The sequence below is a fragment of the Streptomyces sp. NPDC051183 genome, assembly GCF_040682455.1.
GTDB lineage: Bacteria > Actinomycetota > Actinomycetes > Streptomycetales > Streptomycetaceae > Streptomyces.
The window spans coordinates 117,425-174,457 of record NZ_JBFBBA010000002.1 but is presented as its reverse complement, the minus strand read 5'-3'; the positions used below and the strand labels follow the sequence as shown (position 1 = coordinate 174,457).

The 57,033-nt window shown below is 72.5% G+C and carries 50 protein-coding genes, 2 tRNA genes and 1 pseudogene (1 of these 53 running past the window's edge); 34 read left to right on the top strand and 19 right to left on the bottom strand.

All coding sequences use genetic code 11. The features are described 5' to 3' along the window. The 4 genes from AB0M99_RS02745 to AB0M99_RS02730 form a co-directional block, all read left to right on the top strand. Positions 1-393, top strand: the final stretch of a protein-coding gene (locus AB0M99_RS02745; protein WP_365916795.1) for a hypothetical protein. It extends 618 nt beyond the left edge of the window; 393 of the gene's 1,011 nt are visible here — the last part of the coding sequence; its start codon lies off the left edge, out of view; its stop codon occupies positions 391-393. A gap of 78 nt (positions 394-471) precedes the next feature. After that, positions 472-545 (top strand) — tRNA-Ala (locus AB0M99_RS02740). A gap of 319 nt (positions 546-864) precedes the next feature. Beyond that, a complete protein-coding gene (locus AB0M99_RS02735) occupies positions 865-1,329 on the top strand; it encodes a hypothetical protein (RefSeq protein WP_365916793.1) in 465 nt (154 codons plus the stop codon). A gap of 31 nt (positions 1,330-1,360) precedes the next feature. Continuing rightward, on the top strand, positions 1,361-2,680 hold the full coding sequence (locus tag AB0M99_RS02730) for a CoA transferase (RefSeq protein WP_365916791.1): 1,320 nt from the start codon (positions 1,361-1,363) through the stop codon (positions 2,678-2,680). Between the two features lie 12 nt (positions 2,681-2,692). On the opposite strand, the gene AB0M99_RS02725 is transcribed toward AB0M99_RS02730, so the two are convergent. Next, positions 2,693-3,208: a GNAT family N-acetyltransferase gene (locus AB0M99_RS02725; protein WP_365916789.1), complete on the bottom strand. Its 516-nt coding sequence runs from the start codon at positions 3,206-3,208 to the stop codon at positions 2,693-2,695. Between the two features lie 38 nt (positions 3,209-3,246). Here AB0M99_RS02725 and AB0M99_RS02720 point away from each other — a divergent pair, with 38 nt between their 5' ends. After that, positions 3,247-4,050, top strand: coding sequence for an exodeoxyribonuclease III (locus AB0M99_RS02720; protein WP_365916787.1), 804 nt, complete (start codon positions 3,247-3,249; stop codon positions 4,048-4,050). Here the strand turns inward: AB0M99_RS02720 and AB0M99_RS02715 are convergent. After that, positions 4,032-4,721: a MerR family transcriptional regulator gene (locus AB0M99_RS02715; protein ID WP_365916785.1), complete on the bottom strand. Its 690-nt coding sequence runs from the start codon at positions 4,719-4,721 to the stop codon at positions 4,032-4,034. The two genes, AB0M99_RS02720 and AB0M99_RS02715, sit on opposite strands and share 19 nt — an antisense overlap. A gap of 178 nt (positions 4,722-4,899) precedes the next feature. On the opposite strand from AB0M99_RS02715, the gene AB0M99_RS02710 reads away from it, so the two are divergent. From AB0M99_RS02710 to AB0M99_RS02695, 4 genes are all read left to right on the top strand, one after another. Then, complete coding sequence (locus AB0M99_RS02710) at positions 4,900-6,489, top strand: NAD(P)/FAD-dependent oxidoreductase (RefSeq protein ID WP_365916913.1); 1,590 nt, start codon at positions 4,900-4,902, stop codon at positions 6,487-6,489. After that, entirely contained in the window at positions 6,486-7,412 is a 927-nt protein-coding gene (locus tag AB0M99_RS02705; RefSeq protein WP_365916783.1) for an alpha/beta hydrolase, read from the top strand. The genes AB0M99_RS02710 and AB0M99_RS02705 overlap by 4 nt, the downstream gene beginning before the upstream one ends. Next, entirely contained in the window at positions 7,409-8,293 is an 885-nt protein-coding gene (locus AB0M99_RS02700) for an SDR family oxidoreductase (protein ID WP_365916781.1), read from the top strand. The genes AB0M99_RS02705 and AB0M99_RS02700 overlap by 4 nt, the downstream gene beginning before the upstream one ends. A 75-nt stretch (positions 8,294-8,368) precedes the next feature. Beyond that, positions 8,369-8,548 carry a hypothetical protein gene (locus AB0M99_RS02695; RefSeq protein WP_365916779.1) on the top strand — a complete coding sequence of 60 codons (180 nt, stop codon included), beginning with the start codon at positions 8,369-8,371 and terminating at the stop codon, positions 8,546-8,548. A gap of 72 nt (positions 8,549-8,620) precedes the next feature. Here AB0M99_RS02695 and AB0M99_RS02690 read toward each other — a convergent pair whose 3' ends face one another. Then, the gene (locus AB0M99_RS02690) at positions 8,621-11,905 is read right to left on the bottom strand and encodes a S41 family peptidase (RefSeq protein ID WP_365916777.1); all 3,285 of its coding nucleotides are present in this window, start codon (positions 11,903-11,905) and stop codon (positions 8,621-8,623) included. 175 nt (positions 11,906-12,080) lie between these two features. Between AB0M99_RS02690 and AB0M99_RS02685 the strand changes: the two genes are divergently transcribed. Both AB0M99_RS02685 and AB0M99_RS02680 read left to right on the top strand, forming a co-directional pair. Continuing rightward, positions 12,081-12,671 carry a TetR/AcrR family transcriptional regulator gene (locus tag AB0M99_RS02685; RefSeq protein ID WP_365916775.1) on the top strand — a complete coding sequence of 197 codons (591 nt, stop codon included), beginning with the start codon at positions 12,081-12,083 and terminating at the stop codon, positions 12,669-12,671. 113 nt (positions 12,672-12,784) lie between these two features. After that, positions 12,785-14,980, top strand: a complete 2,196-nt coding sequence (locus AB0M99_RS02680) for an MMPL family transporter (protein WP_365916773.1) — start codon at positions 12,785-12,787, stop codon at positions 14,978-14,980. Positions 14,981-15,075: 95 nt separating this feature from the next. On the opposite strand, the gene AB0M99_RS02675 is transcribed toward AB0M99_RS02680, so the two are convergent. Beyond that, positions 15,076-15,498, bottom strand: a complete 423-nt coding sequence (locus AB0M99_RS02675) for an SsgA family sporulation/cell division regulator (RefSeq protein ID WP_365916771.1) — start codon at positions 15,496-15,498, stop codon at positions 15,076-15,078. A gap of 190 nt (positions 15,499-15,688) precedes the next feature. Between AB0M99_RS02675 and AB0M99_RS02670 the strand changes: the two genes are divergently transcribed. The 4 genes from AB0M99_RS02670 (at position 15,689) to AB0M99_RS02655 (ending at position 19,559) form a co-directional block, all read left to right on the top strand. Then, positions 15,689-16,750: an energy-coupling factor ABC transporter permease gene (locus AB0M99_RS02670; protein WP_365916769.1), complete on the top strand. Its 1,062-nt coding sequence runs from the start codon at positions 15,689-15,691 to the stop codon at positions 16,748-16,750. Between the two features lies 1 nt (position 16,751). Beyond that, entirely contained in the window at positions 16,752-17,513 is a 762-nt protein-coding gene (gene cbiQ / locus AB0M99_RS02665; RefSeq protein ID WP_365916767.1) for a cobalt ECF transporter T component CbiQ, read from the top strand. Further along, on the top strand, positions 17,510-18,304 hold the full coding sequence (locus AB0M99_RS02660) for an ABC transporter ATP-binding protein (RefSeq protein WP_365916765.1): 795 nt from the start codon (positions 17,510-17,512) through the stop codon (positions 18,302-18,304). The genes cbiQ and AB0M99_RS02660 overlap by 4 nt, the downstream gene beginning before the upstream one ends. Positions 18,305-18,392: 88 nt before the next feature. Then, positions 18,393-19,559, top strand: a complete 1,167-nt coding sequence (locus AB0M99_RS02655) for a serine hydrolase domain-containing protein (protein WP_365916763.1) — start codon at positions 18,393-18,395, stop codon at positions 19,557-19,559. Here AB0M99_RS02655 and AB0M99_RS02650 read toward each other — a convergent pair. The 3 genes from AB0M99_RS02650 to AB0M99_RS02640 all read right to left on the bottom strand — a co-directional run bounded on the left by AB0M99_RS02650 (position 19,556) and on the right by AB0M99_RS02640 (position 23,529). After that, positions 19,556-20,044 (bottom strand): YbaK/EbsC family protein, encoded by a 489-nt coding sequence (locus AB0M99_RS02650; protein ID WP_365916761.1) that lies wholly within the window; start codon positions 20,042-20,044, stop codon positions 19,556-19,558. The two genes, AB0M99_RS02655 and AB0M99_RS02650, sit on opposite strands and share 4 nt — an antisense overlap. A 40-nt stretch (positions 20,045-20,084) precedes the next feature. After that, positions 20,085-21,728, bottom strand: a complete 1,644-nt coding sequence (locus tag AB0M99_RS02645; RefSeq protein WP_365916759.1) for a penicillin-binding transpeptidase domain-containing protein — start codon at positions 21,726-21,728, stop codon at positions 20,085-20,087. Positions 21,729-21,846: 118 nt separating this feature from the next. Further along, positions 21,847-23,529: a phospholipid carrier-dependent glycosyltransferase gene (locus tag AB0M99_RS02640; protein ID WP_365916912.1), complete on the bottom strand. Its 1,683-nt coding sequence runs from the start codon at positions 23,527-23,529 to the stop codon at positions 21,847-21,849. A gap of 270 nt (positions 23,530-23,799) precedes the next feature. Between AB0M99_RS02640 and rsmI the strand changes: the two genes are divergently transcribed. The 13 genes from rsmI to AB0M99_RS02575 all read left to right on the top strand — a co-directional run bounded on the left by rsmI (position 23,800) and on the right by AB0M99_RS02575 (position 39,696). Continuing rightward, positions 23,800-24,642, top strand: coding sequence for a 16S rRNA (cytidine(1402)-2'-O)-methyltransferase (gene rsmI, locus AB0M99_RS02635; RefSeq protein ID WP_365916911.1), 843 nt, complete (start codon positions 23,800-23,802; stop codon positions 24,640-24,642). A 288-nt stretch (positions 24,643-24,930) separates the two neighbouring features. Next, the gene (locus tag AB0M99_RS02630) at positions 24,931-25,320 is read left to right on the top strand and encodes a hypothetical protein (RefSeq protein ID WP_365916910.1); all 390 of its coding nucleotides are present in this window, start codon (positions 24,931-24,933) and stop codon (positions 25,318-25,320) included. Positions 25,321-25,330: 10 nt separating this feature from the next. Beyond that, on the top strand, positions 25,331-26,212 hold the full coding sequence (locus AB0M99_RS02625; RefSeq protein WP_365916757.1) for a TatD family hydrolase: 882 nt from the start codon (positions 25,331-25,333) through the stop codon (positions 26,210-26,212). Between the two features lie 447 nt (positions 26,213-26,659). Next, positions 26,660-27,844 carry a ubiquitin-like domain-containing protein gene (locus tag AB0M99_RS02620; protein ID WP_365916909.1) on the top strand — a complete coding sequence of 395 codons (1,185 nt, stop codon included), beginning with the start codon at positions 26,660-26,662 and terminating at the stop codon, positions 27,842-27,844. Continuing rightward, positions 27,841-28,740, top strand: a complete 900-nt coding sequence (gene rsmA / locus AB0M99_RS02615; RefSeq protein ID WP_365916755.1) for a 16S rRNA (adenine(1518)-N(6)/adenine(1519)-N(6))-dimethyltransferase RsmA — start codon at positions 27,841-27,843, stop codon at positions 28,738-28,740. The genes AB0M99_RS02620 and rsmA overlap by 4 nt, the downstream gene beginning before the upstream one ends. After that, positions 28,737-29,645, top strand: a complete 909-nt coding sequence (locus tag AB0M99_RS02610) for a 4-(cytidine 5'-diphospho)-2-C-methyl-D-erythritol kinase (protein WP_365916753.1) — start codon at positions 28,737-28,739, stop codon at positions 29,643-29,645. The genes rsmA and AB0M99_RS02610 overlap by 4 nt, the downstream gene beginning before the upstream one ends. Before the next feature lie 96 nt (positions 29,646-29,741). Beyond that, positions 29,742-31,085 (top strand): acyltransferase, encoded by a 1,344-nt coding sequence (locus AB0M99_RS02605; protein ID WP_365916751.1) that lies wholly within the window; start codon positions 29,742-29,744, stop codon positions 31,083-31,085. Between the two features lie 28 nt (positions 31,086-31,113). Next, positions 31,114-32,910, top strand: coding sequence for an ABC-F family ATP-binding cassette domain-containing protein (locus AB0M99_RS02600; protein WP_365916749.1), 1,797 nt, complete (start codon positions 31,114-31,116; stop codon positions 32,908-32,910). A gap of 160 nt (positions 32,911-33,070) precedes the next feature. After that, complete coding sequence (locus AB0M99_RS02595) at positions 33,071-34,708, top strand: PQQ-binding-like beta-propeller repeat protein (protein ID WP_365916747.1); 1,638 nt, start codon at positions 33,071-33,073, stop codon at positions 34,706-34,708. Between the two features lie 43 nt (positions 34,709-34,751). Continuing rightward, the gene (locus AB0M99_RS02590) at positions 34,752-36,539 is read left to right on the top strand and encodes a PQQ-binding-like beta-propeller repeat protein (RefSeq protein WP_365916745.1); all 1,788 of its coding nucleotides are present in this window, start codon (positions 34,752-34,754) and stop codon (positions 36,537-36,539) included. 130 nt (positions 36,540-36,669) lie between these two features. Beyond that, entirely contained in the window at positions 36,670-37,356 is a 687-nt protein-coding gene (locus AB0M99_RS02585; protein WP_365916908.1) for a LuxR C-terminal-related transcriptional regulator, read from the top strand. Between the two features lie 95 nt (positions 37,357-37,451). Continuing rightward, on the top strand, positions 37,452-38,411 hold the full coding sequence (gene galE / locus AB0M99_RS02580) for a UDP-glucose 4-epimerase GalE (protein WP_365916743.1): 960 nt from the start codon (positions 37,452-37,454) through the stop codon (positions 38,409-38,411). A 508-nt stretch (positions 38,412-38,919) separates the two neighbouring features. Then, positions 38,920-39,696: a response regulator transcription factor gene (locus AB0M99_RS02575; RefSeq protein ID WP_365916741.1), complete on the top strand. Its 777-nt coding sequence runs from the start codon at positions 38,920-38,922 to the stop codon at positions 39,694-39,696. Here AB0M99_RS02575 and AB0M99_RS02570 read toward each other — a convergent pair. Next, the gene (locus tag AB0M99_RS02570) at positions 39,655-40,152 is read right to left on the bottom strand and encodes a MarR family transcriptional regulator (protein ID WP_365916739.1); all 498 of its coding nucleotides are present in this window, start codon (positions 40,150-40,152) and stop codon (positions 39,655-39,657) included. The two genes, AB0M99_RS02575 and AB0M99_RS02570, sit on opposite strands and share 42 nt — an antisense overlap. A 161-nt stretch (positions 40,153-40,313) precedes the next feature. Here AB0M99_RS02570 and AB0M99_RS02565 point away from each other — a divergent pair, with 161 nt between their 5' ends. Together AB0M99_RS02565 and AB0M99_RS02560 are read left to right on the top strand one after the other, a co-directional pair. Then, a complete protein-coding gene (locus AB0M99_RS02565; RefSeq protein WP_365916737.1) occupies positions 40,314-41,189 on the top strand; it encodes a trans-aconitate 2-methyltransferase in 876 nt (291 codons plus the stop codon). A 2-nt stretch (positions 41,190-41,191) separates the two neighbouring features. Then, positions 41,192-41,557: a VOC family protein gene (locus AB0M99_RS02560; RefSeq protein WP_365916907.1), complete on the top strand. Its 366-nt coding sequence runs from the start codon at positions 41,192-41,194 to the stop codon at positions 41,555-41,557. A gap of 82 nt (positions 41,558-41,639) precedes the next feature. Here AB0M99_RS02560 and AB0M99_RS02555 read toward each other — a convergent pair whose 3' ends face one another. After that, positions 41,640-42,314 carry a TetR/AcrR family transcriptional regulator gene (locus AB0M99_RS02555; protein WP_365916735.1) on the bottom strand — a complete coding sequence of 225 codons (675 nt, stop codon included), beginning with the start codon at positions 42,312-42,314 and terminating at the stop codon, positions 41,640-41,642. Next, positions 42,311-43,291, bottom strand: a complete 981-nt coding sequence (locus AB0M99_RS02550; protein ID WP_365916733.1) for an acyl-CoA desaturase — start codon at positions 43,289-43,291, stop codon at positions 42,311-42,313. The genes AB0M99_RS02555 and AB0M99_RS02550 overlap by 4 nt, the downstream gene beginning before the upstream one ends. Positions 43,292-43,609: 318 nt before the next feature. On the opposite strand from AB0M99_RS02550, the gene ppc reads away from it, so the two are divergent. After that, positions 43,610-46,360, top strand: a complete 2,751-nt coding sequence (gene ppc / locus AB0M99_RS02545; protein ID WP_365916731.1) for a phosphoenolpyruvate carboxylase — start codon at positions 43,610-43,612, stop codon at positions 46,358-46,360. 74 nt (positions 46,361-46,434) lie between these two features. Here ppc and AB0M99_RS02540 read toward each other — a convergent pair whose 3' ends face one another. The 7 genes from AB0M99_RS02540 to AB0M99_RS02510 all read right to left on the bottom strand — a co-directional run bounded on the left by AB0M99_RS02540 (position 46,435) and on the right by AB0M99_RS02510 (position 51,895). After that, positions 46,435-46,551: an LPXTG cell wall anchor domain-containing protein gene (locus AB0M99_RS02540; RefSeq protein WP_365916906.1), complete on the bottom strand. Its 117-nt coding sequence runs from the start codon at positions 46,549-46,551 to the stop codon at positions 46,435-46,437. A gap of 256 nt (positions 46,552-46,807) precedes the next feature. After that, positions 46,808-47,404 (bottom strand): aminoacyl-tRNA hydrolase, encoded by a 597-nt coding sequence (gene pth / locus AB0M99_RS02535; protein ID WP_365916729.1) that lies wholly within the window; start codon positions 47,402-47,404, stop codon positions 46,808-46,810. Between the two features lie 91 nt (positions 47,405-47,495). Next, entirely contained in the window at positions 47,496-48,077 is a 582-nt protein-coding gene (locus AB0M99_RS02530) for a 50S ribosomal protein L25/general stress protein Ctc (RefSeq protein ID WP_365916727.1), read from the bottom strand. A gap of 165 nt (positions 48,078-48,242) precedes the next feature. After that, entirely contained in the window at positions 48,243-49,220 is a 978-nt protein-coding gene (locus tag AB0M99_RS02525) for a ribose-phosphate diphosphokinase (protein WP_053679484.1), read from the bottom strand. A gap of 133 nt (positions 49,221-49,353) precedes the next feature. Further along, positions 49,354-50,799, bottom strand: a complete 1,446-nt coding sequence (gene glmU, locus AB0M99_RS02520; protein WP_365916725.1) for a bifunctional UDP-N-acetylglucosamine diphosphorylase/glucosamine-1-phosphate N-acetyltransferase GlmU — start codon at positions 50,797-50,799, stop codon at positions 49,354-49,356. A gap of 107 nt (positions 50,800-50,906) precedes the next feature. Next, positions 50,907-50,986 (bottom strand) — tRNA-Gln (locus AB0M99_RS02515). A 15-nt stretch (positions 50,987-51,001) separates the two neighbouring features. Beyond that, the gene (locus AB0M99_RS02510; protein ID WP_365916723.1) at positions 51,002-51,895 is read right to left on the bottom strand and encodes a hypothetical protein; all 894 of its coding nucleotides are present in this window, start codon (positions 51,893-51,895) and stop codon (positions 51,002-51,004) included. A gap of 131 nt (positions 51,896-52,026) precedes the next feature. Between AB0M99_RS02510 and AB0M99_RS02505 the strand changes: the two genes are divergently transcribed. Next, complete coding sequence (locus AB0M99_RS02505) at positions 52,027-53,277, top strand: histidine kinase (protein ID WP_365916721.1); 1,251 nt, start codon at positions 52,027-52,029, stop codon at positions 53,275-53,277. A 319-nt stretch (positions 53,278-53,596) separates the two neighbouring features. Here AB0M99_RS02505 and AB0M99_RS02500 read toward each other — a convergent pair whose 3' ends face one another. Both AB0M99_RS02500 and AB0M99_RS02495 read right to left on the bottom strand, forming a co-directional pair. Continuing rightward, positions 53,597-54,106, bottom strand: a complete 510-nt coding sequence (locus AB0M99_RS02500; RefSeq protein ID WP_365916718.1) for an SUKH-3 domain-containing protein — start codon at positions 54,104-54,106, stop codon at positions 53,597-53,599. Between the two features lie 5 nt (positions 54,107-54,111). Next, positions 54,112-54,738, bottom strand: a complete 627-nt coding sequence (locus tag AB0M99_RS02495; RefSeq protein WP_365916716.1) for a YwqJ-related putative deaminase — start codon at positions 54,736-54,738, stop codon at positions 54,112-54,114. Between the two features lie 230 nt (positions 54,739-54,968). On the opposite strand from AB0M99_RS02495, the gene AB0M99_RS02490 reads away from it, so the two are divergent. Further along, the gene (locus AB0M99_RS02490) at positions 54,969-55,970 is read left to right on the top strand and encodes an SMI1/KNR4 family protein (protein WP_365916714.1); all 1,002 of its coding nucleotides are present in this window, start codon (positions 54,969-54,971) and stop codon (positions 55,968-55,970) included. 7 nt (positions 55,971-55,977) lie between these two features. Then, positions 55,978-57,033, top strand: a pseudogene (locus tag AB0M99_RS02485) (hypothetical protein); the annotation flags it as partial.

Here is a 57,033-nt window from a genome sequence, read left to right as displayed (position 1 = left end):
GCCGAGGCCGGCGCCGAACCGGACCCCGCGCCACCGGTCTCCCCGCAGGAGGCCGGGCGCCGCGCGCTGGTCGAGCAGACCGACCACGCCGAGTGGGTGGACCAGCAGCGCGAACGCGGCCGCGGCCCGGCCCGCGGTGACAGCTGGGAGCCGGTACCGGTCCCGCTGCCGACGTACGTGACGGCCCCGGTCGCCCCGCGCGCCACCGGCCCCGCGGCCCCGGACGCCTGGAGCGCGGCCCGTTCCAGCACGGCGGAGCCGACGGAACCCCGCCTGCGCGCCCAGCCGCACCCCCAGCAGCCCCCGTCCCGCCCCCGCACCCGCGATGCGGCACGTACGCCGCTGTTCGACCAGTACGAGGGCGAGGACCGCCCCCGCGCGGCGAACGAGTGATCGGTGACCTGCACGGACGCTCCTGACTATCGGTTTTGGAGCACCCGCGCGGGGATGCTAATGTTTCACACGTCGCAAGGGCCTGTGGCGCAGTCTGGTAGCGCACCTCGTTCGCATCGAGGGGGTCTGGGGTTCAAATCCCCACAGGTCCACAGACGACAGTTCGCGAGTAGCTCTCGTGAACGTCACGAGATCCCGTCCGGTCGAAAGACCGGGCGGGATCTCTGCGTTTCCGGGGTCCGCCCGTATTGCTGCCCGAACGCGGGCCGAGCCCAGGGCGATTGCAGTACGGAAGAACTTCCCGCGGGGCCGGCCGGGCAGTGAGCCGTCTCGGTGTGCGGGCGGTCCGGAGCTGTTCTATGTTGGGTTGGTGCCGATGTGTCCGGCCCGCTTCCGCGGGGCCGACTGCGGAACGCCCGTGCGGTGCCCGGATCTTGCGGCACCCGGGCCACCCCACCCTTGGAGCGTCCGGTGACCACCCTGCGCGCAATTCCCGTCGTACCCCGCAAGGGCAACTCCCGCCGCCGCCTGGTGGCCTGCGGCCTGGTCGGCGGCATCATCGCCGTCGGAAGCATCGGCACCGCCGCCGGCACCGCCACCGCCGTCTCCGGTCGCCCCGTCCACGCGCTGCCGACCGTGGAGACGCCCACCCCCGAGGCGCCGGAGCCGAGCCCCTACGGAGAGGGCACCTGCCTCGACGGGACCCTCCCCGATTCCACGACCCCCGCGCCCGTCTCCAACAAGGAGGTCCCCTGCTCCTCGCCCGACGCCCACTACCTCGTCATCCAGCGCATCTCGAACACCACCGATCTGGACCGCTGCGAGGACAACCCCAGGAGCGAGTACAAGTTCTCGTACAGCTACACGGTCGGGGGCGTTCCCGTGAAGCAGTACGTCTACTGCCTCGTCGGCCTCGGCAGTTACGCCCGCCCCTGAGCGGCTGCGGGGCGCGCTCCACAATGGACCCATGACGGTTGACGACGGTGGGACCGCGCAGGCTTGGGCCGCGTTGGGCGGGGTGGACGGAGCGGTGGGGCGGGTGTCCTACCGGGGTGGGAGCGGGCTCGGGGAGGGGCCGTTGCCCGTGCGGGAGTTGGCGCGCGCGACCGTCGGGGTGTGCGCGCTGGCCGCGGCGGAGCTGGCCGCGGTGCGGGGCGGCGGCGGGGTGCAGGACGTGGGCCCGGTGGTGGTCGACGAAGGGGCCGTCGCGACGGCCTTCGTCAGCGAGCGGCACCTGCGGGTCGGGGGACGGGCGCCGGTGAACTTCGCCCCGCTGTCGGGGTTCTGGCGGGCGGCCGACGGGTGGGTGCGCACGCACGCGAACTACCCGCACCACGAGGCGGCCCTGGTACGGGCGTTGGGAGTGCCCGCCACCCCCGATGCGGTCGCGGACGCGGTGGCGGCGCGGCCGGCCGTGGAGGTGCAGGAGGCGGTGTACGCGGCCGGCGGGCTCGCCGTCACGGTCGCCGCGGAGTACGGGGAGCCGCAGCCGCTGGTGGAGACGCGGGTGGGGGAGGGGCGCGGCCGGGTCCTGGGCCCGGCTGCGCTTCCGGCCGCCGGGGTGCGGGTGCTGGACCTGACCCGGGTCATCGCCGGGCCGGTGGCCACGCGGACGCTCGGGCTGCTCGGCGCGGACGTGCTGCGGATCGACTCGCCGGGGCTGCCGGAGGCGGACGACGCGTACGCGGACACCGGGTTCGGGAAGCGGTCCGCGCTGCTGGACCTGGCCGACGGGGCGGACCGGGCCGTCTTCGAGGGGCTGCTGGCCGGGGCGGACGTGGTGGTGACGGGGTACCGGCCGGGGGCGCTGGAGCGGTACGGGCTCGGGGCGCGGGAGCTGCTGGCGCGCCGGCCCGGGCTGGTGGTGGCGGAGCTGTGCGCGTGGGGGTGGCACGGGGAGTGGGCCGGGCGGCGGGGCTTCGACTCGCTGGTGCAGGCCGGGTACGGCGTGGCCGCCCGGTACGCGGGCCCGGACGGGGTGCCGGGCGCGCTGCCGGCGCAGGCCCTCGACCACGGTACGGGGTACCTCGTGGCGGCCGGGGTGCTGAGGGCCCTCGCCGAGGGGGGCGGGCGGTCGCTGCGGTACTCCCTCGCCGGGACGGCGTCGTGGCTCGTGCGGGACGTTCCGGGGGCAGGCGCGGCCGAACCGGGGTACGCGGCGGAGCCGTGGCTCCGGGAGGTGCGGTCCGGGTACGGCGGGCTGCGGTACGCCGCCTCGCCGGTGCCCTTCGGGGAGTGGGGGCGGGGCCCGTCCCGCTGGGGTTCGGACCCCGCTGCCTGGCTCTGACCCAGACACCCCCTAATGCTGCGACCGGGAAGGAGACGGCAGCAGCGGCTTGGCCATGCAGCGGCTGGATTCGTAGAGGCGGTAGTAGCCGAACTTCGGGGCCGCCGTGTAGCCCTCGGAGAGGTAGAGGGCTATCGCCTCCGGCTGCTGGTCGCCCGTTTCCAGGGCCATCCGCCGGCGGCCCGCCGCGCGGGCGTCGGCTTCGAGCTCCGCGAGGATCCGGCGGGCCAGGCCCTGGCCGCGGGCCTCCGGGACGACGTACATGCGCTTCAGCTCGGCGTCGCCGTCCGAGTAGCCCTCGTCGTTCGCCTCCTGGCTGCGCCAGCCGCCGCTGGCTATCGGGGCGCCCGCGGCGTCGTAGGCGAGGAGGTAGAGGCCGTTCGGCGGTTCGAACATCGCCGGGTCGAGGAATGTGACATCGCCCTCGCCGTCGTAGCGCACCTGGTACTCGAGCTGGACCTGGTCGTTGAGTTTCACCGCGTCGGGGTGGTCGTACGGCACGGCGCGGAGCTGGATCCCGTGAGACATTCGAATATCGTACGGAACCCTCCCGCTATGGTGCAGGGATGCTCACTGTGACCTCCGTGAATGTGAATGGGATCCGCGCCGCCGCGAAGAAGGGCTTCGTGGAGTGGCTCGACGGATCCGACGCCGATGTCGTCTGCCTGCAGGAAGTGCGGGCCGAGGAGGGTCAGATCCCGGCGGAGGCCAGGGAGCCCGAGGGCTGGCACACCGTGTTCGCGCCGGCCGCCGCCAAGGGCCGGGCCGGGGTCGCGCTCTACACGCGGCGGGCGCCCGAGCGGGTGCAGGTCGGATTCGGGAGCGAGGAGTTCGATTCCTCCGGGCGGTACATCGAGGTGGACCTGCCCGGCGTGACCGTGGCGAGCCTCTACCTGCCGTCCGGGGAGGCCGGGACCGAGAAGCAGGACGAGAAGTACCGGTTCATGGGGGAGTTCCTGACCTACCTCGCGGGGCTGAAGGTGCGGGCCGCCGCCGACGGGCGCGAGGTCGTGGTGTGCGGGGACTGGAACATCTGCCACCGGGAGGCCGACCTCAAGAACTGGAAGACGAACCGCAAGAACGCCGGCTTCCTGCCCGAGGAGCGGGAGTGGCTGGGCAAGGTGTACTCCGACGCCGGATACGTGGACGTGGTGCGCGAGCTGCACCCGGACACCGAGGGGCCGTACTCCTGGTGGTCCTACCGCGGGCGCGCCTTCGACAACGACGCCGGGTGGCGCATCGACCTCCAGGTCGCGACCCCGGGGCTGGCCGGCAAGGCCGTGAAGGCCTTCGTCGAGCGGGCCGAGACGCACCCCGAGCGGTGGTCCGACCACGCTCCGGTGACCGTGGTCTACGAGCTCGGCTCCTGAGCGGACGGCTTGTGGAGGCGGTCCATCGCCATGCTGAGCTCGGCCTCGACCACGCTCTTGGCCAGCGGGCGCAGCCTCCGCAGGGCCTCCTCCCCGAGGTGGGCGGAGATGAGCTCGGAGAACAGGGCGGCCATCGCGTCGGCGTGTTCGCGGACCCGGCGGCCCGTCTCCAGCACGGCGGACAACGGGACGCCCTCGCGGACGAGCGCCGAGGAGACGTCGAGCAGCCGGCGGCTGACGTGGACGATCTCCTCGCCGTCGGTGGCAAGGTAGCCGAGGTCCAGGGAGGCCGCCAGGTTCTCCGGGGTGACCTCGCCCTCGAAGTAGTCGGCGAGGGCCTCCGGCGACAGGCGGACCGGGGTCTCCTCCGACCAGCCGATGCCGAGCAGCTCGCCGAGCTGGCCGACGTCGCGGCCCTTCTCGAAGGCGGCGGTCAGTTCGGCGATGCCGCCGAGGGTGTGGCCGCGCTCCAGCAGTGCGGCGATGGTGCGGAGCCGGGCCAGGTGGTGGTCGTCGTACCAGGCGATGCGGCCTTCGCGGCGCGGCGGCGGGAGGAGTTTGCGCTCGCGGTAGAAGCGCAGGGTGCGCACGGGTATGCCGGCCGCCTCGGCCAGCTCCTCCGTCCGGTATTCGCGCACTGTGCTCCTCGGTCCGGTCCGGTTTTCCGCCACATGCGCAGCCTAGGGCGTACCCGCAGTAACTTTCCGGGCACGACCCCTACCCATGGGTACGGGGCTGCTCTACTCTCCCGATTGTGCCAGTGATTGCTGGCAGCGTTGTGGGTGTGGCTGGGCTGGGCTGGGACTGCGGAAGCGGAAGGCGGCGGGCATGAGCGGCATGGGCGGTGGCATGGACGGGCGTGAGCACGTACGGGTGGCGGTGATCGGGTCCGGATTCGGCGGACTGGGCGCGGCCGTGCGGCTGCGGCGCGAGGGGATCACGGACTTCGTCGTACTGGAACGGGCCGACTCCGTCGGCGGGACCTGGCGCGACAACAGCTACCCCGGGTGCGCGTGCGACGTCCCCTCGCACCTGTACTCGTTCTCCTTCGCGCCCAACCCCGACTGGCCCCGGACCTTCTCCGGGCAGCCGGCCATCCGGGAGTACCTGGAGCACGTCGCCGACACCTTCGGGCTGCGCCCGCACATCCGGCTGAACCACGAGGTCCGGATGATGCGCTGGGACGCGGACCAGCTGAGGTGGGAGATCGAGACCTCGGGCGGGGAGTTCACCGCCGACGTCGTCGTCTCCGCCACCGGGCCGCTGTCCGACCCGAAGATGCCGGAGGTCCCAGGGCTCGCCGGATTCCCCGGCAAGGTCTTCCACTCGGCCCGCTGGGACCACGACTACGACCTGCGCGGCAAGCGCGTCGCCATGATCGGCACCGGCGCCTCCGCCATCCAGATCGTGCCCGCCATCGCGCCCGAGGCGGAGCGGCTCACGCTCTTCCAGCGGACCCCGCCGTGGGTGATGCCGCGCACCGACCGGGCCATCACCGCCATCGAGCGCTGGCTGCACCGCCAGCTGCCCTTCACCCGGGCGGCGCGCCGCGGGCTGCTGTGGGGGATCCGGGAACTCCAGGTCAGCGCCTTCACCAAGCGGCCGAACCAGCTCGGGCTCATCGAGTCGCTGGCCAAGGCGAACATGGCGCGCTCCATCAAGGACCCGGCGCTGCGGGCCAAGCTGACGCCCTCGTACCGGATCGGCTGCAAGCGCATCCTGCTCTCCAGCGAGTACTACCCGGCGCTGGCCCGGCCCGACGTGGACCTGGTCGCCTCCGGGCTGAAGGAGATCCGCGGATCGGTGCTGGTCGCGGCCGACGGGACCGAGACCGAGGTCGACGCGATCATCTTCGGCACCGGCTTCCACGTCACGGACATGCCGATCGCCGACCGGGTGGTGGGCGCGGAGGGCAAGACCCTCGCGGACGTGTGGAAGGACGGGATGCAGTCGCTGCGCGGGGCGACGGCGGCCGGCTTCCCGAACTGGATGACGATCATCGGGCCGAACACCGGGCTCGGGAACAGCTCGATGATCCTCATGATCGAGTCGCAGCTGAACTACATGGCCGACTACATGCGGCAGCTCGACGTCCTCGGCGGCCGGGTCGCGCTCGCGGCCAGGCCCTCGGCCGTCAACACCTGGAACCGCAAGGTCCAGGACCGGATGGAGCGGACGGTGTGGAACACCGGCGGCTGCACCAGCTGGTACCTGGACGGGCAGGGCCGCAACACCACGGTCTGGCCGGGGACCACCGGCGAGTTCCGCCGCGAGACGCGGAGCGTGGACCTGGCCGAGTACGAGGTCGTGCGCGTCCGGGAGCGGGACCGCGAGCGGGTCCCGGCCGCGGCGAAGGCCGAACGCACCGCCGGGGCCGCGGCCGTGCCGGCCGCCGCCGCTCCCGCGCAGGCCGCCGCCGTCGAGGAGGGCGCCGCGTGAGCCGCCTGACGCACGTCACCGCCGGGCCGTACGCGCCCGTGGCCGCCCGGCGCGAGCTCGTCGCCACCTCCGCCGACGGGGCCCGGCTGCACGTCGAGGTGCACGGGGAGGAAGGCGCGCCGGCCGTGGTGCTGGCACACGGCTGGACCTGTTCCACCGCCTTCTGGGCCGCGCAGGTACGGGCCCTGTCGGGCACCCACCGGGTCATCGCCTACGACCAGCGCGGCCACGGCCGCAGCCCCGCGGCGACCGCGTACAGCACCACCGCCCTCGCCGACGACCTCGTCGCCGTCCTGCGCGCCACCCTCGCCCCCGGTGAGCGGGCCGTGGTCGCGGGGCACTCCATGGGCGGCATGACGATCATGGCCGCCGCCGGGCGGCCGGAGTTCGCCGAGCACGCCGCGGCCGTGCTGCTGTGCAGCACCGGCAGCAGCGCACTGGTCGAGGAGTCGCTGGTCCTGCCGGTCCGCGCCGGGCGGGCGCGGACCCGTGTCACCGGCGCGATCCTCGGGAGCCGCGCCCCGCTCGGGCCCGTGACGCCCGTGGCCAGGAAGGTGCTGAAGTACGCCACCATGGGCCCCGGTTCCGCACCCGACAAGGTCGAGGCCTGCGCCCGCATCGTGCACGCCTGCCCCACCGGGGTCCGCCACGCGTGGTCCCGGGTGCTGGCCGGGCTGGACCTGGACGCGAACCTGGCCGCGCTCACCGCGCCCACCGCCGTCATCGGCGGCAAGAACGACCGCCTGACCCCGATCGTGCACGCCCGGGGCCTGGCCGCCGCGCTGCCGAACTGCGTGGGGCTCACCGAGCTGACGGGCATGGGGCACATGACCCCGATCGAGGCCCCGGAAGCCGTCACCAACGCCGTGCGCGAACTCGCCGGTTCCTACCTGCCCGCCCCCGAGAAGGAGAAGACGCCGTGAGTGCTCGCAGGAGTCTGGAAGGCCAGGTCGCCGTCGTCACCGGCGCAGCCCGCGGCGTCGGCGAGCTGCTCGCCCGCAAGCTCTCCGCGCGCGGCGCGAAGATCGCCCTGGTGGGCCTGGAGCCGGAGGCGCTCAAGGAGGTCTCCGAGCGGCTGCACACCGACAGCGACCACTGGTACGCCGACGTCACCGACCACGAGGCCATGGCCCGCGTCGCGCAGGAGGTCAAGCAGCGTTTCGGCAAGGTGGACATCGTCGTGGCCAACGCGGGCGTGGCCGCCGGCGGGCCGTTCGTCGACTCCGACCCCGACGCCTGGCGCCGCGTGATCGAGGTCAACCTCATCGGCGGGGCCGTCACCGGCCGGGCCTTCCTGCCCGTACTGATGGAGAGCCGCGGCTACTTCCTGCAGATCGCCTCGCTCGCCGCGATCACCCCGGCGCCGATGATGACCGCGTACTGCGCGTCCAAGTCGGGCGTCGAGGCCTTCGCGCACTGCCTGCGCGCCGAGGTCGGCTACAAGGGGGTCAAGGTGGGCGTCGGCTACCTCTCCTGGACCGACACCGACATGGTGCGCGGCGCCGACCAGGACGAGGTCATGCGGGAGCTGCGCCAGCGGCTGCCGTGGCCGTCCAACCGCACGTACCCGCTGGGCCCGGCCGTCGACCGGATCGTGGCGGGCATCGAGCGGCGCTCGCCGCACGTGTACGCGCAGTGGTGGCTGCGCGGGATGCAGGGGATGCGCGGGTACCTCCCGGGGATCATCGCGACTGTCGGACAGCGCGAGATGAAGCGGTTCGAACCCCGACTGGCCAGTGTCTCCACGGGACTTGTGGGGGCCGGCGGGGCTGCGGACGAGCAGGACCGGAGCCGGCGCAGCTAGCCGGAATGCGAGGAATGTCCGGCCGTGCCAGGCTGGTCCGTGCCAAGCCCCGACACCCTTCCAGGAGGGAACAGCATGGGTATCAAGGACCAGTTCCAGGAAAAGGCGAAGCGGCTCGCGGAGCAGGCCGAGGCCGAGGCCGAGGCGCGAGGTTCCCAGGACGAGGCCCCGGAACGTTCCTCGCAGGTCGAGCAGGATGCGAAGGCGCAGGCCCAGAGGGCCCGTGACGCCTTCGACGACAACTTCGACAAGTAGCCGGCAACCGCTCCAGGGGTGCGACCCGTGCCGTTCCACGGGTCGCGCCCCTTTCGTGTGCCCGTGTGCCCGCTACCGCGGCGGCAGCTTCGGACGCCGCCGGTCCGGTACGTCCGTGTACCCCGGCGGTTGCAGGGCCGGGTCCTGCTCCAGCAGTTCCAGCGCCAGGTGCACCGCGTCGTCGAGCTGGGCGTGCCGCCCCTCCGCCCAGTCGAGCGGGGTGCGCAGGATCGCCAGGTCCGGCTCCACACCGTGGTTCTCCACCGACCACCCGTACTCCGGGAACCACGCCGCGTTCATCGGCACCGTGATCACCGTGCCGTCACCGAGGGTGTGCCGGCCGGTCATGCCGACCACCCCGCCCCAGGTGCGCTGGCCGACCACCGGGCCGAGCCCCAGCAGCTTGAAGGCCGCGGTGATCATGTCCCCGTCGGAGGAGGTCGCCTCGTCGGCCAGTGCCACGATCGGACCCCGGGGCGCGTTCGAGGCGTACGAGACCGGCTGGGCGTTGCGGGTCAGGTCCCAGCCGAGGATCGTACGGGTCAGCTTCTCCACCACCAGCTCGCTGATGTGCCCGCCCGCGTTGCCGCGTACGTCCACGATCAGGGCCGGCCGGGACATCTCCATCCGCAGGTCGCGGTTGAACTGCGCCCAGCCCGAGCCGCCCATGTCGGGGATGTGCAGGTAGCCGCACCGGCCGCCGCTGATCTCCCGGACCACCGCGCGCCGCTTGGACACCCAGTCCTGGTAGCGCAGCGGCCGCTCGTCGATCAGCGGCACGACCGCCACCCGCCGGGCCCGGCCCTCGCCCTCCGCGGGCTCGAAGGTGAGCTCCACCGTGGTGCCGCCGGCGGCCGAGAGCAGCGGGTAGGGTCCGGTGACCGGGTCCACCGGCCGGCCGTCCACGTGGGTCAGGACCGCGCCCTCGCGGATGCCGGTGCCGGCGAGCGGGGAGCGGGCCTTGGAGTCGGAGGACTCGCCGGGCAGGATCCGGGCGACGACCCAGGCCCCGTCCCGGGGGACCAGGTTGGCGCCGAGCAGCCCGATGGCCCGCTGGTAGTGCGGGGGGCCCTCGTTGCGGCGCGCGGGGGAGACGTAGGCGTGCGAGGTGCCCAGCTCGCCGAGCACCTCGCGCATCAGGTCGGCGAACTCGTCCGGGGAGGCGACCCGTTCGACCAGGGGACGGTACTGGCGCAGCACCCCGTCCCAGTCGATGCCGCACATGTCCGGCGCCCAGAAGTACGCCCGGATGATCCGCCCGGCCTCCTCGAAGGCCTGGCGCCACTCGGCCGCCGGGTCCACCTCGTGCAGGATCCGCCGCAGGTCCAGGTAGACGGTGGAGTCGCTGTCGCCCGACTCGGTCGCGGGGACCGCCCGTAGGTCGCCGTCGTCGTTCACCACGAGCCGGGTCCCGTCGCCGCTGACCGCGAACCAGTCCAGCCCGGAGGCCAGTTCGGTCTTGCGGGCCTTGGTGATGTCGAAGTGCTCCAGCGTCGGCTTGCCGCTGGTGTCGGCCGGGTTGGCGAAGGTCTCGCCGAGCGCGCCGGAGATCGGCCAGCGCAGCCACACCAGCCCGCCGCCGCTCACCGGGTACAGGGCCGAGTACTTCGACGCGGACACCGGGAAGGGGGTGACCCGGCTCTCCAGCCCCTCCACCTCCACGGTCACCGCGCCGTCGCCGGAGTCGGAGTCCCCCTCGGCCGGGTCGAGCCCGCCCGCCGCCGGGCGGCCGTCGGGCGAGAAGGCGAACGGCGAGGGGGTCGCCGAGGACAGTGGTACGAGGTACGGGCGGCAGCCCAGCGGGAAGGACAGATCGCCGGTGTGCACGTCGTAGACCGGGTCGAAACCGCGCCACGACAGGAAGGCGAGGTAGCGGCCGTCACGGGTGAAGACCGGACTCTCGTCCTCGAAGCGGCCGTTGGTGACGTCCACGATCGCCCGCGGGCCGGGGCCGGAGATCCGGACCATCTTGATCTGCCGCAGCGAGCGCCCGACGCCCGGGTGGGACCAGGTCAGCCAGGTTCCGTCGGGCGAGAACGCCAGGTCGGTGACCGGCCCGTTGATGGACCGGATCAGCTCGGTGACCTCCCCGTTGGACTCCTCGGACGCGTCGATGAGCAGCAGTCGCCCGTCGTTGGAGGCGATGGCGAGCCGTTCGCCGTCCGGGTCCGACAGCAGCTCCAGTACCCGTCCCAGCTCGCCCGAGGCCAGCCGGCGCGGCTCCCGCTCGCCGGAGGCCCGGGGCAGGTAGGCGATCTCGATCGCGTCCTCGCCCTCCGCGTCCGTCACGTACGCCACCTGCCCGCCGCTGCCGAGCATCTCGGGCAGCCGTACCCGCACGCCCGGGGTGTCGGCGATGGTCCGGGCGGGGCCGTCGCGGTGCGTCAGCCAGTACAGGCTGCCGCGCACGACGACGGCGCTGGCCCGCCCGGTGGCGTCGACGGACAGCGAGTCGACGTGGCTGGCGGCCGGCACCTGGTAGGTGCGCCGGCCCGCGCGGGGGCCGCCTAGGCGGACGTCGAGCTTGCGCGGGACGCTGTCGGCGGCGAGGGAGTCGACGAGCCAGACGTCCCCGGCGCACTGGTAGACGATCCGGGAGCCGTCGCTGGAGGCGTGCCGGGCGTAGAACTCCTCGTGGTCGGTGTGCCGGCGCAGGTCGGTCCCGTCGGGCAGGCATGAGTAGAGGTTGCCGATGCCCTCGTGGTCGGCGAGGAAGGCGATCCGGCCGCCGACGAACATCGGCGAGTCGAGGTGGCCCTCCAGGCCCTCCAGCAGCCTCTGGCCGTGCAGCCACAGGCGGCCGGTGGCGCCGCCGCGGTAGCGCTTCCAGGCGGCGGGCTCGTGCGGGGGCTTGCCGGTCAGCAGCAGGGTGCGCCGCTCGCTGCCGGGCCCGTCGGTTTCGTGGACGGCGATGTCGGAGACCGGGCCCCAGGGGAGCCGGCCGCCGGGGGAGCCGTCGGTCGGCAGGCTGTAGGCCCAGGAGAAGTAGGAGAAGGGCTGGCCCTGCGAGGACACGGCCAGGATGTCGCTGCGGCCGTCCTCGTCGGGCGGGGTCCAGCCGCAGACGCGGGTGTCGGTGGCGCCCCAGTGGCTCAGCTGGCGGGCCGGGCCGCCGTCCACGGGGGCGAGGTGGATCTCGGGGTCGAGGCTGCGCCAGGTGGTGAAGGCGATGTGCCGGCCGTCGGGAGAGAAACGGGGGTGGCTGACCCGGGTCCGGTCGACGGTGATCCGCCAGGCCCGGCCGACCGGATCTCCAGGGGGAACCAAGGGCGCCACCCAAAGATCGTCCTCGGTGGCGAAACACAGCAGGTCGTCGTGCAGGTGCGGGAACCGGAGGTACGCGACGTCGTGACTCACCCCCCAATGCTTTCCGCGCCAAGGGGGGCTGGCAACTCGTACAGGTGATCCAAGGTGACCCACGACACTGCGCGGAACGAAACGGAACGGTTTCGTTTCGCTGGATCCCGGGGTATCGTCCTATCCGTACGAAACAGTTTCGTCTCGATGAGCGTGCCGGAAGGGAGATGCCGAGATGGCCGAAGAAGTCACGTCGCGCCGCAGCCGGATCACCCCCGAGCGGGAGGCCGAACTCCACGGGGCGGTCCTCGACCTCCTGCGCGAGGTCGGCTACGAAGCGCTGACCATGGACGCGGTCGCCGCCCGTACGAAGTCCAGCAAGGCCACCCTCTACCGCCAGTGGGGGAGCAAGCCCGAGCTGGTCGCCCGAGCCCTGCGGTGCACCCAGCCGGTCTCCCTGCGGGAGATCGACACGGGCAGCCTGCGCGGGGACTTCGCGCTCATGATCGAACACTCCGACGACGACCAGATGGCGAAGGACACCGCGCTGATGCGGGGCCTGACCCACGCGGTCCACGAGAGCCCGGAGCTCCACAAGGCGCTGCGGGACCTGCTGGTCGACCCGGAGATCACCGGCCTGCAGGTGATGCTGCAGCGGGCCGTGGACCGGGGCGAGATCGCCCCGGACTGTCCGGCCCTGGCCTTCGTACCGCACATGCTCATCGGGGCGTTCATCGCGCTCCCGCTGATCGAGGACCGGTCCGTCGACCGGCGCTTCCTCGGTGACTTCATCGACGCCGTGGTCTTCCCCGCCCTCGGCGTCTGAACTGCCGCACGCGCTTTCCTCGCTGTTCCCGCTGTTCCTGACACGCCGCTCTCGTCGTCGGACCGGCTTCTGCCCTGATCCCATCCCACGACCCGAACGGGAGAACCACCGACGTGGCCACCTTCCTTTACAGACTCGGCAGGGGCGCCTTCCGGCGCCGCCGTCTCGTCGCCCTCGTCTGGGTGGCGCTGCTGTTCGCCGCCGGCTTCGGCGCGGCGTCGGCGTCCGCCCCCACCTCCGGCTCGTTCTCGATACCCGGCACGGAGGCCCAGAAGGCCTTCGACCTGCTGGACCAGCGCTTCCCGGGGATGGCCGCCGACGGCGCCACCGCCCGAATAGTCATCAAGGCCCCGGCGGGCGAGAAGGTCGACTCCCCGGCCGTCAAGGACCGGGTCAACAAGATCGTCTCCGAGCTGCGGGACGGCCCGGGCAAGGAGCAGGTCTCCTCGGTCGCCGACCCGTACGAGGCCCAGGCCGTCAGCCAGGACGGCTCCACCGCCTACGTGAGCGTCAAGTACACGGTCAGCGGCATGGAGCTCAAGGACGAGACGCGCGAGACGCTCAAGGACTCGGGCAACGAGGCCAAGGCCTCCGGCCTCACCGTCGAGATCGGCGGCGACGCCCTGATGGCGGCCCCCGAGACGGGCTCCGGCGAGATCATCGGCATCATCGTCGCCGCGATCGTCCTCGTCATCACCTTCGGCTCGCTGATCGCGGCCGGACTGCCGCTGCTGACCGCGCTGATCGGCGTGGGCATCGGTGTCTCCTCGATCACCGCGCTGGCCAACGTGCTGGACCTCGGCTCCACCACCTCCACCCTCGCGATGATGATCGGCCTCGCGGTCGGCATCGACTACGCCCTCTTCATCGTCTCCCGCTACCGCGCGGAGCTCGCCGAGGGCCGCGAGCGTGACGAGGCCGCGGGCCGGGCCGCAGGAACTGCCGGCTCCGCCGTCGTCTTCGCCGGTCTGACCGTGGTCATCGCCCTGGTGGGCCTGGCCGTCGTCAACATCCCGATGCTGACCAAGATGGGCTTCGCGGCCGCGGGCACCGTGGTCATCGCCGTCCTGGTGGCCCTGACGCTGGTTCCGGCCATCCTCGGGTTCGCGGGCAAGAAGGTCCTGCCCGCCGGCACGAAGAGCAAGCTGTTCGGCAAGGGCAAGCCGGCCGGCACCGAGGCCGGGCCCAACGGCGGCACCCGCTGGGCCCGCTTCGTCCTGCGCCGCCCGATCATGGTCCTGCTGGTCGGCGTGATCGGCCTCGGCGCCATCGCGATCCCGGCGAGCAAGCTGGAGATGGGCCTGCCGGACGACGGCGCCCAGCCGGTCTCCACCACCCAGCGCCAGGCGTACGACCTGCTGTCCGCGGGCTTCGGCCCGGGCTTCAACGGCCCGCTGATGGTGGTCGTGGACGGCAACAAGGAGCTCGCAGACAAGACGGCCGACCGGATCAAGGGTCTGGAAGGCGTCGTCGCGGTCACCCCGCCGACCCTCAACAAGGACGCCGACGCGGCCGTGATCACGGTCATCCCGAAGGACCGCCCGTCCTCCGTCGAGACCGAGAACCTGGTCCACAAGATCCGCGAAGGCAGCGGGGACGAGGTCCTCGTCACCGGCGCGACCGCGATGAACATCGACTTCTCGCAGAAGATGAACGACGCGCTGCTGCCCTACCTGGCACTCGTCGTCGGCCTCGCCTTCCTGCTGCTGATGCTCGTCTTCCGCTCGATCCTGGTCCCGCTCAAGGCGGCCCTCGGCTTCCTGCTCTCGGTGGTCGCCGCCCTCGGCGCCGTCGTCGCGGTCTTCCAGTGGGGCTGGCTCGGCTCGCTCTTCGGAGTGGAGCAGACCGGTCCGATCATGTCGATGATGCCGATCTTCATGGTGGGCGTGGTCTTCGGTCTGGCCATGGACTACGAGGTCTTCCTCGTCACCCGCATGCGCGAGGCGTACGTCCACGGGGAGCGTCCGGGGCAGGCCGTCGTGACCGGCTTCCAGTACAGCGCCCGGGTGGTCGTGGCCGCGGCCGTCATCATGATCGCCGTGTTCTCCGGCTTCATGGGCGCCAGCGACCAGATGGTGAAGATGATCGGCTTCGGCCTGGCCATCGCTGTCTTCTTCGACGCCTTCGTCGTCCGCATGGCCATCGTCCCGGCGGTGCTCGCACTGCTCGGCCACAAGGCCTGGTGGCTGCCGAAGTGGCTGGACCGGATCCTGCCGAACGTGGACGTGGAGGGCGAGAGCCTGCGCAAGCACCTCGATGCCTCGGCCCCGCAGGACCCGGACAAGGACCGCGAGCTCGCGAAGGTCTGATCGCACGACCGCACGACCGCTCAACCGCACGGCGGCGGCCCCGCACCCGATCGACGGGTGCGGGGCCGCCGTCGTCGGGGCCGCCGCCGTTGGGCCTAACGGGCGACGGGGGCGTACGTACGGCGCAGGAAGCGGCGCAGGGCGGCGATGTCGAACTGGACCACGGCGACGCCCTCGGGGGAGTGGAACTCCACGACGGCCTGTACGCGCCCGCAGGGCCAGACGCGTACGTCGCCGGTACCGGTCGGGGCCTGGAGGCCCGCCTCCAGGAGCGCGCGGGGGAAGACCCACTCGTTGTCGGTGCCCTCGGGGGAGATGCCGGCGGGGAAGACGATCCGTACGGCCAGGGGCTCGGCGGGGGCGAAGCGCAGCGCGACCGGGATGGTCCGGTAGAGCGGGTCGTCGGTGATCACCCGCGCGCGGACGCGCTCCTCGACGGCAGCGGCGACGGCAGCGGCGGCGGCAACGGTGGCGGTCGCACCGGCGGTCGTGGGTGGATTCTCGGCGGTCGCAGACATCGACAAGACTCCTCGAATCGGAACGTATCCGTCCGTATTGCCCCCAGCCTCGCACATTCCCACGAATCCGCGCGCCGCCATTTGTGATGTGGACGCTCTTGCCAACGGTTTGCAATTGGGCACTATTCTTGAACGGTTAAAGATTCGGTGAGTCTCACCGCGAGCACCACCGCAGAAGCGGAGCAGCCCCATGCATGTACCCGACGGCTTCATCGACGCCCCCGTCTCCATCGCCGCAGGCGTCGCCGCCGCCGGAGCGGTGGCCGTGAGCCTGCGCGGTGCCCGCCGTGAGCTCGACGAGCGGGCCGCGCCGCTCGCCGGCCTCGTCGCCGCCTTCATCTTCGCCGTCCAGATGCTCAACTTCCCGGTCGCCGCCGGCACCAGCGGCCACCTGCTGGGAGGGGCGCTCGCCGCGATACTCGTCGGCCCCTACACCGGCGTGCTGTGCGTGTCCGTGGTGCTGCTCATGCAGGGCGTCCTGTTCGCCGACGGCGGGCTGACCGCCCTCGGCGTCAACGTCTGGACCATGGGCGTCGTGACCGTGGTCGTCGCGTACGCGATCTTCCGCGGGCTGCTGAAGCTGCTGCCCGACACCCGCCGCTCGGTGACCGCGGCCGCCTTCGTCGGAGCGCTGTTCTCGGTGCCCGCCGCAGCCGTCATGTTCACCGTCTTCTACTCCCTCGGCGGCACCACCGACGTCCCCATCGGCACGGTGTTCGGCGCCATGGTCGGCGTCCACACGCTGATCGGCATCGGCGAGGCCGCCATCACCGCCGCGACCGTGGGCGCCGTACTGGCCGTACGCCCCGACCTGGTGCACGGAGCGCGCGGCATGTCCGCGCCGCTGAAGCTGCGCGTCGGAGGCGAACTCGTCGACGCCCCGGCCGCCGCCGCGGCCCCGGCCGCCGTCGCCGCCGCCCGCTCGCCGAAGAAGGTGTGGGCCACCGGCCTGGTCACCGCCCTGGTCCTGGCCGGCTTCGTCTCCTTCTACGCCTCCGCCAGCCCCGACGGCCTGGAGAAGGTCGCCGCCGACAAGGGCATCGACCAGAAGGTGACCGAGCACGCGGCCGCCGACTCCCCGCTCGCCGACTACGGCGTCAAGGACGTCGACGACGCCCGCCTCTCCGGCGGCCTCGCCGGGGTCATCGGCGTCGGCGCGACCATCGCCGTGGGCACCGGAATCTTCTGGACGGTGCGCCGCCGCCGCACGGACGAGGCCGTCACCGTCCCCACGGCCTCGTCGGCCGCCTGACATGGGCGCGGGCCACGCCCACAAGCTCTACCGGCACGGGCACTCCCCGGTCCACGCGCTGCCGCCGCACTGCAAGCTCGCCGCGGCCTTCGCCTTCGTGCTGGTCGTCGTGTCCACCCCGCGCGAGGCGGTGTGGGCCTTCGGCCTGTACGCCGTCCTCATCGCGGCGGTCACGGCCGTGGCCAGGATCCCGGCCGGCTTCCTGCTGCGCCGGCTGCTCATCGAGGTGCCCTTCGTCGCCTTCGCCGTGCTGATGCCCTTCGTGGCGCAGGGCGAGCGGGTCGACTTCCTCGGCGTGTCCCTCAGCGTCTCCGGGCTGTGGGGCGCCTGGAACGTACTGGCCAAGGGCACGCTGGGCGTCGCCGCGTCCGTACTGCTCGCCTCGACGACCGAGCTGCGGGCGCTGCTGCTGGGCCTGCAGCGGCTGAAGCTGCCGCCGCTCCTCGTACAGATCGCGTCGTTCATGATCCGGTACGGGGACGTGATCACCGACGAACTGCGCCGGATGTCGATCGCCCGCCGCTCGCGCGGCTTCGAGGCGCGCGGGATCCGGCACTGGGGGGTGCTGGCCAAGACCGCCGGCGCGCTGTTCATCCGCTCCTACGAGCGCGGCGAGCGGGTCCACCTCGCGATGGTCAGCCGCGGCTACACCGGCTCCATGCCGGTGATCGACGAAGTCGCAGCCACGCGCGCCCAGTGGGCGTACGCGGCCGTGCTCCCGGTGACGGCCCTCGCCGTCTGTCTGATGGGATGGACGCTGTGAACCACTCCGCTTCCCCCTCGCCCACCTCCCCGCCGCCGCCCTCGTTGGAAGTGGCCGGTCTCGCCTACGCCTACCCGGACGGCCACCAGGCCCTCTTCGGCGTCGACCTGACCGTCGGCCGGGGCGAGCGGGTGGCCCTGCTCGGACCCAACGGCGCCGGCAAGACCACCCTGGTGCTGCACCTCAACGGCATCCTGGGCGGCGGGGTCGGCTCGGTGACCGTGGCCGGGCTGCCGGTGGAGAAGCGGCACCTCGCCGAGATCCGCCGCCGGGTCGGGATCGTCTTCCAGGACCCCGACGACCAGCTCTTCATGCCCACCGTCCGCGAGGACGTGGCCTTCGGCCCGGCCGCCGCCGGGATGCGCGGCGCCGAGCTGGAGACCCGCGTGCGCGAGGCCCTGGAGCAGGTCGGGATGGCGGAGTTCGCCGACCGGCCGCCGCACCACCTGTCCTTCGGGCAGCGGCGCCGGGTCGCGGTGGCGACCGTACTGGCCATGCGGCCGGAGATCCTGGTCCTGGACGAGCCCTCGTCCAACCTGGACCCCGCCTCGCGCCGGGAGCTGGCGGACATCCTGCGCTCGCTGGACGTGACGGTGCTGATGGTGACGCACGACCTGCCCTACGCGCTGGAGCTGTGCCCGCGGGCGGTGGTCCTCAGCGAGGGGGTCATCGCGGCGGACGGCCGCACGCACGAGCTGCTGTGCGACGAGGAGCTGATGCGGGCCCACCGCCTGGAGCTGCCCTTCGGCTTCGACCCGCGCACGCCCCTCCTGGCGCGTCCCCAGCGCTGAGCCGCCCCGGGGAAGCAGGGGCGTGCGGCGCGTGTTGCACTGCGACGTGGGCGCCGTCGGGGCGCCGCGGCACGTGCGGGGAGTAGACGTGGATGTCCACGGGACGGTGACGGAGGGCTTCGAGCCCGTCAGGGACGCGTTCGCGCGCAACTTCGAGGTGCTCGGGGACCGGGGCGCGGCGGTGTCCGTGTACCGGGACGGCCGCAAGGTCGTCGACCTGTGGGGCGGCACGAAGGACGCGAACGGCACGGAGCCCAGGGCCCCCTGGATGGAGGACACCGCGCAGATCGTCCGCTCCGCGACCAAGGGCGTGGCCGCTGCCGTGCCGCTGCTGCTGCACCAGCGCGGGCTGCTGGACCTGGACGCGCCGGTCAGCTCGTACTGGCCGGAGTTCAAGGCGGGCGGCAAGGAGAAGGCGCTGGTCCGCCACCTGCTCGCGCACCAGGCCGGGGTGCCCGCGCTGGACCGGGGCCTGAGCATGGAGGAGGCGGTCGACGGGGTGTCCGGACCCCGGGCCGTCGCGGCGCAGCAGGCCTTCTGGGAGCCGGGCACCGCGCAGGGCTACCACGCGCAGACTTTCAGCTGGCTGGTGTCCGAGCTGGTGCTGCGGGCGACCGGCCGCACCGTGGGCTCCGTCCTGGCCGAGGAGATCGCCGAGCCGCTCGGGCTCGACTTCTGGATCGGCCTGCCGGAGGCCGAGGCGCACCGGGTGGGCCGGGTGGCGCCCGTCGACCCGCCGGAGGGTGCGGGCCTGCTGCGGACCCGGCCGAGGAGAAACGTTTCGGAGGCCTACGCCGACCCGAACTCCCTCACCCGCCGCGCCTTCGTGGCCATCGACCCGCTGCCCGACGAGAACGACCCCGTCTACCGGGCCGCCGAGCTCCCGGGCTCGGCCGGCATCGGCACGGCGCGCGCCCTGGCCCGCTTCTACGCCGCCACGATCGGCGTGGTCGAGGACGGCGCGCGGATCTTCACCCCGGCGACCACAGCGCTGGCCGCGCGGGAGCTCTCGGCCGGCCCGGACCGGGTCCTGGTGGTGGGCACGCGCTTCGGGCCGGGCTACATGCTGCACGGCCCCGCCTCCCCGCTGCTGTCCCCGGCCTCCTTCGGCCACCCGGGCCGCGGTGGCTCGCTGGCGTTCGCGGACCCGGAGGCGGGGATCGGCTTCGGCTACGTGACCAACGCCCACGCCAAGTCGGTCACCGCCGACCCGCGGGCCCAGTCCCTGGTCAGGGCCCTGAAGTCGGTGCTCTAGCCCTCCCGCCCCGGCTGTTCCCGTACGTCGGCCAGCACGGCCCCCGCGTGCCCGATCAGGTCACGCGGGGCCATCGGGAACACCGAGTGCGGGGTGCCGGCGGCCGCCCAGACCACCTCGTGCGCGAGCAGCGAGCGGTCCGCGAGCACCCGGGTGCGGGTGCGGTGGCCGAAGGGCGGCACCCCGCCGATGGCGTACCCGGTGGTCTCGCGCACCAGCGCGGCGTCGGCGCGGGTCACCTTCGCCGCGCCGAGCTCCCGGCGCACCGCCTCCACGTCCACGCGGGAGGCCCCGTCCATGAGGACCAGTACGGGGACGCCGTCCGCGGCGAACACCAGCGACTTGGCGATCTGGCTCAGCTCGCAGCCGATCGCCGCGGCGGCGTCCGCGGCGGTGCGGGTGCCGTCCGGGAAGGTACGGACGTCCAAGCCGTCGAGGCCGAGCTCCGAGAGGGCTTCGGCGAAGCGGGGGTGCGCAGTCGTCATGCGCCGACGCTACCCCCGCCCCCGCCCCGCGCGCGGCCGGTCAGGAGTTCAGGACCTGCGCGACGATCGGGCCCGCCGCGTCCGAGCCGTGGCCGCCGCCCTCGACCATCGCGGCCGCGGCCACGTCACCGCTGAAGCCGGTGAACCAGCTGTCCGGGCCGCCCGCGCCGTCGACCTCCGCCGAGCCGGTCTTCGCGCCCTTGTCGGAGCCGGTGACCGAGGCCATCGCGCCGCGCCCCGTACCGCTGGTGGCCGTCAGCTTCATCATCCGTACGAGCTGTGCGGCCACCCCCGGCTTCATCGGACGCGAGGCGCGGGCCAGTTCGCGTCCGTCCAGCGAGGCCTTGACGACCACCGGCTGGCGGAACACCCCGGTCCGGGCGGTCGCCGTGATGGACGCGATGTTCAGCGGGTTCATCCGGATCTGGCCCTGGCCGATGTACTCCGCGGCCGCGGCCGCGCCCGACGCTTCCGGCACCTCGCCGTCGAAGCTGGGGATGCCGGTCTTCCACTCCTGGCCGATGCCGAAGACCTCGCGCGCCTCCTTGGGCAGTGCCGCGTTGTCGCCCACCGGCTTGATCTGCTTGATGAAGGCGGTGTTGCACGACTGGGCGAAGCTCGTCGCGAAGGGCTCGTTGTCGAGCTTGAGGTCGTTCATGTTCTTGAAGGTGCGGCCGTCCCACGACACCGTCGCCGGGCACTCGGCCACCTTGTCGGCCGCCACCAGCCCCCGGTCGATCAGCATCGCCCCCGTCACGATCTTCATCGTGGAGCCGGGCGCGCGCCCGCCCAGCATGGCCGCGTTGAAGCCGTCCTTGCGGTGGTTGGCGATGGCCAGGATGTCCCCGGTGCTCGGCTTGACGGCGACCACCGAGGCCTCGGGGAACCGCCCGACCGCCTTCTCCGCCGCCGCCTGCACATCGGCGTCCAGCACGGTCTCGATCCGCCCCGGCCTGCCCTCCGCCAGCGTCAGCAGGTTCCGCCTGGGGGCGTCCTGGGCGGCCGGTTCGATCCACACCTCGGAGCCGGCGGTGCCGCCGGCCTTCTCCCCGTACGTCTTGCGCAGCGAGTCCAGCACCGGCCGCAGGGAGGGGTACAGCTCGGCCGTCAGCTCCTTGCCGTTGCGGTCGACCGCCTTGACCGGCGGGCTCGGCGGGGTGCCCGCGCGCAGCTTGTCGCCCTTCTGGAGCTGCGGGTGGATGATCTCGGGCTGCCAGTCGACCAGCGGCAGGCCGCTGGTGATCCCGCGCACCACCGTCAGCTTCGACTCGTACGCGAGTGGCTTGGTCGCGCCCTCGTACGTGATCTCGGCGGCGACGGTGAACGGCACCGTGGTGCCGTTCGGCGTGCCCGGGGTGATCGCGGCCTTGGCCACGTAGGCCTTGGCGCCGTAGTCCGCGACGGCCGTCTGGGCCTCCTGCACGTTGTTCGTCAGGTCGGCGGCCGCCCGGGCGTCCCCGGCGGCCCATGCGGCGAGGAACGCCTTGGCGGTCTCGGCGATCTCCTTCTCGCTGACGGGCCCGCTGCCCTTCGCAGGCTTCCGCGGCGCCCCGCCGACCGCGCTTCCCTTCTTGTCGTCCCCGTCGCCGGCGTCCCCCACCAGCGCGTACACCCCGTACCCGGCCCCGCCCAGCATCGCCAGCAGTGCGCCGCCGACGATGGCACCCTTCGCCGCCCCGTTCACGTAAATCCCCGTTCGTTCCCCGTGTCGTAGTTCCTGAACATGTTCAAGAACCTCTGGGGTGGACCTTACGCTGAGCGAGCATGCGCACATGCTGTTGTTACCGGACCGGAACTTTCCGTCAGACCCAGGTGTCCAGCCACATCCGGTTGCGCCAGGAGTCCATCGGCAGGCTCTGGCCCGTGTAGATCGGCCAGAAGTAGATGAAGTTCCACACGATCAGGAGCACCAGCACCCCCGCGCCGATCGCCCCCAGGGCGCGCCGGCGCTCCGAGGAGCCCGCCGGGCCCAGCATGGCGCCGATCATCATCGCCACCGCCAGGCACAGGTACGGCAGGAAGACCACCGCGTAGAAGTAGAAGATCGTCCGCTCCTGGTAGTTGAACCAGGGCAGCAGGCCCGCGCCCAGGGCGCATGCGATGGCCCCCGCCCGCCAGTCGCGGCGCAGGAGCCAGCGCCACAGCACGTACAGCAGCGCGAAGCAGCCCGCCCACCACAGCAGCGGGGTGCCCAGGGCCAGGACCTCGCGGGCGCACTTGGCCGTCTCCGTGGCCGGGCAGCCGTCGGTGCCGGGCGCGGGGGACTCGTAGAAATAGGAGACGGGCCGCCCCAGGACCAGCCAGCTCCACGGGTTGGACTCGTAGGTGTGCCCCGAGGTCAGGCCGACGTGGAACTTGTAGACCTCGGTCTCGTAGTGCCACAGGCTGCGCAGCCACTCCGGCAGGAAGGACAGCGAGCTGTGCTGGTCGTTCTTGGCCGCCCAGTCGCGGAAGTAGCCGCCCTTGCCGTTGTCCGGGCTCAGGATCCAGCCGAGCCAGGACGTCAGGTACACGGCCACCGCCACCGGCACGGTGGACAGGAAGGCGGGCAGCGCGTCGCGGCGCAGCATCGCCGCGTACGGGGCGCCCGCGCCCGCGGTGCGGCGGGCCGCGGCGTCCCACAGCACGGTCAGGACACCGAAGAAGGCCAGCACCACCAGGCCGTTCCACTTCGTACCGAAGGCCAGGCCCAGGCAGATGCCGGCCAGGATCCGGTACGGGCGCCAGCCCAGGCTCAGGGTCTCGGCGATCCGCACGTCCGGACGGGTCCGGCCCTCCTCGTCCACCGGGAGCGCCGCCGCGAGCCGGGCCCGCGCCCTGTCCCGGTCGATGACCAGCGCCCCGAAGGCGGCCAGGATGAAGAACATCAGGACCAGGTCGAGCAGCGCGGTCCGGCTCATCACCAGGTGCAGGCCGTCCACCGCCATCAGCGCGCCGGCCAGGCAGCCCAGGAACGTGGAGCGGAACAGGCGCCGCCCGATCCGGCACAGCATCAGCACGGACAGGGTGCCGAGCAGGGCGGTCATGAACCGCCAGCCGAACGGATCGAAGCCGAACATCCACTCGCCGAGCCCGATCACCCATTTGCCGACGGGCGGGTGCACGACGTAGCCCGGCTCCAGCGGCAGCGGGACCCCGTCCGGGTTGGCGAGGATCGACTTGTCGATGTCCTTGGGCCAGCTCGCCTCGTAACCCTGCCGGACCGTGGCCCAGGCGTCCTTGGCGTAGTACGTCTCGTCGAATATCACCGCCTTCGGGCTGCCCAGGTGCGCGAACCGCAGCACCCCGGCGACCAGCGCCACCAGCAGCGGCCCCGCCCACGCCAGCACCCGCTGCCAGGAGGCCGTCGCCGCGGCCGGGACGCCGAGCGCCGTCCACAGCTGCGCCGAGGGCCGGGCGTACGGGGGCACCAGCCGGGTACCCACGTCCGCGCGGCGCGCGGACCCGGCCGGCGGCACGTAGCCGAAGCCGCGCAGGCGGCGCAGCCAGACGGACGGCTGGGCGGCGGAGTCGCGCCCCGCCTCGGAGGAGGGCGGGGCGCCCGCGGAGCTGGGCGGCGGCGTCGCGGTACTGGTCACCGGGTCATCGTAGGGAACGCCGCTGTGAGTGCAGCGGCGGCAGGGGCATCGAGGAGCGTCGGGCGGCGCGGCCGGAGCGCCCGCGACGGCTGAGAGGATGGTGCGGTGACCACTGACCAGCCCCGCGCCACCGACACCACCCCTTCGCACGGCGCCCCCGGCGCCCCCGGCGTCCTCGTGCTCGCCGGGACCCCGATCGGCGACCTCGCCGACGCCCCGCCCCGGCTGGCGGCCGAGCTGGAGCGGGCCGACGTGGTCGCCGCCGAGGACACCCGCCGGCTGCGCCGCCTGACCCAGGGCCTGGGCGTGCACACCACCGGGCGCGTCCTGTCGTACTTCGAGGGCAACGAGTCCGCGCGCACCCCGGAGCTGGTCGAGGCGCTGGAGGCGGGCAAGCGGGTGCTGCTGGTGACCGACGCGGGCATGCCGTCGGTCTCCGACCCCGGCTACCGGCTGGTCGCCGCCGCCGTGGAGAAGGACATCAAGGTCACGGCCGTGCCCGGGCCCTCCGCCGTGCTCACCGCGCTCGCGCTGTCCGGACTGCCCGTGGACCGGTTCTGCTTCGAGGGCTTCCTGCCGCGCAAGGCGGGCGAGCGCCTGGGCCGGCTGCGCGAGGTGGAGGGCGAGCGGCGCACGCTCGTCTACTTCGAGGCCCCGCACCGGCTCGACGACACCCTGGCCGCGATGGCCGAGGTGTTCGGCCCCGACCGCCGGGCCGCGGTGTGCCGCGAGCTGACCAAGACCTACGAGGAGGTCAAGCGCGGCGGACTCGGCGAGCTGGCCGCCTGGGCGGCGGAGGGCGTGCGCGGCGAGATCACCGTCGTCGTCGAGGGCGCCCCGGCCGCGGCGCCGGGCGACGTGGACGCCGAGGAGCTCGTGCGCCGGGTACGGGTGCGCGAGGAGGCCGGGGAGCGGCGCAAGGAGGCCATCGCTGCGGTCGCGGCCGAGGCCGGCGTACCCAAGCGGGAGGTCTTCGACGCCGTCGTCGCGGCAAAGAATGCGGCACAAAAGGTGCCGTAAGTCGGTAAAGGGCTAACCTGAAAAGCAAAGCCCAGACAAGCTCAGACCGCGCACCGGGCGCTTTGGGCATGGAGTCGCCCAAAGACCGTCCAACAGTAGACAGGGCCTGATGCGCTTCCGCCCGAAGAGGCGTCCACTGGCAATGGCACCAGTGGAACAAGAGGAGCTGGCATGAGTGAGATCGCTGACACCCCGGTACCCGTACCCGTACCCGTACCCGTCGCCGCCCCCGACGCCGGCTCCGACCCTGCCGTGCAGACCGTGCACGAGGCCTATTCGTTCGCCTGCATGAGGTGCGGCTACGGCTGGGAGCAGGCGTACGAGATCGAACACCACGTCGACGGCAAGGGCCAGCCGTTCATCATGTACACGGTCAAGGGCGAGCGGGTGCCCTCGCCGCTGTCCAACCCGACCTGCCTGAACTGCGGCGGCCACGTCGTACGCATCATGCGGGCCGGCCAGGTCTCCTCCGTGCTCGGCATGATCGACCACCTCTACCACCACCGCATCGCCCCCGGGATCGCCGGACCGGTGCCCGCGGGCGAGAACGTCCCCCGGCCCCCGAAGCCGCGCAAGGCGACCCGGCTGCACGACGCACCGGGACCCGTCTCGCTCGACGAGGCCCGGCGCAGCCGGGGCCCGATCGCCCGCCTCATGGAGTTCTTCCGCCGGTCATAAGATCGGCCGTATGAGCACCAGCACCGCTTCGAAGGACGCACCGCCGCCGCTGCCCGAACCCCTCCGGGTGGCGGTGGCGGACTCGCACACCCACCTGGACATGCAGCAGGGCACCGTCGAGGAGGGCCTGGCCAAGGCCGCGTCCGTCGGCGTGACCACCGTGGTCCAGGTCGGCTGCGACGTGAAGGGCTCGCGCTGGGCCGCCGAGACCGCCGCCGCGTACGAGAACGTCCACGCGGCCGTGGCCCTTCACCCGAACGAAGCCCCCCGCATCGTGCACGGCGACCCCGACGGCTGGTCCCGGCAGGGCGCGCGGACCGGCGGCGGCGAGGCCGCGCTCGACGAGGCGCTGGCCGAGATCGAGGCCCTCGCGGCGCTCCCGCACGTGAAGGCGGTCGGCGAGACCGGACTGGACTACTTCCGCACCGGCCCCGAGGGGATGGCCGCGCAGGAGCGTTCCTTCAGGGCCCACATCGAGATCGCAAAGCGGCAGGGCAAGGCACTGGTCATCCACGACCGCGAGGCCCACGCCGACGTGCTGCGCGTCCTGCGCGAGGAGGGCGCGCCGGAGCGGACCGTCTTCCACTGCTACTCCGGCGACGCGGAGATGGCCCGCGAGTGCGCCGCCGCCGGGTACTACATGTCCTTCGCCGGGACCGTCACCTTCAAGAACGCCGCGCCCCTGCGCGAGGCCCTGGCGGTCGCCCCCCTGGAGCTGGTGCTCGTGGAGACGGACGCGCCCTACCTCACCCCCGCGCCGTACCGCGGACGGCCCAACGCGCCGTACCTCATTCCGCTGACGGTACGGGCGATGGCCGCGGTCCGCGGCATCGACGAGGACGCCATGGCGACCGCGGTGGCAGCGAACACGGCCCGCGCCTTCGCGTACTGATCCGCCCACCACCCCGCCACGCTGGGTAGCCGCCCGACTTTGGTGAGTGACGGTCGCTCCGCTAGGGTGCCGTGCCCGAAGCAGCGGGGACGGACCAGCGGAGCGAGCGTCGTGAGCGATAGCCCTTTCACGGGGGTGTACGGGGACGGGGCCGGACCGGTGCCCTGGCCCGCCCCCGCCCCCGGCCCGTACCCGGACCCGTACGCGGACCGGGACCCGTACGCGCAGTCGTACCCGGACCCGTACGCCGACCCCGGCCCCCGCCCGGAACCCGAGCCCGGCGTGCCCTCGCCCCGGGGCGGCTCGGGGCGCCGCCGGCGCACCGAGGCGGGCCCGCCGCCCGGCCCGGACCCCGCCGCCGCGGCCGCGGGCGGCACGGCCACCGCCACCCTGGACGCGCCCGCCCCGCCCGTCGCGCCCGGCACCGGCAGGCGCCGCGGCGCGGCGATGCCCGACGACGGCCCGGGCGCCGCCCCGCCGCCGCCCGCGCCGGCCCCGCCCGGCACCGGCAGGCGCCGGGCCGCCCCCGCGCCCACCCCGGCCGGGACCTGGCGGCGGATCGTGCCGCAGGCCCTGGTCGTCGCGTTCCTGGCGGGCGGCACCACCGCCTTCGTCGCCGCCGACAAGACGGTGCGGCTCACCGTGGACGGGGTCCCGCAGACCCTGCACACCTTCGCCGACGACGTCGACGAACTGCTCGCCTCCGAAGGACTCGGCGTCGGCCCCCACGACCTCGTCGCCCCCGCCCCCGGCGAGGCCCTCGACGACGGCGACCGGGTCGTCGTCCACTACGGCCGCCCCCTGCGGCTCACCGTCGACGGACAACAGCGCCAGGTGTGGACCACCGCCCGCACCGTGGACGGAGCCCTGCGCCAGTTCGGCATCCGCGTCGAGGGCGCCCACCTCTCCGCCCCGCGCACCGCGCCCGTCCCGCGCGCCGGCCTGACCCTCGCCGTGCGCACCGAACGCAGCATCACCTTCATGGCCGACGGCCGCGAGACCACCCTGCGCACCAACGCCGCCACCGTCCAGGAGGCCCTCGGCCAGGCCGGCATCACCCTGCACGGCCAGGACACCACCTCGGTACCCGCCGGATCCTTCCCGCGCGACGGCCAGACCGTCACCGTGCTGCGCATCACCGGCACCCGCGAGGTCCGCGAGGAACGCATCCCGTACGAGACCGAGAAGGTCAAGGACGCCGGGCTCTTCGCCGGCACCGAAGTCGTCGAGCGCGCCGGCCGGCCCGGGGCGCGCCGGGTCACCTACAGCCTGCGCACCGTCAACGGGGTCCGGCAGAAACCCCGCCGGATCGCCGAGGAGACGGTCCGCGAGCCGGTCACGCAGCTCGTCAAGGTCGGCACCAAGCCGCTGCCTACCTCCGTCGCCGGCGCGGACGGCCTGGACTGGGGCGCGCTGGCCCACTGCGAGTCCGGCGGCCGCCCCGCCGCGACCGACCCGTCGGGTACGTACGGCGGGCTGTACCAGTTCGACGTACGCACCTGGCAGGGCCTCGGCGGCAGCGGCCGCCCCCAGGACGCCCCGGGCGCGGAACAGACGTACCGGGCCAAGAAGCTCTACGTGCAAAGGGGGGCGAGCCCCTGGCCCCACTGCGGCCGTAGGCTTTACCGGTGAGCACCGCAGAGCAGCAGCCCGAAAAAACTCCTGACGCCCTTCTCGGCGCCGCCGACATCCGAGAGCTGGCCGCCGCCCTCGGCGTACGCCCGACGAAGCAGAAGGGCCAGAACTTCGTCATCGACGCCAACACGGTGCGCCGCATCGTGCGCACCGCCGAGGTGCGGCCCGACGACGTGGTCGTCGAGGTCGGGCCCGGCCTGGGCTCGCTGACGCTCGCGCTGCTGGAGGCCGCGGACCGCGTCGTCGCCGTCGAGATCGACGACATCCTGGCCGCCGCGCTGCCCGCCACCATCGAGGCACGGATGCCGGAGAAGAAGGACCGCTTCGCGCTGGTCCACTCCGACGCGATGCTCGTGGAGGAACTGCCCGGACCGGCGCCGACCGCGCTGGTCGCGAACCTGCCCTACAACGTGGCCGTGCCGGTGCTGCTGACCATGCTCGACCGGTTCCCCAGCATCGAGCGGACCCTGGTCATGGTGCAGGCGGAGGTCGCCGACCGGCTCGCCGCCGAGCCCGGCAACAAGGTGTACGGAGTCCCCTCCGTCAAGGCCAACTGGTACGCGCACGTCAAGCGCGCCGGGGCCATCGGCCGCAAGGTCTTCTGGCCCGCGCCGAACGTCGACTCCGGTCTGGTCTCGCTCGTGCGGCGCACCGAGCCGATCAAGACCACCGCCTCCAAGGCCGAGGTCTTCGCGGTGGTCGACGCGGCCTTCGCGCAGCGCCGCAAGACGCTGCGCGCCGCACTGGCCGGCTGGGCGGGCTCGGCGGCGGGCGCGGAGGCGGCCCTGGTCGCCGCCGGCATCTCGCCGCAGGCGCGCGGGGAGTCGCTGACGGTGGAGGAGTTCGCCGCGATCGCCGAGCACAAGCCGGCGGAGCAGAGGCCCGCGCTGTGAGCGGGGCGGCGAGCGTGACCGTACGGGTTCCCGCGAAGGTCAACGTGCAGCTGGCGGTCGGCGCGGCGCGCCCCGACGGCTTCCACGACCTGGCGAACGTCTTCCTCGCGGTCTCCCTGTACGACGAGGTCACCGTGACCCCCGCCGACGAGCTGACGGTCACCTGCACCGGCCCGGACGCGGACCAGGTCCCGCTGGACCGCACGAACCTCGCGGCGCGGGCGGCGGAGATCCTCGCGGCCCGGGGCGGCATCGCCCCCGCCGTGCGCATCCACATCGCCAAGAACATCCCGGTCGCGGGCGGCATGGCGGGCGGCAGCGCCGACGGCGCGGCGGCCCTGCTGGCCTGCGACGCGCTGTGGGGCCTGGGCACCGCGCGCGGGGACCTGCTCGACATCTGCGCCGAACTGGGCAGCGACGTCCCCTTCAGCCTGGTGGGCGGCGCGGCGCTGGGCACGGGGCGCGGCGAGGTCCTGACCCCGCTCGACGCGGGCGCGTTCCACTGGGTGTTCGCCGTCGCCGACGGCGGGCTGTCCACCCCGGCGGTGTTCCGCGAGTTCGACCGGCTGGCCGAGGGGCGCGAGATCCCGGTCCCGCAGGCCTCCCCGGAGCTCCTGGCGGCCCTCGCCTCGGGTGACCCGGACGCGCTGGCGGCGACCCTGGCCAACGACCTCCAGCCCGCCGCGCTCTCGCTGCGGCCCCAGCTGGCCGACACCCTCGCGGCGGGCACCGGAGCCGGGGCGCTGGCCGCGCTGGTCTCCGGCTCGGGGCCCACGACGGCCTTCCTGTGCCGCGACCCGGAGACCGCCGAGAAGGTGGCCGCGGCCCTGGCCGCCTCGGGCACCTGCCGCGCCACCCGCGTGGCCGCCTCCCCGGCACCCGGAGCCACCGTCCTGGCGTCCTGACCCCGCGCCCGCACCCCCCGCCACCGCCCGTACTCAGGCCCGGATTGAGTACCCGCACCCTGGCGGGGGGTGCGGGGCGGCCGCGAGCGTACGGGTATGGGACACACCGCCTCCGAACTCGCCGCCGCGGCGCCCGCCACCCGGGACCGGTACGTCGACCTGCTGCGCGTCGCCTCGCTCGGAACCGTCATCTGCGGGCACTGGCTGATGGCCGCGGTCAGCGCGGACGGGATCGGGAACCTGCTCGCCCTGCTGCCGCCGCTCCAGCTGCTGACCTGGGGGCTCCAGGTCATGCCGGTGTTCTTCTTCGTCGGGGGCTTCTCCCACGCACTGTCCTACCGGTCCCTGCGCCGCAAGGCCGACGGGCCCGTGTACGCCGCCTTCCTGCGGGCCCGGCTCCAGCGGCTGCTGCGCCCCACGCTGGTCTTCGTCCTGGTGTGGACCGCCGTCGCGCTCGCCGTGCAGCTCGCCGGCGGCGGCGACGGGCGGCTCTCCGGGGCCGCGCTGCGGCTGGTGACGCAGCCGCTGTGGTTCATCGGGATCTACCTCGCCATGGTCGCCTTCACCCCGCCCCTGCTGAGGCTGCACGAGCGGTGGGGCTGGGGGGCCTTCGCCGCGCTCGCCGGCGCGGCCGCGCTGGTCGACGTACTGCGCTTCGCGCTCGGTGTGCCGTACGTGGAGTTCCTGAACTTCGGCTTCGTCTGGCTCGCCGTCCACCAGCTCGGCTTCCTGCGCGCCGACGGCCGCCTGAGCCGGCCCGGGCCGTCCAGCCGCCCCGCCGTGCTCGCCGCCGCCGGGCTGCTGGGCGCCGTCGCCCTGGTGGCGTACGGGCCCTACCCGCTCTCCATGGTCGGGATGCCCGGCGAGAAGGTGTCCAACATGGCCCCGCCCACCCTCGCCCTGCTGTGCCACGGGATGTGGCTCGTGGGCGCCGTGGAACTGCTGAGGCACCCCGCCACCCGGCTGCTGGCCCGGCCCCGCGCCTGGCGCGCGGTCGTCGCCGCCAACGGCGTCGCCATGACGGCCTTCCTCTGGCACCTCACCGCCATGCTGGCGGTCTACGCCGTCCAGCTCGGCCTGGGCCTCGCTCTCCCCGAACCCGCCTCCGCGGCGTGGTGGGCGCAGGTGCCGGTACGGATGGCGGCCGCGGCCGCGCTGACCGGCGTACTGGTCGCCGCCTTCCGGCGCTTCGAGGCCCCCGGCAAGGCGGGGAGCTCCGGCCCCGCCGGCTCCGGGCCCCGCGCCGCCGCCGGGACCACCCTGTGCCTGCTCGGCATCCTCGGGCTCTCCATGACCGGCCTGGGCGGCCTCCTGGACGGCCACAGCGCCACCCTGATCGCGCTCCCGCTGACCGCACCGGCCGCGATCGGCATGGCCGTCGGGGGCGCCCTGCTGGTGGAACGGTCCGCCTCCCCCCGGAGGGTTAGGCTGAGGGGCTGATCCACACCCCTTCCCTGGAGCGCGTCTGATGGCCGTCAATCTGGTCAATGTCGAGGCAGTCAGCAAGGTGTACGGAACCCGTACCCTGCTCGACGGCATCTCCCTCGGCGTATCCGAGGGGGACCGGATCGGTGTCGTCGGCCGCAACGGCGACGGCAAGACCACCCTCATCCGCATGCTCGCCAAGCTGGAGGAGCCCGACACCGGCCGGGTCACCCAGAACAGCGGCCTGCGCATGGGCGTACTCACCCAGCACGACTCCCTCGATCCCGCGGCCACCATCCGCCACGAGATCATCCGGGACATGGCCGACCACGAGTGGGCCGGCAACGCGAAGATCCGCGACGTGCTGACGGGCCTCTTCGGCGGCCTGGACCTGCCCGGCTTCGGGCAGGGCCTCGACACCGTCATCGGCCCGCTGTCCGGCGGCGAGCGCCGCCGCATCGCGCTCGCCAAGCTGCTCATCGCCGACCAGGACCTCCTGGTGCTCGACGAGCCCACCAACCACCTCGACGTCGAGGGCATCTCCTGGCTGGCCAAGCACCTCCAGGAGCGCCGCTCCGCGCTCGTCTGCGTCACGCACGACCGCTGGTTCCTGGACCAGGTCTGCACCCGCATGTGGGACGTCCAGCGCGGTGACGTCCACGAGTACGAGGGCGGCTACAGCGACTACGTCTTCGCCCGCGCCGAGCGCGAGCGGATCGCCGCCACCGAGGAGTCGAAGCGGCAGAACCTGATGCGCAAGGAGCTGGCCTGGCTGCGTCGCGGCGCCCCCGCCCGCACCTCCAAGCCGCGCTACCGCATCGAGGCCGCCAACGAGCTCATCGCCGACGTGCCGCCGCCGCGCGACACCTCCGAGCTGATGAGGTTCGCCAACGCCCGCCTGGGCAAGACCGTCTTCGACCTAGAGGACGTCACCGTCCAGGCCGGACCCAAGACGCTGCTCAAGCACCTCACCTGGCACCTGGGCCCCGGCGACCGCGTGGGTCTCGTCGGCGTCAACGGCGCCGGCAAGACCTCCCTGCTGCGCGCCCTCGCCGAGGCCGCCCGCACGCAGGGCGAGGTCCAGCCCGCGGCCGGTTCCGTCACGGTCGGCAAGACCGTCCGGCTCGCCTACCTCTCCCAGGAGGTCGGCGAGCTCGACCCCTCGCTGCGGGTCCTGGAAGCCGTCCAGCGCGTGCGCGACCGGGTCGACCTCGGCAAGGGCCGCGAGATGACTGCGGGGCAGCTGTGCGAGCAGTTCGGCTTCACCAAGGAGAAGCAGTGGACGCCGGTCGGCGACCTCTCCGGCGGCGAGCGGCGCCGGCTGCAGATCCTGCGCCTCCTGATGGACGAGCCCAACGTCCTCTTCCTCGACGAGCCCACCAACGACCTCGACATCGAGACCCTGACCCAGCTGGAGGACCTCCTCGACGGCTGGCCCGGCTCGATGATCGTGATCTCCCACGACCGGTTCTTCATCGAGCGCACCACCGACACGGTGATGGCGCTGCTCGGCGACGCGAGCCTGCGGATGCTGCCGCGCGGCCTGGACGAGTACCTGGAGCGCCGCCGGCGGATGATCGAGGCCGCGGCCCCGGCGCCCGTCGCCGCCGCCGCGAAGTCGACTTCCTCGGGCGACTCCCGCGCGGCGAAGAAGGAGCTGCAGAAGATCGAGCGGCAGCTCAACAAGATGGCGGACCGGGAGAGCGGCCTGCACGCCCAGATCGCCGAGAACTCCACCGACTTCGACAAGGTCGCCAAGCTCGACGCCGAGCTGCGCGAACTCATCTCGGACCGGGACGAGTTGGAGATGCGCTGGCTCGAACTGGCCGAGGAGGCGTAGGGCGACCGGATCTTGCCCGGCCCAGCCAACTGGCCGGATAACGGCGGCGTCACGGGCCGGTCCTCCCTTGGGAACAGGGGGCGGACCGGCCCGATGTATGGGCGCCGTGAGTGATAGAAAGGTCATCCTCCCCACCACCCGACGCCGAAGGTAAGCGCTGATGACCGAGCCGCCCCAGCCGCCGAACCAGCCGCCGACACCTTCCGGTTACGGCCACCTGCCCGGCCCGCCGCAGCCCGGATACGGCTACCCGCCGGCCGGCGGCCAGAATCCGTACGCCCAGCAGCCCCCGCAGCAGCCGCCGTACGGCCAGCAGCCCCCGGGCGGCGGCTACGGCTTCCCGCCGCCCCCGCACATGGCGCCCGGCGCCCCCGGGATGCCGCCGAAGAAGCGTGCGGCCGTGCTGATCGCGGCCGCCGTCGCCGGCGTGCTCGTACTCGGCACCGGCGCGTACTTCGCCTTCCTCAAGGGCGACGACAAGGGCACCGACCAGCCCGTCGCGCAGGGCTCCACGCCCGCCGACGACAAGCCTTCCGCCTCGGCGTCCGTGGACGGCGGCGACGGCAGCGGCAACGGCGCGGGTGCGCAGGGCGACCTCAACGCCGGCCGCAAGCAGGGCGAGGACAAGGTCCTCTGGCTCAAGACCAACAAGATCGACGGCCCCGGCTCGGGCGTCGAGACCAAGGGCCAGTGGGTCGTCGGCGACACCGTCGTCAAGTCCGCATGGAAGTCCCTCACCGGCTACGCGGTGGCCGACGGCAAGGAGAAGTGGACCCTTGCCTTCCCGACCGTGATCTGCGCCCTCACGGGCCAGACCACGGCGGACGGCAAGACCGTCGTCATGTACAAGGACGGCGAGTCCGACTCCGCCAACTGCAACCAGATGCGGCTGGTCGACCTCAAGACGGGCAAGGAGGGATGGTCGCACGAGGTGCCCAAGGAAGGCCTCTTCGACATCTTCACCTCCCCGAACCTCGCCATCACCGGCGACACCGTCGCCGTCAACCGGCTCGGGCAGAGCAGCGCCTTCAAGGTCAGCACCGGCGACAAGCTCTTCGGCTCCAACCAGTTCGAGGGCTGCAAGCCCAACGACTACGCCGCCGGCAACGGCAAGATGATCGCCATCGCGGGCTGCCAGGACGGCGACCGCACGGTCGAGGTCCAGGACGCCGACCCGGTCACCGGGAAGAAGACCTGGAGCTACCGGCTCCCCAAGGGCTTCAGGGTCACCAGCGTGTACTCGGTGGACCCGATCGTCCTCGACCTCGGCAACGACGAGAAGAAGGAACGCTCGATCATCGTCCTCGGCCCCGACGGCAAGCAGCGCGCCACCGTCTCCGGCCAGGGCAGCTTCGCGGTCAACTGCGGCAGCGGCTTCGACCGCTCCCTCCAGGCCTGCGGCACCTCCTCCGTCGACTCCAACACCCTGTACCTGCGCACTTCGGCCGACGGGACCAAGGGCAACGAGCTCGTCGCCTTCGACCTCGGCACCGGCAAGGAGAAGTGGCGCACCCCGGCGGGCCAGGGCCGCACCCTCGTCCCGATCAAGGCCGCCGGCGGCCAGGTGGTCGTCTACCGCCAGGCCGAGTACGACAAGGGCGGCGAGGTCCTCACCATCCCGGCCGGCGGGGGTACCCCCACCGCGGTCCTGCGCCACCCGTCCGGCCCCGCCGCTCCGATCGAGAGCTCCTTCCACTCCCCGAGGATCGACTACGCGGACGGGCGGTTCTTCCTCTCCGCCTCGCGCCTGCTGGCCCAGGGCAAGGACGAGAAGTTCCTGATGGTCTTCGGCAAGTGAACGAGTCCACCGAGCGCCCACCGAGAGGCAGTAGACCCCCCAGATGAGTACCCCGAGTACCCCGCCGCCGCCCAACCAGCCGCCCTCCGGCGGATTCGGCGCGCCGCAGGATCCCCCGCCCGGCGGTTTCGGCGCACCCACGCCGCCTTCCGCGCCGCCCGTACCGCCGACGGCCCCGCAGCCGCCGGCGCAGCCCCCGGCCGCCCCGGCGCAGCCGCCGACCGCCCCGATGCAGCCGCCGACGGCCCCTGCCCAGGCCGCGTACGGCTACCCGCAGGGCGGTTACGGCTACCCGCAGCAGCCCGGCGGCCCGCAGCCGTTCGGCGCGACGACCGCGCCCATGCACGCGGCCCAGGCCCCGGCCGGGGCGGCGGGCGGCAACGCCGTGCGCACGCAGCTGATGATCGTCGGAGCGGCCCTGCTGGCCATCGTCCTCATCGTGGGCGGCGGCTTCTGGTACGTCTCGGAGGACGACAAGGGCGGCTCCACGAGCGTCGGCGCCGACGGCGGCCAGAACACCTCTCCCGGCGGCAACAAGGGCAAGGACGGCCAGCCCGCCGCCCTCGGCAGCGAGAAGCCGCCGGCCAACCCCAAGTCGAAGACGCTGTTCAACGCCCCGATGCCCAAGCCCGAGGACATGGTCACGGTCCGCGGCTCCTGGATCACGGACACGACGTACATCAAGTCCGACATGGCGAAGGTCGTCGGGTACAACCTGGTCGACGGCGGCAAGAAGTGGGAGACGCCGCTCCCGGCCAACGTCTGCGCGGCCACCTCGTTCGTCTCCGACAACAAGACCGCCATCATGTTCGACGAGGCGATGCCGACCGCCGAGCGGAAGTACCCGCAGTGCACCCAGGTCGGCGTGATCGACCTGAACACCGGCAAGCTCCTGTGGTCCGCCACCGCCAAGTCCCAGACCGGCGGCGACAAGAACGTGGTCTTCACCGAGGTGACCCTCAGCGGCCAGACCGTCGCCGCGGGCGGCCTCTACGGCGGCGCCGCCTGGAACCTCGCCGACGGCAAGCCCCTGTGGACGCCCAAGGTCGACGGCGAGGGCTGCTACGACCTCGGCTACGGCGGCGGCCCCTCCCTCGCGGTGATCCGCAAGTGCGGCCGCAGCCCGAACCAGACCCTGTACGCGCAGGCGCTCGACCCGGCGACGGGCGCGCCGAAGTTCTCGTACAAGCTCTCCCCGGGCATCGAGTGGGCGAGCATCGTCTCCACCAAGCCGCTGGTCGTCTCGGCCAACATCAACAACACGGCCAAGAACGCCACTGGCGTCAGCGACCTCTTCGTCGTCGACGACGCGGGTCAGCTGAAGGCGCGCATCCCGCTCACCTCCGGCAACTTCAACCCCAAGTGCGGCGGCACCGAGGTCGAGAAGTGCGTCAACATGGTGGTCGGCAACGGCAAGATCTACATGCCGTCGTACGAGCACCAGGGCTCGGCGGAGGTCGGCAAGACCAACGAGATCGTCTCCTTCGACCTGGAGACCGGCAAGCAGACCACCGACCGCGCGGACGCCGGTGAGCGGTACAAGATCATGCCGCTGCGCATGGACGGGTCGAACATCATCGCGTACAAGATCCCCCCGTACGACAAGGGCGGCCAGATCGTCTCCATCGACACGGCGACGATGAAGGAGACCGTCCTCATGGTGAACCCGGCGGACAAGGCCTCGCAGCGCGCCGAGACCCAGTACCCGACGGAGAGCGCCGAGTACCGGTACCACAACGGCAAGCTGTTCATCGCCCGCCCGTCGGTGCGCAAGTCCTCCTACGACAGCGGCGACCCGGAGTACCTGTTCGTCTCCTTCACCGCCAGCTGACCCGCACCGCGCACATCGAGAAGCCCCCGAACGGTCCGTACCGATCGGGGGCTTCTCGTCGGTATCCGCCTCGCACCGTCGAACAAGCGTGTAGCTTGCCGGGTCAGAAGGGTCGGGGGTGGGTGCCTTAATGGGCGTACGGGTCATGGTGGTCGACGAGCACCGGCTGCTGGCCGAGGCGCTCGCCTCGGCCCTGAAACTGCGCGGACACCGGGTCCTCGCGGCGGCCGCCCCGGCCGCGGGCGCCGCCGAACTGGTCATCAGCCGCGCCCCGGAGGTCTGCCTCCTGGGCACCGCGACCCCGGCCGAGCCGGGGGTCTTCGAGCCGATCGTGCGGATCAAGCGGGAGCGTCCGCAGATCGCCGTGGTCGTGCTCGGCCCGGTGCCGAGCCCGCGCGGGATCGCCGCGGCCTTCGCCGCCGGGGCATCGGGCTACGTACGGCACGACGAGCGCATCGAGGGCGTCGAGCGGGCCCTGGCCAAGGCCCGCGCCGGAGAGGTCGCGATCGCCCCGCAGTTGCTGCAAGGGGCCTTCGCCGAGCTGCTCAACCCCACCGCCCAGCCCGACGACGAGGGCAGCAGGCTGCTACGGCTGCTCACCCCGCGGGAGGTCGAGGTGCTGGTCAGGGTCGCCGAGGGCGAGGACACCCGGCTCATCGCCGCGGGCATGGCCATCGCGCCGAGCACCGCCCGTACGCACGTGCAGCGGGTGCTGATGAAGCTGGGCGTGGGCTCGCGGCTGGAGGCGGCCGCACTGGCCGCCCGCACGGGCCTGCTGGACCGGGCGGGGCCGGTGCCCGGGGCCGCGCAGCTCTGAGGATCTCCCCGGATTTCCCCGGCGGGGGCGAATCGGGTATCCCAGTTCCAGCACGCGCGATCCGCGTGCGCCCCCGTGCGAGAGGCAGTGGAGCGTTGAGCAAATACCTGGTGACCGGCGGCGCCGGCTATGTGGGCAGCGTCGTCGCTGCGCACCTCCTGGAGGCGGGCCACGCGGTCACGATCGTCGACAACCTCACCACCGGCTTCCGGACCGGGATCCCCGCAGGCGCCGAGTTCATCAACGGCCGGATCCAGGACGCGGCCGAGTACCTGGACTCCTCCTACGACGCCGTCCTGCACTTCGCGGCCTCCTCGCAGGTCGCCGAGTCCGTGGCCAACCCCGGCAAGTACTGGGACAACAACGTCGGCGGCACCCTGGCCCTGCTCACCGCGATGCGCGCGGCGGGGGTGCGCAGGCTGGTGTTCTCCTCGACCGCCGCCACGTACGGCGAGCCGGCCGGGGGGCTGCTCACCGAGACCTCGGTGACCGAGCCGTCGAACCCGTACGGGGCCTCCAAGCTGGCCGTCGACCAGATGATCGCGGGGGAGTGCGCGGCGCACGGCCTGGCCGCGGTGTCCCTGCGCTACTTCAACGTGGCGGGCGCGTACGGGGAGTTCGGGGAGCGGCACGACCCCGAGACCCACCTGATCCCGCTGGTGCTGCAAGTGGCGCTGGGCGAGCGGGAGTCGATCTCGGTGTTCGGCGAGGACTACCCGACCCCGGACGGCACCTGCGTCCGCGACTACATCCACGTCGCCGACCTGGCGCAGGCGCACCTGGCCGCGCTGCGGGTCGCCGCCGAGGGGGAGCACCTGATCTGCAACCTCGGCAACGGCAGCGGCTTCTCGGTCCGGGAGGTCATCGAGACCGTCCGCCGGGTCACCGGGCGCGAGATCCCCGAGATCGTCTCCCCGCGCCGCCCCGGCGACCCCGCGGTGCTCGTGGCCTCCGCGGAGACGGCCCGCGTGAAGCTCGGCTGGACCCCGACCCGCTCGGACCTCAACGGCATCGTCACGGACGCCTGGAACTTCGCGCGCAGCCACCGCTCCTGACCACTCGCGACTGCTCCCGAGCACTCCTGACGGCCTTGCCCGCGCGCATCGCCTCCTGTTCCACCCGCCCCCGGCGCAACTCGGCGCCGGGGGCGCGCGTGTGTTCGGTGCGCGCCGCTCGGGGGCGCTGTGCGCGGGCGCCCGGCGTGCACACGCCGGGTGAAACGCGCAGCGTGCAACTGCCCGTGGCACGGGCCCTGCCGGAATCGGCCTTCCGGGCCTTCCGGACAGTCGAATTCAAGCCACCACAAAGCCTGTTCGGGACCGCCCCGCCGGAAAATCCCTGGGAAAACTTCTGCTATTCGGCCAACCGTGTGCGACCCCCGGCCCTACGCTGATGCGTGACACCGGTGGGGGCCGGTGTTGATTCAGGGGTCGAGACAAGTCGGGTACGACGTCCGGTCCGGGGTAGTTGCAGAGGTGTCACGGCGGCGGCCGCGGCGGCTGCGGACCACCCGGTCCGGGCGCCGTACCCGCCGCCGTCCGTTCCCCGACCCTTGGGGGTTTTGTGGTTCGTATCCGTGTTCTCGTCGTCGACGATCACCGCATCTTCGCCGAATCCCTGGCCGCCGCACTCGCGGCCGAGCCGGACGTGGACGTGTCCGCGGCCGGCAGCGGTCCCGCCGCCCTGCGCTGCCTCGAACGCGCGGTGGCCGAGGGCCGCCGCTTCGACGTCCTGCTGGTCGACGCCGATCTCGGCGCCGTCGTCGGCGCCGTGCCCGCGCAGCGGGAGTCCGGCTCCGGCCCGGGCGCCGGCCCGCCGCCGAGCTCCGACGGGATCGCACTGGTGGCGGGCGTACGGGTGTCCCATCCCGGGGTCCGCACCGTCGTCCTGGCCGAGCGCGACGACCCCCGCCGGGCCGCCCTCGCGCTCCAGGCGGGGGCCTCCGGCTGGGTGGCGAAGGACTGCTCGCTCTCCCGGCTGCTGGCCGTCATCCGCGGGGTGCTGCGCGAGGAGACGCACCTGCCGCCCGCGCTGCTCACCGGAGTGCTCCGGGAGCTGACCGCCGCACGCAAGCACCGTACGGACAGCGAGCGGCTCGTGGAGTCCCTCACCCCGCGCGAACACGAGGTGCTGCGCTGCATGGTGGCGGGGCTGGGCCGCAAGGACGTGGCCGCGCGGCTGTTCCTGTCCCCGCACACCGTCCGCACCCACATGCAGAACGTGCTGGGCAAGCTCGGCGTGCACTCCACGCTGGCGGCGGTGGCGCTGGCCCGGCGGGCCGGCGTACGGCCGGCGGACCTAGCCGGGGATGTTGTCGAACGGAGCGGTCAACTGGCGTAGCAGCGCGGCGAGGTCGCCGCGCTGGGTACGCGAGAGCTGGGCCAGGATCGCCCTCTCCTGGGCCAGCAGTCCCGCCAGCGCCTGATCGGCGCGGTCGCGGCCCTCGGGCGTCAGCCGGACCAGGACCCCGCGCCGGTCGCTGGGGTCGGGCAGCCGCTCGACGAGGCTCTTCTTCGCGAGGCGGTCGATGCGGTTGGTCATGGTGCCCGAGGTGACCAGGGTCTGGGTCAGCAGCTGGCCCGGGGAGAGCTGGTACGGCGCCCCGGCCCGCCGCAGCGAGGTCAGCACGTCGAACTCCCACGGCTCCAGGCCGTGCTCGGAGAAGGCCAGTCTGCGCGCGCGGTCGAGGTGGCGCGCGAGCCTGCTCACGCGGCTCAGCACCTCCAGCGGTTCCACGTCGAGGTCAGGGCGTTCCCGCCGCCATGCCGCGACCAGTCGGTCGACCTCGTCCTCCATGTCGATCAGTGTAAGGGGTCTGTCGATGTGAAGTCTCTTCACGTCAAGTATCTCGTGATCATGTTTCTTGACGTCGAGATATATTCTGCGCGACCATGGGGCATGGAGGTGGCCGGAACGGCTTCCGCTTCCGCCCGCCCCACCAGTAGGGAGGCTCGAACATGCATTCCGATACCGCCTCGGCCCGGATCCCCGCCCCCACGTCCTCATCCACCTCCACCGCGCCATCCGCACCGACCTGGGACCCGCAGCAGTACCTCCGACACGCCGGCCACCGAACCCGGCCCTTCCTGGACCTCCTGACCCGGATACCCGAGCTGCCCACCCGGACCGCCCGGATCGCCGACCTGGGCTGCGGCCCCGGCAACGTCACCACCCTGCTCGCCGACCGCTGGCCCGAGGCCCGCATCACCGGCTTCGACCTCTCCCCCGAGATGCTCCACCGCGCCGACAAGGAGTACGCCGGCCCCACCCGCGGCGGCGGCAGCCTCGACTTCCGCCGGGGAGACCTCGCCGACTGGCTCCCCGAGGAGCCGTACGACCTGATCGTCTCCAACGCCGCCCTCCAGTGGGTCCCCAGCCACCCCGGATCCTTCGCCGCCTGGACCAACGGCCTGCGCCCCGGCGGAACCTTCGCCTTCCAGATCCCCGGCAACTACGGCGCCCCCAGCCACCGGCTCCTCGCCGACCTCTGCGACACCCCGCACTGGCGGGCCCGGCTCGCCGGACACGGGGCCCGCTACATCCACCTCCTCGAACCCGCCGAGTACCTGGAACGGTTGACCGAGCTCGGCTGCACCGTCGAGGTGTGGGAGACGACGTACTACCAGCTCCTCGAAGGCCCCGACCCCGTCCTGGACTGGGTCAAGGGCACCGCGCTGCGGCCGGTGCTCACCGCCCTCGGCGACGACCACGAGGCCGTAGCCGCATTCCTCGCCGAATACCGCGATCTCCTGCGCGGGGCCTACCCGCCCGGGCCGCGTGGCACTGTGTTCCCGTTCCGCCGCATCTTCGCCGTCGCCCGCAAGGAGGCATGACCGTGCTCAGCGCCGTCGACCACATACAACTGGCCGCGCCACCCGGTTCGGAGGACAGACTCCGGGCCTACTACCAGGACGTCCTCGGCATGACGGAGATCCCCAAGCCGCCCGTCCTCGCGGCCCGCGGCGGCTGCTGGCTCGCCGCCGGACCCGTCCAGCTCCACCTGGGCATCGAGGACGACTTCCGGCCCGCCCTCAAGGCACACCCGGGACTCCGCGTCACCGGCATCGAGGCGTACGCCGGCAGACTGGAGGAGCGGGGCGCCAAGGTCGTCTGGGACGACAACCTCCCCGGCCACCGCCGCTTCTACTCCGAGGACCCCGTGGGCAACCGGCTCGAATTCCTGGAACCGCACGCGGTGTGAGCCCACCGCGCGACGCGACGGCGCCCCGCCACCCGGACCGGGTGACGGGGCGCCGTCGCGTACACACCCGCTCGTACGGGCCTCAGCTCTTGCGGTGGCCCACCAGCCGCGGCTTGGACTCCAGCCCGTCCAGCCCGTGCCAGGCCAGGTTCACCAGATGCGCGGCGACCTCCGCCTTCTTCGGCTTGCGGACGTCCAGCCACCACTGCCCGGTCAGCGCCACCATCCCGACCAGCGCCTGCGCGTACAGCGGCGCCAGCTTCGGGTCGAAGCCCCGCGCCTTGAACTCCAGGCCCAGGATGTCCTCGACCTGCGTGGCGATGTCGCTGATCAGCGAGGCGAAGGTGCCCGTGGACTGGGCGACGGGGGAGTCCCGCACCAGGATCCGGAAACCGTCCGTGTACGACTCGATGTAGTCCAGCAGCGCGAACGCCGCCTGCTCCAGCAGCTCCCGCGGGTGCCCGGCCGTCAGCGCGCCCGTCACACCGTCCAGCAACTGCCGCATCTCCCGGTCCACGACGACCGCGTACAGACCCTCCTTGCCGCCGAAGTGCTCGTACACCACCGGCTTGGACACCCCGGCCTTCGCCGCGATCTCCTCCACCGAGGTGCCCTCGAAGCCCTTCTCGGCGAACAGGGTCCGACCGATGTCCAGCAGTTGCTGGCGCCGTTCGGCGCCCGTCATCCGAACCCGGCGGCCGCGCCTGGGCTTGTCGCTGCTGGAGGTACCGCCGTCGATCGCCACGCCCCCCATCATGCCGCGTTCGACTCGTTTTCCCTGCGCCGGGCGTCGATGCGGGCCGCGGACGGCCACCGCACGTCGGAGGCCCAGCCGGCCTGCTCGAACCAACGGATCAGCCGCGCACTGGAGTCGACCTGGCCGCGCAGCACACCGTGACGCGCCGAGGTCGGGTCCGCGTGGTGCAGGTTGTGCCAGGACTCCCCGCACGACAGCACCGCGAGCCACCACACGTTGCCGGAGCGGTCACGCGACTTGAACGGCCGCTTGCCCACCGCGTGGCAGATCGAATTGATGGACCACGTCACGTGGTGCAGCAGCGCGACCCGCACCAGGGAACCCCAGAAGAACGCCGTGAACGCGCCCCACCAGGACATCGTCACCAGACCGCCCACCAGCGGCGGGATCGCCAGCGACAGCATCGTCCAGAAGATGAAGTCCCGCGAGATCCGCCGGATCGCCGGGTCCTTGACCAGATCCGGGGCGTACTTCTGCTGATCGGTCTGCTCCTCGTCGAAGAGCCAGCCGATGTGCGCCCACCACAGACCCTTCACCAGCGCCGGGAGCGTCTCCCCGAACCGCCACGGCGAATGCGGGTCGCCCTCGTGGTCGGAGTACTTGTGGTGCTTGCGGTGGTCGGCCACCCAGCGCACCAGCGGCCCCTCCACCGCCATCGACCCCATCACGGCCAGCACGATCCGCAGCGGGCGCTTCGCCTTGAAGGAACCGTGCGTGAAGTAGCGGTGGAAGCCGATGGTGATCCCGTGGCAGGCCAGGAAGTACATGAACACCATCAGGCCGAGGTCCAGCCAGCTCACCCCCCAACCCCAGGCCAGCGGGATCGCCGCCAGCAGCGCCAGGAAGGGAACGGTGATGAACAGCAGGAGCGCGATCTGCTCGATGGACCGCTTGTTCTCGCCGCCGAGGGTCGCGGACGACTCCGGCGAATCGGAGGGCGCGGAGGCACCCTCGATCAAATCGGGGCTGGTGGTCATGGGCGTTTTTTCCCCTGGGGGTGAGGTCGGCAGGCGTCGGATCACGGACCCTACGGACCCGTAACCTACGGCAACGTAAGTATGGCAAAGCTCCGCCCCGCGGCAAGGGGAGCACGACCGCGACCCCGCCGACAGGGCCGCCCTCCGTCCGCCTGGTGACACGTATACCGAGGCACGAGGACGGGACACCTATCCTGGTGTCGTCGGACAGCGCGGTCCGCACGGGCAGTCCCGAGCTGCGCATCAGGAGCGGCTACGCCGCGCGCACCCGGGCGCCCACCTCCCAGTAGCGCTCGAACACTGCAAGGAGCCGCACCTGTGAGCAGTGCTGACCAGGCCCCCGCCCGCACCACGGAAGCCGCCGCGAACGCAGAGCTGCGCGCGGACATCCGCCGCCTCGGCGACCTCCTCGGCGAGACCCTCGTACGCCAGGAGGGCCAGGAACTCCTCGACCTCGTCGAACGCGTCCGCGCCCTCACACGCACCGACGGCATCGCAGCCGCCGCGCTGCTCGGCGACACCGACCTGGAGACCGCCGCCAAGCTGGTGCGCGCCTTCTCCACCTACTTCCACCTCGCCAACGTCACCGAGCAGGTGCACCGCGGCAAGGAACTGCGCGCCCACCGGGCCGCCGAAGGCGGGCTCCTCGCCCGCACCGCCGACATGCTCAAGGACGCCGACCCCGAGCACCTGCGCGAGACGGTCAAGAACCTCAACGTCCGCCCCGTCTTCACCGCACACCCCACCGAGGCCGCCCGTCGCAGCGTCCTGAACAAGCTGCGCCGCATCGCCGCCCTGCTGGAGGAGCCCGTCACCGGCGCCGGCGAGCGCCGCCGCCACGACCTGCGGCTCGCCGAGAACATCGACCTCGTCTGGCAGACCGACGAACTGCGCGTGGTCCGTCCCGAGCCCGCCGACGAAGCCCGCAACGCCATCTACTACCTCGACGAGCTGCATGCCGGCGCCGTCGGCGACGTCCTGGAGGACCTCGCCGCCGAGCTCCAGCGCGTCGGCGTCGAGCTGCCCCCCGGCACCCGCCCGCTCACCTTCGGCACCTGGATCGGCGGCGACCGCGACGGCAACCCCAACGTCACCCCCGACGTCACCCGGGACGTGCTGATCCTCCAGCACGAACACGGCATCACCGACGCCCTCGAACTCATCGACTTCCTGCGCGGACTGCTGTCGAACTCCATCCGCTACACCGGAGCCACCGAAGAGCTCCTCTCCTCCCTCCAGGCCGACCTGGAGCGCCTCCCCGAGATCAGCCCGCGCTACAAGCGGCTGAACGCCGAGGAGCCCTACCGCCTCAAGGCCACCTGCATCCGGCAGAAGCTCGTCAACACCCGCGAGCGCCTCGCCAAGGGCATCCCCCACGAAGAGGGCCGCGACTACCTCGGCACCGCCGAACTCCTCACCGACCTCACCCTCATCCAGAGCTCCCTGCGCGAGCACCGCGGCGCACTCTTCGCCGACGGCCGCATGGACCGCACCATCCGCACGCTCGCCGCCTTCGGCCTCCAGCTCGCCACCATGGACGTACGCGAGCACGCCGACGCCCACCACCACGCGCTCGGCCAGCTCTTCGACCGGCTCGGCGAGGAATCCTGGCGCTACGCCGACATGCCCCGCGACTACCGCGGCAAGCTGCTCGCCAAGGAACTGCGCTCGCGCCGCCCCCTGGCCCCCACCCCGGCACCCCTCGACGCCGCCGGGCAGAAGACCCTCGGCGTCTTCGGCGCCATCAAGGACGCCTTCGAGAAGTTCGGCCCCGAGGTCATCGAGTCCTACATCATCTCGATGTGCCAGGGCGCCGACGACGTCTTCGCCGCCGCCGTCCTGGCCCGCGAAGCCGGACTCATCGACCTGCACGCCGGCTGGGCCAAGATCGGCATCGTCCCGCTCCTGGAGACCACCGACGAGCTGCGCGCCGCCGACGTCATTCTCGACGAGATGCTCGCCGACCCCTCCTACCGGCGCCTGGTCTCCCTGCGCGGCGACGTCCAGGAGGTCATGCTCGGCTACTCCGACTCCTCCAAGTTCGGCGGCATCACCACCTCCCAGTGGGAGATCCACCGCGCCCAGCGCCGGCTGCGCGACGTCGCCCACCGCTACGGCGTACGCCTGCGCCTCTTCCACGGCCGTGGCGGCACCGTCGGCCGCGGCGGCGGCCCCTCGCACGACGCGATCCTCGCCCAGCCCTGGGGCACTCTGGAGGGCGAGATCAAGGTCACCGAGCAGGGCGAGGTCATCTCCGACAAGTACCTCGTGCCCTCGCTGGCCCGCGAGAACCTCGAACTGACCGTCGCGGCGACCCTGCAGGCCTCGGCCCTGCACACCTCCCCGCGCCAGTCCGAGGACGACCTGGCCCGCTGGGACGCGGGCATGGACATCGTCTCCGACGCCGCCCACGCCGCGTACCGGGAACTCGTCGAGGACCCGGACCTGCCGGCGTACTTCTTCGCCGCCACCCCGGTCGACCAGCTCGCCGACCTGCACCTCGGCTCGCGCCCCTCGCGCCGCCCCGACTCCGGCGCCGGCCTCGACGGCCTGCGCGCCATCCCCTGGGTGTTCGGCTGGACCCAGTCCCGCCAGATCGTCCCCGGCTGGTACGGAGTCGGCTCGGGCCTCAAGGCCCTGCGCGAAGCCGGCCAGGGCGACTCGCTCACCGAGATGGGCAAGCGCTGGCACTTCTTCCGCAACTTCCTGTCCAACGTCGAGATGACACTGGCCAAGACCGACCTGCGGATCGCCCGCCACTACGTCGACACCCTCGTGCCCGAGAACCTCAAGCACGTCTTCGCCCGGATCGAGGCCGAGCACGAGCTCACCGTCCGCGAGGTCCTGCGCATCACCGGCGGCGAGAAGCTCCTGGACTCCAACCCGGTCCTCCAGCAGACCTTCGCCGTCCGCGACGCCTACCTGGACCCGATCTCCTACCTCCAGGTCTCCCTGCTGGCCCGCCAGCGGGCCGCGGCCGAGCGCGGCGAGGAAGCGGACCCGATCCTCTCCCGCGCCCTGCTCCTCACCGTCAACGGCGTCGCCGCCGGCCTGCGCAACACCGGCTGACGGCACGGCGTACGCACGACAGGGCCCCCGCACCACGAAGGTGCGGGGGCCCTGTCGTCGCGGAGCTACGGGGCTCAGCCCGCGGCGCCCGCCTTGCGGCGGCGGGTCACCAGCACGGCGCCCGCACCGATCAGCGCGGCGGCCATCGCGGCGATCAGGCCGACCGGGGCGTCGGAACCGGTCTTCGCCAGGTCACCCCCACCGGTGGAACCGCCCGTCGCGGGGGCCGAACCGGCCGGAGCCGGGGAAGAGGCCGAGCCGGACGGCGACGCGCTCGGCGAAACCGAGGCGGAGGTGCTGGCCGAAACCGAGGCCGAGGGGGAGGCCGACGCGCCGGCGCTCAGCTTCGTGACAGTGCGCCGCCCCGGTCAAGAGGTACTCGTCAGTATTCGTACGGCCTTGGGGGCTCGTGATCGGGTTTGTCCGAAGTGGCGATCGGCACACCGGTCAGGAGTTGTACGCCGACTGGGCGCGCTCCAGACCCTCCGTGATCAGGCATTCCACGGAGTCGGCCGCCCGGTCCACGAACCACTCCAGCTCCTTGCGCTCCGTGGAGGAGAAGTCCTTCAGCACGAAGTCCGCCACCTGCATGCGGCCCGGCGGACGGCCGATGCCGCACCGGACCCGGTGGTAGTCCGGACCCATCGACTTCGTCATCGACTTCAGCCCGTTGTGGCCGTTGTCCCCGCCGCCCAGCTTCAGGCGCAGCGTCGGGTAGTCGATGTCCAGCTCGTCATGGACCGCCACGATCCGGTCCAGCGGCACCTTGTAGAAATCGCGCAGTGCCGTCACCGGGCCGCCGGACAGGTTCATGAAGGACATCGGCTTGGCCAGCACCACCCGGCGGTTCGCGGGGCCGGGCGGGCCGATGCGCCCCTCCACCACCTGCGCACGGGCCTTGTGCGCCTTGAACTTCCCGCGCATCCGCTCCGCCAGCAGGTCCGCCACCATGAACCCGATGTTGTGGCGGTTGCCCGCGTACTCCGGCCCGGGGTTCCCGAGACCGACGATCAGCCAGGGCGCCGCGTCGTCCGCGTCCGACATCAAAAGCTCCTTATACGAGAACGACCGCCGTCCCGCTCCAGTGGAGCCGGACGGCGGTCGGTCAGCAAGTGCTGAGGGGGAAGGGCGAGGCTCAGGCCTCGGCGCCCTCTTCCTCGGCGGCCGGCTCCTCGGCCTGCGGGGCGACGACCTGCAGGACGGCGATGTCACCGTCGACGGCCAGCGTGGTGCCGGCCGGCAGGACCAGGTCCTTGGCGTGGATGGTGGCGCCGGCCTCGAGGCCCGCGATGGAGACGGTGACCTCGGTCGGGATGTGGGTGGCCTCGGCCTCGACGGAGATGGTGTTCTGGAGGGTCTCCAGCATGTTGCCGCCGGCGGCCAGCTCGCCCTCGGTGACGATCGCGACGTCGACGGTGACCTTCTCGCCCTTCTTGACGATCAGGTAGTCGACGTGCGAGATGGAGCGCTTCAGCGGGTGCTTCTGCACGGCCTTCGGGATGACCAGCTCGGTGCCGTCGCCCGCGATGTCCAGGGTGATCAGCACGTTCGGGGTGCGGAGCGCCAGCTGCAGGCCGTGGCCCTCGACGTTGACGTGCTTCGGGTCCTGGCCGTGGCCGTAGATGACACCGGGAACCAGCGCGTCGCGACGGGCCTGGCGGGCGGAGCCCTTGCCGAAGGTGGTGCGGAGCTGGGCGGAAAGCTTGACCTCGGACATGCTCACTCCTCGTGGGGTGACGGAAAACGGACGAGTCACCCGGCCGGAACGGCCTGCTACGAAGAGCGCGTCGATAACGGAGAGCCGGTACCCAAAAGGTACGGCCTCCCTCGCCGAGCAACTCGCAGAGTCTACCCGGCGGGGAGGCCGTACTTCAAAAGGATCTTACTGCTGCTCTTCGAACAGGCTGGTGACCGAACCGTCCTCGAACACCTCGCGCACCGCGCGGGCGATCATCGGGGCGATCGACAGGACCGTGATCTTGTCGAGCTCCAGGTCGGACGGGTCCGGCAGGGTGTTCGTGAACACGAACTCGCTGACCTTGGAGTTCTTCAGGCGGTCGGCCGCCGGGCCCGACAGGATGCCGTGCGTGGCCGTCACGATGACGTCCTCCGCGCCGTGCGCGAAGAGCGCGTCGGCGGCGGCGCAGATGGTGCCACCGGTGTCGATCATGTCGTCGACCAGGACGCAGACGCGGCCCTTGACCTCACCGACGACCTCGTGGACGGTCACCTGGTTGGCGACGTCCTTGTCACGGCGCTTGTGCACGATGGCCAGCGGCGCGTCCAGGCGGTCGCACCAGCGGTCGGCCACGCGCACGCGGCCGGCGTCCGGGGAGACGATCGTCAGCTTGGTGCGGTCCACCTTGGCGCCGACGTAGTCCGCGAGGACCGTCAGGGCCGAGAGGTGGTCCACCGGGCCGTCGAAGAAGCCCTGGATCTGGTCCGTGTGCAGGTCGACCGTGAGGATGCGGTCGGCACCCGCGGTCTTCAGCAGGTCCGCGACCAGACGCGCCGAGATCGGCTCGCGGCCCTTGTGCTTCTTGTCCTGGCGGGCGTACCCGTAGGACGGGACGATCACGGTGATGGAGCGCGCCGACGCGCGCTTGAGCGCGTCGATCATGATCAGCTGCTCCATGATCCACTTGTTGATCGGAGCCGTGTGGCTCTGGATCAGGAAGCAGTCCGCGCCACGAGCCGACTCCTGGAAGCGGACGTAGATCTCACCGTTCGCGAAATCGAAAGCCTTGGTCGGCACGAGGCCGACTCCCAGCTGGTGTGCGACCTCCTCGGCCAGCTCGGGGTGGGCGCGGCCGGAGAAGAGCATGAGCTTCTTCTCGCCGGTCGTCTTGATCCCGGTCACAGCACTGTCTCCTCAGACGTGGGAAAGCTGCTCGCCCCCATGTGCGTCCGTCCCGCACACGGTGAGCCAGCCGAATTGCGTGCACCTATCACGGTACGCCGTCTCCGGCGTACCCGTTTCCGGTCAGTTCACCTCAGCGTTCGCCGGAGTCCTCGTGGACCGCCGACTGAGCCGCCGTCGCGGCGGCACTTCCCGGACGCTTGCGGGCCACCCAGCCCTCGATATTCCGCTGCTGGCCACGGGCCACGGCCAGCGCGCCGGGCGGCACATCCTTCGTGATCACCGAGCCGGCGGCCGTGTAGGCGCCGTCCCCGATGGTGACGGGAGCCACAAACATGTTGTCCGAGCCCGTCTTGCAGTGTGAGCCGACGGTCGTGTGGTGCTTGTGCTCGCCGTCGTAGTTCACGAAGACGCTCGCCGCACCGATGTTCGTGTACTCGCCGATCGTCGCGTCGCCCACGTACGACAGGTGGGGCACCTTGGTGCCCTCGCCGATCGTCGCGTTCTTCATCTCCACGTACGTGCCGGCCTTGGACTTGGCTCCCAGGTTCGTCCCCGGACGCAGGTACGCGAAGGGCCCGACCGACGCCGACTCGCCGATCACGGCGTTGTCGGCCACCGTGTTGACCACGGTGGCGCGCGGCCCGACGCGGGTGTCCTTCAGGCGGCTGTTCGGGCCGACCTCGGCCCCTTCGCCGATGTGGGTCGCGCCGAGGAGCTGGGTGCCCGGGTGCACGACGGCGTCCTGGCCGAAGGTGACCGTCACGTCGACGAGCGTGCTGGCCGGGTCGACGACCGTCACGCCCGCGAGCATCGCGCGCTCCAGCAGGCGTGCGTTGAGCAGCGCGCGGGCCTCGGCGAGCTGGACGCGGTTGTTGATGCCGAGGATCTGGCGGTGGTCGGCGCCGACGGCCGCGCCGACGCGGTGGCCGGCCTCGCGCAGGATGCCGAGTACGTCCGTGAGGTACTCCTCGCCCTGGCTGTTGTCGGTGCGGACCTTGCCGAGGGCCTCGCTCAGCAGGCTGCCGTCGAAGGCGAAGACCCCGGAGTTGATCTCGCGGATGGCGCGCTGGGCGTCGGTGGCGTCCTTGTGCTCGACGATGGCGGTGACCGCCCCGTCGGCGGCGCGCACGATGCGTCCGTACCCGGTGGAGTCCGGCACCTCGGCGGTGAGCACGGTGACGGCATTGCCGTCGGCGGCGTGCGTGGCGACGAGGGCGCCGAGGGTCTGCCCGGTGAGCAGCGGGGTGTCGCCGCAGACGACCACGACGGTGCCGTCGACGGTGCCGCCGAGCTCTTCGAGAGCCATGCGGACGGCGTGCCCGGTGCCGTTCTGCTCGTGCTGGACGGCGGTGCGGACCTCGGCGTCGATCCCGGCGAGGTGCGCGACGACCTGGTCGCGGGCGTGTCCGACGACGACGACCAGGTGGGAGGGGTCCAGCTCACGGGAGGCGGCGACGACGTGACCGACGAGCGAGCGCCCGCTGATCTCGTGCAGAACCTTGGGTGTGGCCGACTTCATGCGGGTGCCTTCACCCGCTGCGAGTACGACGACGGCTGCCGGGCGGTTGGCGCTCACGGGTGTGCCCTTCGGCTTCGGGTGGTGGACCCGTGAAGGATACCGGTGGGTCGCACGCCGAAAACGAAGCCGGGTCCCGACCGTGGCGGTCAGGACCCGAACTTGATTGGCTCCCGGGGCAGGAGTCGAACCTGCGTCGTACCCAGATTCAAAGTCTGGTCGCCCCTACCGACAGAGCAACCCGGGATTGGCCGCCGTCAGCCTACGCGTTTCTGCGGCGCGCCTCCACTGCCATGCGTGACCACCACCCCTCGATACGGCAGTAGAGATCGGCGCTGTCCAGTACTCCGATCACCAGGCAACCCCGGTAGTCCTCGCCGACGTTCTTGCGGACCGTCTTCGGGTTGTGCCTCTTCACGGTCGTCCTCTGGAGCTCACAATGATCCACTCGTACCTGGTCAGCCCAGTAATGCTCGGCACCGGTGACGTCTGCCGTCTCGTGGATCATCACGCGGTACCGGATGCGATGGGGGGTCACCCCGAGGAGTTCCAGCCAGGCGAGGAAGAGGTGGATCATGTCCGAATCGCTGTTGACGAAGATCACTCGCTCGCGCCGGGCGTACGACTTGCTCTTCTGGCCTTCCGCCCAATAGAGGCCGACGCCGACGAGGAAGAGCTCGCGGTCGGTCATGGTGCCGACCTCGTCATGTGCGGACTTCTTGGTTGCCTGGCGGGCATCGTCCTGGGACTGGCGCAGCTTTTTCAACCCGGCATTCATGAGGGCCCGATGCTGCTCCTCCGTGTAGCGGGGCTGCGGTTTCGGGAGGTCGCGGACCCAGAGGGAGATGGAGCTCTTCGAGCAGCCGAGCTCGACTTGGATCTCGTCGTAGGTCATCCCCTCGAGGCGGAGCTCGCGAGCGCGTTCGCGGAGGTCGTCCTTCGCGTTCGGACGCTTCGTCCATTCGGGTGGGGGCTCGCCCTTCACCAGAGCGTTGAGGATGTTGTTGTTGTGGACGCCGAGGCGGTCACGGATCTGGCGCAGGCTGAGGCCCTCGCGTCGCAAGACGATGGCCTGCTCGCGTAGGGATTCGAAGGTCGCGGTTCCGGAGCGGAGGCCGCCGGTGCCGTCGCCGGGGCGACGTGGGATTTCGGTCATGTCGCCAATATCGTCCGGAATGCGAGATTCAGGTCTCGCCGAATGGTCTATTCAGTCGTATGTGCGATTACCCCGGGTTTACCGGAATTTCGGTCGCGGCTGTGCAGGCACCCCTGCGTACGCTGGTCGGCATGACCGGTACGGGGGAAGAGCAAGGGGCAGGGCGGGACGGGCCACTGTGGTGGGAGAGGCGGCGGGGGGCCGCGCTGGACGTGGGGCTCGGCGGGGTCTCCGCCGTCGAGTGCGCCCTGGAGGGGGTGTCGTTCGCCCACGAGGCCGCGGTGCCCGTGGCCGTCGGGGTGCTGTTCGGGATCGTGGTCGGGGCCGCGCTCACGCTGCGGCGGCGCTGGCCGATCGCCGTGGTGCTCATCGGGATCGCGGTCTCGCCGGCCGCCATGGGGTTCCTGCTCGGCGTGGTGGGGCTGTACACGCTCGCCACCTCCGAGGTGCCGCGGCGGATCACCGCCACCCTCACCTCGATGTCGCTGGCCGCGACCTTCGTGGTGATGTACGTGCGGACCCAGGGGGACGTGGAGGCCGACCGCACGCTCGTGATCGTGCTCTCCGTCTTCATCGCGGTGGCGCTGACCGTGCCGCCGGTGCTCCTGGGCCTCTACATAGGGGCCCGCAGGCGGCTCATGGAGAGCCTGCAGGAGCGGGCGGACTCGCTGGAGCGGGAGCTGTCGCTGCTGGCGGACCGCGCGGAGGAGCGGGCCGAGTGGGCCCGTACGGAGGAGCGCACGCGGATCGCGCGGGAGATGCACGACGTAGTGGCGCACCGGGTGTCGCTCATGGTGGTCCATGCGGCGGCGCTGCAGGCGGTGGCGGTCAAGGATCCGGCGAAGGCGGTGAAGAACGCCGCGCTGGTGGGTGACATGGGGCGCCAGGCGCTGACGGAGCTCCGGGAGATGCTCGGGGTGCTGCGGGCCGAGCCGCCCAAGGCGGTTCCGGCGGCGGTGGCGCCCGTGGCGCTCGTGGGGAGTTTCGAGGACGGGCCCTCGCTGGGGGAGCTGGAGGCGCTGGTCGGGCAGTCGCGGGCTGCGGGGATGGCCGTCGAGCTGGACGTCCGGGGCGCGGGGGCTGGGTATCCGGCCGAGGTGGAGCAGACGGCGTACCGGGTGGTGCAGGAGGCGCTGACCAACTGCCACAAGCACGCCCCGGGTGCGAGGGTCGTCGTACGCCTGGCCCATCGCGACGGGGAGGTGGCCATGCAGGTGGAGAACGGGCCGTGCGACGGCAAGGCCGCCGAGCCGGGCCTGCCGAGCGGCGGGAACGGGCTGGTCGGGATGCGCGAGCGGGTGCTCGGCCTGGGCGGGGTGTTCGTGTCCGGGCCGACGGACGAGGGCGGCTTCAAGGTCTCGGCGGTGCTGCCGGTCGGCTAGCCGCGCGTTCGGCCGGGTGTGACCGCCCCGAGCGCGACCGGCGCCCGGCTCGGGATCGGGCCGGGGCCGCGCCTCAATCGCCGGCGGGGCTGGATTGTGGCTGGTGCGATCTCTTGGCGCTCGCAGGGAAATCCAGCCCCGCCGGCGTTTGAGGCGCGGGGGTCCGGGGGCCGGCCCCCGCAGCGGGGCCGCGGCTGCACGGGGCCGCTCCGCCCGTGGCTGCCGCGCAGCGCGGCGGGCGGCGCGCGGGGCCGGGGCTCGGCCGGTACGGGACAGTCCCCGGCAGCGGCAGCGGCAGCGGCGGCGCGGGCCCGGCCCGTCAGGCTGTCGTGAGGCGGATCGGCTGGAGGCCGGTCAGGAGGAGGGTGAGGGCTTCGTCGAGGCCCGCGCCGAGGTACCAGTCGCCGGTGTGGTCGATGCCGTAGACGCGGCCCTCGCGGTCCAGGGCCAGGTGGGAGCCGCCGTCGGCCTCCACGCCCAGCGGGCACAGCTGCGTGGACAGGGCGCGGCCGAGGTCGGCGAAGGTGCGGGCGAGGTGGAGGCCGGTCAGCGGGTCGAGGCGCACCACGGCGGGGGCTATCTGCCGCCCCGGGCCGGGGGCGGTGACCGTGAGGCCGCCGAATTCGGCCCAGGCTTCGACGGCTGCGGGGAAGACGGTGTGCTGGTGTCCGGCCCGGGTGGTGTGGTCCCGGAGCGCGTCGGCCCAGTACTCGGCCTGCTTGATGTCCCAGCGGCCGGGCTCCCAGCCGGCGGTGCGCAGGGCGGAGTCCACGGCGACCGGGAAGCGGGTGGTCGAGGAGCGGTCGTAGGAGGCTGAGGTGGCGGTCATGGCGGCTACTCGGAATGGGAGAGGTCGACGGGGCGTACGCCGAAGTGGGCGAGGAGGGCGTCGCAGGAGCGGCACGGCGGCGCGTAGCTGCCGTGCAGCGGGTCGCCGTCCTCGCGGATGCGGCGGGCGGTGATCTTGGCGTGCTTCAGGGAGCGGCGGGCCTCGCTCGGGGTGAGCGGTTTGCGGGACGCGCGCTTGCTGCGGGCGCCCTCGACGGCGGCGAGGTGGCGGGAGAGCAGGATCGCCTCCGGACATCGGCCGGTGAAGCGTTCCCGCTGGCCGCTGGTGAGGGTGTCGAGGAAGTCCTGGACCAGGGGGTGGAGCACGGGCGGCTGGTCGGCCTTGCCGGCGGTGCCGGTGAGGGTTTCACCGCGTACGGAGAGTGCGGCGGCGACCGTGGGGAGGATGCCGTCGCGGCGGAAGCGGAGCGTGGGCGCGGCGGGGCGGCCGTCGGTGCTGCTCCAGCGCAGGCGGGGGTCACCGGTGGCGGCGCCGGGGTGGCCGGTGGCCGCGCCGAGCGGGCCCGGGGGTCCCGCGGGGCCCGGGGTCGCCGTGGCTGCTGTGGTGCCCGTGCCTCCTGCGCCTCCTGAGGCGGCGTCGGCCGGTTCTGTGCGTGTTGCCGTGTTCTGCATGGTCGCGCTTTCCCTCCCGTGCCCGCGGTGGTCGCCGCTGTCGCGCACGCCCCCGTGCTGCGGGGACAGCCTGTCAAATGTCCCCTGTCGTGTGGAAGCGGGGTCGAATATTCGTATCAATTCGGATCTTCCCGGCCGTCGTGCCGGTGCCCGCCTCGCAGGCGGGTGACGCTCTTGCCGAACCGCATAGGCTGTGGTGAACCAGCCAGATCCAGCAGGGGGCTACCGCCATGACGACAGGTCGGCTCGGGCAGCAGGCCGCGCCACCCAACGCCGCTTACTCGGGGCAGGTCGTGCATTTCCCGGACCCGGTCCGGGCTGCTCGGCATCCCCACGGAGTACGCATCGACGGGGGCGGGCATCCCGACTTCTCCCCGTACGCCCGCGCGGCGGTGGAGATCGCAGACCCGCCGGAGGGCTTCGGCGTGGACGAGCTGCGGCTGACGGACTGCGTCTCCGCGAACGCCGCCATGCAGGCGGCCGGCCACGAACTGTGGGACACCGTCGGTCCGGTGGCGACCCCGCACGGCTGGACCTGGCACCACGTGGCCGGCAGCCGCCGGATGGAGCTGGTCCCGGTCGAGGTGAAGGCGCTGCTGCGGCACCACGCGGGGCTGGCGACGGCGCCCGTGGACCACGACAAGCGCGGTACGCGGCCGTTGCAGGAGGTGCGCCCGGTGCACATGGGGCTGCCGAAGTCGGTGGTCTCGGTGTCCGAGCAGCAGGTGCAGGGCGTCGAGGAGGACCTCGGCTACCGGCTGCCGGAGGCGTACCGCGCCTTCCTGAAGGCGGCGGGCGGCTGCGCGCCGGTGGGCGCGGGCCTCGACGTGGACCTGGGGCTGCTGGTGGACCAGCCGTTCTTCACGGTGCGCGAGGAGGCGGCGGTCAACGACCTCGTCTACGTCAACAAGTGTCTGCGGGACCACCTGACGAAGGACTACCTGTGCGTGGCCTTCGCCCAGGGCGGGCTGCTCGCGGTGAAGGTGAAGGGCGAGGGGATCGGCTCCGTCTGGTTCTCCCCGTACGACGACGCGCGCGACCGGGACGGCTGGTCGGTGCAGGAGCGCGTGGAGCGGCTGTTGCTGCCGTGCGGTGCCGATTTCGATGCCTTCCTTGAGCGGTTGGCGGGTAATCCGCCGGAGCTGGAGACGGTGGCCGGTCTGATGGTGGACGGCGGATTCGCGCGCTCGGTTCCCGTCGCGGGTCCGGCGGCGACGCCGGTGGAGGGGTGACGGCGCGATGGTGACGTTCGCACAGGCGCAGGAGCGCGCCGAAGAGTGGATCAACGGGGACGTGCCCGCCTACCAGCACCGCGAGGTGCGGGTGCGGGAGTTCGGGCTCGGGTTCGTGCTGTGGGCCGAGGACCGCGCGGCGGGCCCGGTCTCGGGCGGGGGCCGGCAGCGGCTGGTCATCGCGCGTGACAGCGGGGAGGTGACGCTGTGGCCCGGGCTGCCGGTGGGTGAGGTGATCCGCCGGTACGAGGAGGAGTACGGGGCCTCGGCCGCGGCCGCGGCTTCGGAGGCCTCGGTCCCGCCGCCGCGGATCGACTCGGAGCAGACCTCGTTCATGCTGAGCCCGCCGGAGTGGTTGCAGGAGGCCGCGGACCGGGCGGGGATCCCGCCGGCCCCGACCCCGGCCCCGGCTGCGGCGCCCGCGCCGGCATCCGTGCCGGCTGCGGCCCCTGTTCCGGAGCCGGTCGCCGGGGCTCCGGCTCCCGCGGTGGTTGCCGCCGCCGACGGTGCGGCCGAGGCGGCCGGGCCGGCGCCGGTGCCGCTGCGTCGCGGGGGCGAGATCCCGTACGAGCCGACCGCCAACGACGGGGTGCCGGCCGGGGCCACGCCGTGGGCCGGGACCGATGTGAACTCCGGCGCGGACGACGTGTCCGTACCGCTGCCCGCGACGGTGTTCGCGCCGCCGCTGTCCGGTTCCGACCTGGAGGACGCGCCGCGCCCCGGGGTGGCCCCGGAGGCGAAGACGACCCTGATGGCGGGCGGCAGCCAGCTGCCGAAGACCGCCGTATCGCCGGCGCTGAGCGGCGACATCGCCGACGCGCCGACGAGCAAGGCCCAGGTCGGCCGCCCGGGCCCGGCTGCCCAGCCGGCGCCCCCCGGCCCGCCCGTTGCTGCCCCGGCCCCGGCTCCGGCTCCGGCTCCGGCTCCCGGTGTGTCCGGCGCACCCCACCCGCCCGCGCCCCCCGGTTCGCCGGGTTCGCTCGGTGGTGGGCTGGACCATGCTGCGACGATGCTGGCGGGTCCTGCCGTTACGGGTCAGCCGCCCGCGCCTCCGGGTCCGCCC

Coding starts and splice junctions, on each gene's coding strand:
- AB0M99_RS02625 (WP_365916757.1), top strand. CDS start 25,331: ATGAGCACCAGCACCGCTTCGAAGGACGCACCGCCGCCGCTGCCCGAA.
- AB0M99_RS02605 (WP_365916751.1), top strand. CDS start 29,742: ATGGGACACACCGCCTCCGAACTCGCCGCCGCGGCGCCCGCCACCCGG.
- AB0M99_RS02565 (WP_365916737.1), top strand. CDS start 40,314: ATGCATTCCGATACCGCCTCGGCCCGGATCCCCGCCCCCACGTCCTCA.
- pth (WP_365916729.1), bottom strand. CDS start 47,404: ATGTCGGACGCGGACGACGCGGCGCCCTGGCTGATCGTCGGTCTCGGG.
- AB0M99_RS02550 (WP_365916733.1), bottom strand. CDS start 43,291: ATGACCACCAGCCCCGATTTGATCGAGGGTGCCTCCGCGCCCTCCGAT.
- AB0M99_RS02590 (WP_365916745.1), top strand. CDS start 34,752: ATGAGTACCCCGAGTACCCCGCCGCCGCCCAACCAGCCGCCCTCCGGC.
- AB0M99_RS02725 (WP_365916789.1), bottom strand. CDS start 3,208: ATGTCTCACGGGATCCAGCTCCGCGCCGTGCCGTACGACCACCCCGAC.
- AB0M99_RS02710 (WP_365916913.1), top strand. CDS start 4,900: ATGGACGGGCGTGAGCACGTACGGGTGGCGGTGATCGGGTCCGGATTC.
- AB0M99_RS02620 (WP_365916909.1), top strand. CDS start 26,660: ATGCCCGACGACGGCCCGGGCGCCGCCCCGCCGCCGCCCGCGCCGGCC.
- AB0M99_RS02685 (WP_365916775.1), top strand. CDS start 12,081: ATGGCCGAAGAAGTCACGTCGCGCCGCAGCCGGATCACCCCCGAGCGG.
- AB0M99_RS02495 (WP_365916716.1), bottom strand. CDS start 54,738: ATGCAGAACACGGCAACACGCACAGAACCGGCCGACGCCGCCTCAGGA.
- AB0M99_RS02600 (WP_365916749.1), top strand. CDS start 31,114: ATGGCCGTCAATCTGGTCAATGTCGAGGCAGTCAGCAAGGTGTACGGA.
- AB0M99_RS02500 (WP_365916718.1), bottom strand. CDS start 54,106: ATGACCGCCACCTCAGCCTCCTACGACCGCTCCTCGACCACCCGCTTC.
- AB0M99_RS02695 (WP_365916779.1), top strand. CDS start 8,369: ATGGGTATCAAGGACCAGTTCCAGGAAAAGGCGAAGCGGCTCGCGGAG.
- AB0M99_RS02670 (WP_365916769.1), top strand. CDS start 15,689: ATGCATGTACCCGACGGCTTCATCGACGCCCCCGTCTCCATCGCCGCA.
- AB0M99_RS02720 (WP_365916787.1), top strand. CDS start 3,247: ATGCTCACTGTGACCTCCGTGAATGTGAATGGGATCCGCGCCGCCGCG.
- AB0M99_RS02585 (WP_365916908.1), top strand. CDS start 36,670: ATGGGCGTACGGGTCATGGTGGTCGACGAGCACCGGCTGCTGGCCGAG.
- AB0M99_RS02510 (WP_365916723.1), bottom strand. CDS start 51,895: ATGACCGAAATCCCACGTCGCCCCGGCGACGGCACCGGCGGCCTCCGC.
- AB0M99_RS02490 (WP_365916714.1), top strand. CDS start 54,969: ATGACGACAGGTCGGCTCGGGCAGCAGGCCGCGCCACCCAACGCCGCT.
- AB0M99_RS02555 (WP_365916735.1), bottom strand. CDS start 42,314: ATGATGGGGGGCGTGGCGATCGACGGCGGTACCTCCAGCAGCGACAAG.
- AB0M99_RS02650 (WP_365916761.1), bottom strand. CDS start 20,044: ATGACGACTGCGCACCCCCGCTTCGCCGAAGCCCTCTCGGAGCTCGGC.
- AB0M99_RS02630 (WP_365916910.1), top strand. CDS start 24,931: ATGAGGTGCGGCTACGGCTGGGAGCAGGCGTACGAGATCGAACACCAC.
- AB0M99_RS02595 (WP_365916747.1), top strand. CDS start 33,071: ATGACCGAGCCGCCCCAGCCGCCGAACCAGCCGCCGACACCTTCCGGT.
- AB0M99_RS02675 (WP_365916771.1), bottom strand. CDS start 15,498: ATGTCTGCGACCGCCGAGAATCCACCCACGACCGCCGGTGCGACCGCC.
- cbiQ (WP_365916767.1), top strand. CDS start 16,752: ATGGGCGCGGGCCACGCCCACAAGCTCTACCGGCACGGGCACTCCCCG.
- AB0M99_RS02730 (WP_365916791.1), top strand. CDS start 1,361: ATGACGGTTGACGACGGTGGGACCGCGCAGGCTTGGGCCGCGTTGGGC.
- AB0M99_RS02570 (WP_365916739.1), bottom strand. CDS start 40,152: ATGGAGGACGAGGTCGACCGACTGGTCGCGGCATGGCGGCGGGAACGC.
- AB0M99_RS02505 (WP_365916721.1), top strand. CDS start 52,027: ATGACCGGTACGGGGGAAGAGCAAGGGGCAGGGCGGGACGGGCCACTG.
- AB0M99_RS02530 (WP_365916727.1), bottom strand. CDS start 48,077: ATGTCCGAGGTCAAGCTTTCCGCCCAGCTCCGCACCACCTTCGGCAAG.